The organism is Candidatus Pantoea deserta, from assembly GCF_003813865.1.
In the GTDB taxonomy this organism is placed as follows: Bacteria; Pseudomonadota; Gammaproteobacteria; order Enterobacterales; family Enterobacteriaceae; genus Pantoea; species Pantoea deserta.
In genome coordinates, this window is record NZ_RMVG01000005.1 from 170,481 (window position 1) to 227,678 (window position 57,198).

The 57,198-nt window shown below is 59.5% G+C and carries 50 protein-coding genes and 1 riboswitch (2 of these 51 running past the window's edge); of the genes, 20 read left to right on the forward strand and 30 right to left on the reverse strand.

The window, feature by feature from the left end:
* On the reverse strand, positions 1-39 hold the beginning of the coding sequence (locus BBB56_RS09550) for a hydrolase (protein WP_081136670.1). The gene continues 603 nt to the left of window position 1, outside the view; 39 of the gene's 642 nt are visible here — the first part of the coding sequence; it begins with the start codon at positions 37-39; its stop codon lies off the left edge, out of view.
* Between the two features lie 234 nt (positions 40-273).
* Here BBB56_RS09550 and BBB56_RS09555 point away from each other — a divergent pair, with 234 nt between their 5' ends.
* Positions 274-1,188 (forward strand): bestrophin family protein, encoded by a 915-nt coding sequence (locus BBB56_RS09555; protein WP_123800721.1) that lies wholly within the window; start codon positions 274-276, stop codon positions 1,186-1,188.
* Here the strand turns inward: BBB56_RS09555 and BBB56_RS09560 are convergent, their stop codons facing one another.
* The 4 genes from BBB56_RS09560 to BBB56_RS09575 all read right to left on the reverse strand — a co-directional run bounded on the left by BBB56_RS09560 (position 1,189) and on the right by BBB56_RS09575 (position 5,253).
* Positions 1,189-2,085, reverse strand: coding sequence for an alpha/beta hydrolase (locus tag BBB56_RS09560; RefSeq protein ID WP_123800722.1), 897 nt, complete (start codon positions 2,083-2,085; stop codon positions 1,189-1,191). It lies immediately after the preceding gene.
* A gap of 170 nt (positions 2,086-2,255) precedes the next feature.
* Positions 2,256-2,606, reverse strand: coding sequence for a hypothetical protein (locus BBB56_RS09565; RefSeq protein ID WP_123800723.1), 351 nt, complete (start codon positions 2,604-2,606; stop codon positions 2,256-2,258).
* 29 nt (positions 2,607-2,635) lie between these two features.
* Positions 2,636-3,985 carry a cation:proton antiporter gene (locus tag BBB56_RS09570; protein WP_123800724.1) on the reverse strand — a complete coding sequence of 450 codons (1,350 nt, stop codon included), beginning with the start codon at positions 3,983-3,985 and terminating at the stop codon, positions 2,636-2,638.
* A gap of 59 nt (positions 3,986-4,044) precedes the next feature.
* Positions 4,045-5,253: an MFS transporter gene (locus tag BBB56_RS09575; RefSeq protein ID WP_123800725.1), complete on the reverse strand. Its 1,209-nt coding sequence runs from the start codon at positions 5,251-5,253 to the stop codon at positions 4,045-4,047.
* A gap of 95 nt (positions 5,254-5,348) precedes the next feature.
* On the opposite strand from BBB56_RS09575, the gene BBB56_RS09580 reads away from it, so the two are divergent.
* Positions 5,349-6,284 (forward strand): LysR family transcriptional regulator, encoded by a 936-nt coding sequence (locus BBB56_RS09580; RefSeq protein WP_123800726.1) that lies wholly within the window; start codon positions 5,349-5,351, stop codon positions 6,282-6,284.
* Between the two features lie 30 nt (positions 6,285-6,314).
* Here the strand turns inward: BBB56_RS09580 and BBB56_RS09585 are convergent, their stop codons facing one another.
* From BBB56_RS09585 to kdpF, 6 genes are read right to left on the reverse strand one after another with little or no spacing between them, the layout of a single operon-like run.
* Positions 6,315-6,818, reverse strand: coding sequence for a TIGR00645 family protein (locus BBB56_RS09585; protein ID WP_123800727.1), 504 nt, complete (start codon positions 6,816-6,818; stop codon positions 6,315-6,317).
* A 54-nt stretch (positions 6,819-6,872) separates the two neighbouring features.
* Positions 6,873-9,545, reverse strand: coding sequence for a two-component system sensor histidine kinase KdpD (kdpD, locus tag BBB56_RS09590; RefSeq protein ID WP_123800728.1), 2,673 nt, complete (start codon positions 9,543-9,545; stop codon positions 6,873-6,875).
* Between the two features lie 8 nt (positions 9,546-9,553).
* Positions 9,554-10,117, reverse strand: a complete 564-nt coding sequence (kdpC, locus tag BBB56_RS09595) for a potassium-transporting ATPase subunit KdpC (protein WP_123800729.1) — start codon at positions 10,115-10,117, stop codon at positions 9,554-9,556.
* A gap of 10 nt (positions 10,118-10,127) precedes the next feature.
* Positions 10,128-12,173 carry a potassium-transporting ATPase subunit KdpB gene (gene kdpB, locus BBB56_RS09600; RefSeq protein WP_123800730.1) on the reverse strand — a complete coding sequence of 682 codons (2,046 nt, stop codon included), beginning with the start codon at positions 12,171-12,173 and terminating at the stop codon, positions 10,128-10,130.
* Positions 12,170-13,858 carry a potassium-transporting ATPase subunit KdpA gene (gene kdpA, locus BBB56_RS09605; protein WP_123800731.1) on the reverse strand — a complete coding sequence of 563 codons (1,689 nt, stop codon included), beginning with the start codon at positions 13,856-13,858 and terminating at the stop codon, positions 12,170-12,172. The genes kdpB and kdpA overlap by 4 nt, the downstream gene beginning before the upstream one ends.
* Positions 13,858-13,947 carry a K(+)-transporting ATPase subunit F gene (kdpF, locus tag BBB56_RS09610; RefSeq protein ID WP_123800732.1) on the reverse strand — a complete coding sequence of 30 codons (90 nt, stop codon included), beginning with the start codon at positions 13,945-13,947 and terminating at the stop codon, positions 13,858-13,860. Before kdpF ends, kdpA begins: the two co-directional genes overlap by 1 nt.
* Positions 13,948-14,186: 239 nt before the next feature.
* Between kdpF and BBB56_RS09615 the strand changes: the two genes are divergently transcribed.
* Together BBB56_RS09615 and BBB56_RS09620 are read left to right on the forward strand one after the other, a co-directional pair.
* On the forward strand, positions 14,187-15,284 hold the full coding sequence (locus BBB56_RS09615) for an ABC transporter substrate-binding protein (RefSeq protein WP_123800733.1): 1,098 nt from the start codon (positions 14,187-14,189) through the stop codon (positions 15,282-15,284).
* Positions 15,281-17,371 carry a TonB-dependent siderophore receptor gene (locus tag BBB56_RS09620; protein WP_123800734.1) on the forward strand — a complete coding sequence of 697 codons (2,091 nt, stop codon included), beginning with the start codon at positions 15,281-15,283 and terminating at the stop codon, positions 17,369-17,371. Before BBB56_RS09615 ends, BBB56_RS09620 begins: the two co-directional genes overlap by 4 nt.
* On the opposite strand, the gene BBB56_RS09625 is transcribed toward BBB56_RS09620, so the two are convergent.
* The 3 genes from BBB56_RS09625 to BBB56_RS09635 form a co-directional block, all read right to left on the reverse strand.
* Positions 17,368-18,534 carry an HD-GYP domain-containing protein gene (locus tag BBB56_RS09625; protein WP_123800735.1) on the reverse strand — a complete coding sequence of 389 codons (1,167 nt, stop codon included), beginning with the start codon at positions 18,532-18,534 and terminating at the stop codon, positions 17,368-17,370. The genes BBB56_RS09620 and BBB56_RS09625 overlap by 4 nt on opposite strands.
* 118 nt (positions 18,535-18,652) lie before the next feature.
* Positions 18,653-20,035 carry an MFS transporter gene (locus BBB56_RS09630; RefSeq protein WP_123800736.1) on the reverse strand — a complete coding sequence of 461 codons (1,383 nt, stop codon included), beginning with the start codon at positions 20,033-20,035 and terminating at the stop codon, positions 18,653-18,655.
* A 302-nt stretch (positions 20,036-20,337) separates the two neighbouring features.
* Complete coding sequence (locus tag BBB56_RS09635; protein ID WP_123800737.1) at positions 20,338-20,835, reverse strand: GNAT family N-acetyltransferase; 498 nt, start codon at positions 20,833-20,835, stop codon at positions 20,338-20,340.
* A gap of 62 nt (positions 20,836-20,897) precedes the next feature.
* Here BBB56_RS09635 and BBB56_RS09640 point away from each other — a divergent pair, with 62 nt between their 5' ends.
* A complete protein-coding gene (locus BBB56_RS09640; protein WP_123800738.1) occupies positions 20,898-22,730 on the forward strand; it encodes an ABC transporter ATP-binding protein in 1,833 nt (610 codons plus the stop codon).
* Here BBB56_RS09640 and BBB56_RS09645 read toward each other — a convergent pair.
* Entirely contained in the window at positions 22,724-23,851 is a 1,128-nt protein-coding gene (locus tag BBB56_RS09645; protein WP_123800739.1) for a GNAT family N-acetyltransferase, read from the reverse strand. The genes BBB56_RS09640 and BBB56_RS09645 overlap by 7 nt on opposite strands.
* Positions 23,852-24,761: 910 nt before the next feature.
* On the opposite strand from BBB56_RS09645, the gene BBB56_RS09650 reads away from it, so the two are divergent.
* Together BBB56_RS09650 and BBB56_RS09655 are read left to right on the forward strand one after the other, a co-directional pair.
* The gene (locus BBB56_RS09650; RefSeq protein WP_123800740.1) at positions 24,762-25,052 is read left to right on the forward strand and encodes a hypothetical protein; all 291 of its coding nucleotides are present in this window, start codon (positions 24,762-24,764) and stop codon (positions 25,050-25,052) included.
* Positions 25,053-25,374: 322 nt separating this feature from the next.
* Positions 25,375-25,980, forward strand: a complete 606-nt coding sequence (locus BBB56_RS09655; RefSeq protein ID WP_123800741.1) for an alpha/beta hydrolase — start codon at positions 25,375-25,377, stop codon at positions 25,978-25,980.
* Here BBB56_RS09655 and BBB56_RS09660 read toward each other — a convergent pair.
* Entirely contained in the window at positions 25,977-26,780 is an 804-nt protein-coding gene (locus tag BBB56_RS09660) for a sugar phosphate isomerase/epimerase family protein (RefSeq protein ID WP_123800742.1), read from the reverse strand. The genes BBB56_RS09655 and BBB56_RS09660 overlap by 4 nt on opposite strands.
* 61 nt (positions 26,781-26,841) lie before the next feature.
* Positions 26,842-27,219 (reverse strand): fluoride efflux transporter CrcB, encoded by a 378-nt coding sequence (gene crcB, locus BBB56_RS09665; RefSeq protein WP_123800780.1) that lies wholly within the window; start codon positions 27,217-27,219, stop codon positions 26,842-26,844.
* An 88-nt stretch (positions 27,220-27,307) separates the two neighbouring features.
* Positions 27,308-27,384, reverse strand: a riboswitch (Fluoride riboswitch).
* A gap of 175 nt (positions 27,385-27,559) precedes the next feature.
* Here crcB and BBB56_RS09670 point away from each other — a divergent pair.
* On the forward strand, positions 27,560-28,495 hold the full coding sequence (locus BBB56_RS09670) for a nucleoside hydrolase (RefSeq protein WP_123800743.1): 936 nt from the start codon (positions 27,560-27,562) through the stop codon (positions 28,493-28,495).
* On the opposite strand, the gene BBB56_RS09675 is transcribed toward BBB56_RS09670, so the two are convergent.
* Positions 28,467-29,495: a zinc-binding alcohol dehydrogenase family protein gene (locus BBB56_RS09675; RefSeq protein WP_123800744.1), complete on the reverse strand. Its 1,029-nt coding sequence runs from the start codon at positions 29,493-29,495 to the stop codon at positions 28,467-28,469. The two genes, BBB56_RS09670 and BBB56_RS09675, sit on opposite strands and share 29 nt — an antisense overlap.
* A 136-nt stretch (positions 29,496-29,631) precedes the next feature.
* Here BBB56_RS09675 and BBB56_RS09680 point away from each other — a divergent pair, with 136 nt between their 5' ends.
* Both BBB56_RS09680 and BBB56_RS09685 read left to right on the forward strand, forming a co-directional pair.
* Positions 29,632-30,534 carry a GntR family transcriptional regulator gene (locus BBB56_RS09680; RefSeq protein ID WP_123800745.1) on the forward strand — a complete coding sequence of 301 codons (903 nt, stop codon included), beginning with the start codon at positions 29,632-29,634 and terminating at the stop codon, positions 30,532-30,534.
* Positions 30,535-30,702: 168 nt separating this feature from the next.
* Positions 30,703-32,055, forward strand: a complete 1,353-nt coding sequence (locus BBB56_RS09685; RefSeq protein ID WP_123800746.1) for an MFS transporter — start codon at positions 30,703-30,705, stop codon at positions 32,053-32,055.
* Positions 32,056-32,079: 24 nt separating this feature from the next.
* Here BBB56_RS09685 and BBB56_RS09690 read toward each other — a convergent pair whose 3' ends face one another.
* The 5 genes from BBB56_RS09690 to mntP all read right to left on the reverse strand — a co-directional run bounded on the left by BBB56_RS09690 (position 32,080) and on the right by mntP (position 36,314).
* A complete protein-coding gene (locus BBB56_RS09690) occupies positions 32,080-33,471 on the reverse strand; it encodes a hypothetical protein (protein ID WP_123800747.1) in 1,392 nt (463 codons plus the stop codon).
* A complete protein-coding gene (locus BBB56_RS09695; RefSeq protein ID WP_123800781.1) occupies positions 33,464-34,363 on the reverse strand; it encodes an alpha/beta fold hydrolase in 900 nt (299 codons plus the stop codon). Before BBB56_RS09695 ends, BBB56_RS09690 begins: the two co-directional genes overlap by 8 nt.
* A 155-nt stretch (positions 34,364-34,518) precedes the next feature.
* The gene (locus tag BBB56_RS09700) at positions 34,519-35,355 is read right to left on the reverse strand and encodes a fumarylacetoacetate hydrolase family protein (RefSeq protein WP_123800748.1); all 837 of its coding nucleotides are present in this window, start codon (positions 35,353-35,355) and stop codon (positions 34,519-34,521) included.
* 186 nt (positions 35,356-35,541) lie between these two features.
* Positions 35,542-35,619, reverse strand: coding sequence for a stress response protein AzuC (gene azuC / locus BBB56_RS23965; protein ID WP_120457375.1), 78 nt, complete (start codon positions 35,617-35,619; stop codon positions 35,542-35,544).
* A gap of 119 nt (positions 35,620-35,738) precedes the next feature.
* Positions 35,739-36,314 (reverse strand): manganese efflux pump MntP, encoded by a 576-nt coding sequence (mntP, locus tag BBB56_RS09710; RefSeq protein ID WP_123800749.1) that lies wholly within the window; start codon positions 36,312-36,314, stop codon positions 35,739-35,741.
* 302 nt (positions 36,315-36,616) lie between these two features.
* Between mntP and BBB56_RS09715 the strand changes: the two genes are divergently transcribed.
* The 3 genes from BBB56_RS09715 to BBB56_RS09725 all read left to right on the forward strand — a co-directional run bounded on the left by BBB56_RS09715 (position 36,617) and on the right by BBB56_RS09725 (position 41,679).
* Positions 36,617-36,859: a DUF1158 domain-containing protein gene (locus BBB56_RS09715; protein ID WP_123800750.1), complete on the forward strand. Its 243-nt coding sequence runs from the start codon at positions 36,617-36,619 to the stop codon at positions 36,857-36,859.
* A gap of 517 nt (positions 36,860-37,376) precedes the next feature.
* Complete coding sequence (gene mqo, locus BBB56_RS09720) at positions 37,377-38,993, forward strand: malate dehydrogenase (quinone) (RefSeq protein ID WP_123800751.1); 1,617 nt, start codon at positions 37,377-37,379, stop codon at positions 38,991-38,993.
* Between the two features lie 301 nt (positions 38,994-39,294).
* The gene (locus BBB56_RS09725; RefSeq protein ID WP_123800752.1) at positions 39,295-41,679 is read left to right on the forward strand and encodes a phosphoketolase family protein; all 2,385 of its coding nucleotides are present in this window, start codon (positions 39,295-39,297) and stop codon (positions 41,677-41,679) included.
* Here BBB56_RS09725 and BBB56_RS09730 read toward each other — a convergent pair.
* Complete coding sequence (locus BBB56_RS09730; protein WP_123800753.1) at positions 41,676-42,257, reverse strand: LysE family translocator; 582 nt, start codon at positions 42,255-42,257, stop codon at positions 41,676-41,678. The genes BBB56_RS09725 and BBB56_RS09730 overlap by 4 nt on opposite strands.
* Positions 42,258-42,392: 135 nt before the next feature.
* Between BBB56_RS09730 and BBB56_RS09735 the strand changes: the two genes are divergently transcribed.
* Complete coding sequence (locus BBB56_RS09735) at positions 42,393-43,880, forward strand: aminotransferase-like domain-containing protein (protein WP_123800754.1); 1,488 nt, start codon at positions 42,393-42,395, stop codon at positions 43,878-43,880.
* Here BBB56_RS09735 and BBB56_RS09740 read toward each other — a convergent pair.
* Positions 43,847-44,470 carry a glutathione S-transferase family protein gene (locus tag BBB56_RS09740; protein ID WP_123800755.1) on the reverse strand — a complete coding sequence of 208 codons (624 nt, stop codon included), beginning with the start codon at positions 44,468-44,470 and terminating at the stop codon, positions 43,847-43,849. The two genes, BBB56_RS09735 and BBB56_RS09740, sit on opposite strands and share 34 nt — an antisense overlap.
* Before the next feature lie 98 nt (positions 44,471-44,568).
* Here BBB56_RS09740 and BBB56_RS09745 point away from each other — a divergent pair, with 98 nt between their 5' ends.
* On the forward strand, positions 44,569-45,417 hold the full coding sequence (locus BBB56_RS09745; RefSeq protein ID WP_123800756.1) for a PhzF family phenazine biosynthesis protein: 849 nt from the start codon (positions 44,569-44,571) through the stop codon (positions 45,415-45,417).
* Positions 45,418-45,574: 157 nt separating this feature from the next.
* Here BBB56_RS09745 and BBB56_RS09750 read toward each other — a convergent pair whose 3' ends face one another.
* A complete protein-coding gene (locus BBB56_RS09750; RefSeq protein WP_123800757.1) occupies positions 45,575-46,333 on the reverse strand; it encodes an SDR family NAD(P)-dependent oxidoreductase in 759 nt (252 codons plus the stop codon).
* Between the two features lie 115 nt (positions 46,334-46,448).
* On the opposite strand from BBB56_RS09750, the gene BBB56_RS09755 reads away from it, so the two are divergent.
* From BBB56_RS09755 to BBB56_RS09770, 4 genes are all read left to right on the forward strand, one after another.
* Complete coding sequence (locus BBB56_RS09755; protein WP_123800758.1) at positions 46,449-47,348, forward strand: LysR family transcriptional regulator; 900 nt, start codon at positions 46,449-46,451, stop codon at positions 47,346-47,348.
* Between the two features lie 45 nt (positions 47,349-47,393).
* Positions 47,394-48,410 (forward strand): inner membrane protein YhjD, encoded by a 1,017-nt coding sequence (gene yhjD, locus BBB56_RS09760; RefSeq protein WP_123800759.1) that lies wholly within the window; start codon positions 47,394-47,396, stop codon positions 48,408-48,410.
* Between the two features lie 275 nt (positions 48,411-48,685).
* A complete protein-coding gene (locus tag BBB56_RS09765) occupies positions 48,686-50,020 on the forward strand; it encodes an MFS transporter (protein WP_123800760.1) in 1,335 nt (444 codons plus the stop codon).
* 204 nt (positions 50,021-50,224) lie between these two features.
* On the forward strand, positions 50,225-50,566 hold the full coding sequence (locus tag BBB56_RS09770; protein WP_123800761.1) for a hypothetical protein: 342 nt from the start codon (positions 50,225-50,227) through the stop codon (positions 50,564-50,566).
* Between the two features lie 133 nt (positions 50,567-50,699).
* Here the strand turns inward: BBB56_RS09770 and ilvC are convergent, their stop codons facing one another.
* The gene (gene ilvC, locus BBB56_RS09775) at positions 50,700-52,175 is read right to left on the reverse strand and encodes a ketol-acid reductoisomerase (protein ID WP_123800762.1); all 1,476 of its coding nucleotides are present in this window, start codon (positions 52,173-52,175) and stop codon (positions 50,700-50,702) included.
* Between the two features lie 161 nt (positions 52,176-52,336).
* Here ilvC and ilvY point away from each other — a divergent pair, with 161 nt between their 5' ends.
* Complete coding sequence (gene ilvY, locus BBB56_RS09780) at positions 52,337-53,218, forward strand: HTH-type transcriptional activator IlvY (RefSeq protein WP_123800763.1); 882 nt, start codon at positions 52,337-52,339, stop codon at positions 53,216-53,218.
* Here ilvY and ilvA read toward each other — a convergent pair whose 3' ends face one another.
* The 3 genes from ilvA to BBB56_RS09795 form a co-directional block, all read right to left on the reverse strand.
* Positions 53,219-54,766, reverse strand: coding sequence for a threonine ammonia-lyase, biosynthetic (gene ilvA, locus BBB56_RS09785; RefSeq protein ID WP_123800764.1), 1,548 nt, complete (start codon positions 54,764-54,766; stop codon positions 53,219-53,221).
* Positions 54,767-54,769: 3 nt separating this feature from the next.
* Positions 54,770-56,620, reverse strand: a complete 1,851-nt coding sequence (gene ilvD / locus BBB56_RS09790) for a dihydroxy-acid dehydratase (RefSeq protein ID WP_123800765.1) — start codon at positions 56,618-56,620, stop codon at positions 54,770-54,772.
* A gap of 61 nt (positions 56,621-56,681) precedes the next feature.
* Positions 56,682-57,198, reverse strand: the 3' portion of a protein-coding gene (locus tag BBB56_RS09795; protein ID WP_123800766.1) for a branched-chain amino acid transaminase. It continues 413 nt past the right edge of the window; only the last 517 of its 930 coding nucleotides appear in the window; its start codon lies beyond the right edge, outside the window — the gene reads right to left on this strand; it ends in the stop codon at positions 56,682-56,684.

Below are 57,198 nucleotides of genomic sequence, written 5' to 3' on the forward strand. Positions count from 1 at the left end.
GGTGGAATTTTGCGGGTCCAGCAGGTCGAATTTAGACATGATGTTGTTCCTCTCAGTGGTTTGCGATGTTGTGTTGTCGTTGAGATGAACTTTAGGCTGCGGGGCGAATAAGAGATAACGGAAAGAATTTTATAAGTTATCAAAATTTATTTTAGATAATTGATATTATTATAATTTTTACGTATCACACCGAAAAAGCACGCGAAAATTCGCGTTCGCCTGCCTGTCGGCGTAGGCTTAAACCACAAAAATAACCTTCACATCGCACTCTCTATGATTGTTCGTCCCTCTCAACACTGGTTTCGTCGGCTGTTCGGCTGGCATGGTTCTGTCTTGCCGAAAATCGGGTTTCGCCTGTCGTTGAACCTGGCGATGTCCATTATCGCCATTGTCTGCTTTCAGTGGTATGAATCGCTCGGCGTGCATCTGACTACCGCGCCCTTCAGCCTGCTTGGCGTAGCGCTGGCGATCTTTCTCGGCTTTCGCAACAACGCCAGCTATGCGCGCTTTACCGAAGCGCGCACGCTGTGGGGCAGCATGCTGATCACGCATCGCTCGCTGCTACGCCAGATCAAAAGCGTCCCCCTGACAGCAGAAACGGCGCGCGAATGCGCGGCGCTGCAAATGGCCTTTAGCTACAGCCTGAAGCACCAGCTGCGCAACAGCGATGCGCGTGACGATTTGCGCCGCCTGCTGCCGTCACGCTGGCATGATGAAATCTCACGCAGCCCGGCGCCTGCCAGCCGCGTGCTGCTATGCATGGGCAAGTGGCTGGGCGAGCTGCGTCAGCAAGGAAAGATCGCCGATATTCTGTGGCAGAGCATGGATGAAAATGTGAACCGGCTGTCGCAGGTGCTGGGGGGCTGCGAGCGCATCGCCTCAACGCCGATTCCTTTCGCCTACTCGCTGATTCTGCACCGCACGGTCTCTCTGTTCTGCACCCTGCTGCCGTTTGCGCTGGTGACCGATCTGCACGGCATGACGCCGCTGGTGTCGATGTTTATCTCCTACACCTTTCTGGCGCTGGAGTCGGTTTCAGAAGAGCTGGAGGATCCCTTTGGCGTCGAAGCGAACGATCTGCCGCTCAATGCGATTTGTATCGCTATTGAGCGCAGCCTGCGCGAGATGAACGACGACTTTCCGCTGCCGCCGCCTCAGCAGCCCGATCGCCGTCGGATACTGACCTGATTAGCTGAGCCGATCGAGCCAGCGCGCGTAAGCCTGATCCCACAGCGCGGCGGGCGTTCCCGCTTTGCCGAGACCAAAACCGTGTCCGCCGCGGCTGATTTCAATCAGCTCGACCGGCACGCGGTTACGACGACAGGTATCGCGCATCAGTTCGGTATTAAAGGGATTCGAGATGGGATCATCCTCTGCCTGCGCCAGAAAGGTCGGGGGATAATTGCGGGTGACATAATTTTGCACCGACCAGTTCGCCTCTTCTGCCGGCGTGGCGTGATTGCCAACCAGAATGCGGTGCGTGGTGGTATGGGTATAGGGCGCTTCCAGCGTAATCACCGGGTAGATCAGCCCAACGCTGTCGACCTTAGGCACCACATTATCCAGCTCATCCTGAAGCGGGTACGACTGGAAGTCGGGCCGCGCCGCGGCCATGCCCAACAGATGGCCGCCAGCGGAAAAGCCCAGCACATGCACCTTGCGCTCAAAGGAGCGAACCAGGCGAATGGCGCGCTGCGCATCCTGTAGCGGCGCGAGATGCCCAGCCTGCCACTTCTCTTCCGGCAGCCGATAGCTCAGCACATAGGCGGTATAGCCGTTGCTGTTAAGCCAGCGCGCGACCGGCCAGGCTTCGCGGCCCATGCCGATAAACTTATAGCCGCCGCCTGCGGCAATCAGCACCGCTTCGCCATTCGGATTCTCCGGCTGAAAACGCTGGATAGCCGGGCTGACCACGTTAGACCAGGAGCCGTGCGAGTTAATGCGCAGCGGACCCGATGGCCCGCCGCCGCCAGGCGGATCGTCCGGCCATAGCGGAATAACCTCATCGCGGGCAAAGAGTTTACCCGCGGTCATAGACAGGAGAACGGCTCCAGAACCCAAAAGAAAGTGTCGACGCGTGATCATGATACCCGTTGATTCAGTGCCAGTACGCTGGTTCAGAACGCGCCTCGCTACGACGGCGCTGTTATTATGTGATGCAAATCAATTGCTGGCGATTATGTACGCAATTTACGAAAAAATGCCACAAAAAAACGCGCCAGAATGGCGCGTTTATGCATGCCGGCAAGATGACCCTAGTCTTCCTGCTGAAACTGCGTCATCACCGTCTGCTCGCACTGCTGCTCGTTAGTGCGCAGCTTGCTGCGCTCCTCCTCGCCCAGTTGCAGCCAGGTGCTGGCCACCTCGTTGGCAATATCTTCATCGAACGACGGCTGATTCATGGCGCTGGAAGACTTGCTCATTGCCGTATAGCTTTTCATTTTCTGAACGTAGGAGTCGGCTGTGCCCGGATGCGTTTCGCCACTGACAATGTGGCACAGCTTGCTGGCATAAACATTTTCCTGCGGGATGTTGGTTTCATCATCGGCGGCCAGCGCGGCAGACGAAGCCAGCAGCCCCAGTAAAATCAATAACGGCTTTTTCATATCCACTCCTGTTTTAACCTGATGACGGTTTATTCATCGTTCTGCTGCGCAGAGAGGCGCGCCGAGCGCCAGTTGAGCAGCGGCGTCACCGTCACGCCATGAATTACAATGCTGCACACCACCAGTGTCAGCGCCATATCGACCATGGTTTCGGCCTGCGGCCCCGCCATGCCGTGAACCCAGGCGAAGGCGATGTAGTTAATACTGCCGATGCCGCGAATACCCAGCCAGCCGATCAACAGCCTTCGCACCACCGGTATGCCGCAGCGCAGCGTGGTCAGCCACACCGCCAGCGGGCGCACCACAAAAAATAGCGCCAGCCCCAGCAGGATGCCATCCAGATTCCAGTGGTGCGCCAGCGTCACGCCCAGCACCACCATCATCGCCGCCGCCAGCAAACGTTCGATAGTATCACCAAACGAAAGCGCATCGCTGACCACCAGCCCCACTGATTTTACCATCCCGCCGCTTTCGCCTGCGAGCTCCAGACGATTATTGGGATTAACCAGCGATTCAGCGGGCAGGACCCGCTGCTCTTCGCTTAACTCTTCCGGCGGATGGGATTTAAACACGCGCAGTTCCGCGCGGCGCAGCCCGACGCCTGCGGCGAAGGTAGCCAGAAAGCCTGACGCGCCTATGGTTTCCGCCGCCGCATAGCTCAGGGCGATCAGCGCCAGCGCGAGAAAATCATTAGGCGCAACGTCGCCGTGCACGCTGCGTAGCCGCGCCGCCAGCAGACCAACAAGACGGCCAAACAGAAAGCCCAGTCCGAGTCCGCCGCCAATGCCCCAGATCACTTCGACCGCCGTCCAGTGACCAAAGGTGCCCCAGCTCAGGCTCTCGCCGTTATACAGCATCATCGCCAGGATCAGCAGCGGCAGCGCCGATCCGTCATTCATTCCCGCCTCGCTGGAGAGCGCCACGCGCAGCGCATCATCATCGCGCGCATCGTTAACGGAAATCAGACTCGCCAGTACCGGATCGGTGGGCGCGACAATGGCGCCGAAGGCCAGCGACAGCGGCCAGTCGAACCCGACCAGCCAGTGCGCCAGCAGCGTCATACCGCCGACCGTCAGCAGCATCGCCGGAAAGGCGAGCCGCATGCCGAGACGCCAGCTGTGCGCGCGCAGCGGCAGGCGCAGCTTCAGTCCGGTAATAAACAGCGAGGCCGCCATCGTGATTTCAGTGATATGCGCGGCGGCGTCCGAGTGCTTAAGAATATCAATCTGCACCACGTCAAAGACCCAGGGTCCGCAAAGGATCCCGGCTAACAGATAAAGTCCAAATGAGGTCACTGGCCCACGGTGGATCCACCCTGAAGCCAGCGACATAAGTAAAAGGAGGCAGCCGGTTGCCGCCATCCAGGCGAGGAAGTTCATAACGCTCCGTTTTTCCTGAGGATTATGTTTAATCCTGGCACAAGAGCGGAGAAGCGGGATCAGTTCTTCAGATGTCGGCTCGCCAGGCGAAGCGCTAAACTGGCAGCGCCTGCCAGCGTGGCCAGCGCGACGACGCCGTTCCAGCCCCAGCGCGCCAGCGCCAGGCTGCCCAGCGCCGCGCCGGTCGCCATGCCGATAAACACCACGGTAAACAGCAGCGCGTTCAGGCGGCTGCGCGCTTCGGGTGCGAGTCCGTAAACCAGCGTCTGATGCGCCACCAGCGTGGCCTGTACGCCCAGATCAAAGCCGATGGTGCTGAGGACAATCAGCGCCAGCTGAGCCGGTACCGGCAGCGCGGGCAGCAGGAACATCAGCGCAAAAGAGACGGTTACCAGCGCCGCGCCGACAATAGTCACGCGCGCCGGGCCGATGCGATCGGCAAAGCTCCCCGCCAGCGGCGCGGCCATCGCGCCCGCCGCGCCCGCCAGGCCGAACGCGCCGGCAACCGCGCTGTCGAGATGGAAGCGATCGCTGAGCATCAGCGCCAGCGTCGACCAGAAGGCGCTAAAGCCCACCGACAGCAGCCCCTGCGCCAGCGCCGCACGACGCAGCGTCTGATGCTGCCGCCACAGATGCGCCAGCGACAGCAGCAGACGCGGATAGCTCACCGCGGTGCCAGGGGTGAAGCGCGGCAGCACGCGCCACAGCGCCAGACTGATAAACAGCACCAGTACGGCGGCCAGCCAGTACATAGTGCGCCAGCCGAAATACTCCGCCACCGCACCGCTCACTACGCGCGACAGCAAAATGCCCACCAGCAGGCCGGTCATCACCGTGCCGACCGTTTTTCCCCGGCTGCGCTCCGGGGCCAGCGTAGCCGACGCCGGAACAATGTCCTGCGCCACCGTGGCCGTCAGGCCGGTAACAAAGCTGGCGATCAGCAGCGCGTTCAGGCCGCCGGAAAAGCCGCACAGCAGCAGCGCCGCCACCAGCAGCAGACCTTTAATCAAAATAATGGTGCGGCGATCGTGACGGTCGCCCAGCGGCGCCAGCAGCAAAATGCCCAGCGCGTAGCCCATCTGCGTCAGCATCGGCACCATGCCCACCGCGCCAATGCCGACGCTGAACTGCTTGCTGATAATGTCCAGCATGGGCTGGCTGTAATAAATCGAGGCGACGCTCAGCCCTGCGCCTGCGGCAAGCGTAAAGACCAGCGGGCCGGGCAGGCTTTCGGTTGGACGGGCCGCAACGCTGTTGAGTGCTGACATGGTGTTTCTCTCCAGAAGTGTCGAGCGCTTAGTAAAGCGGATTGTCGCCATACGTTGTAGACTAAACAAAGGCAAAACCATTATGCGTGATACGTATGAGCAACCTCTCCAGCCCCGATCGCATTGAACTGATGCAGACCTTTATTCGTATTGTCGAAAGCGGCAGCCTGTCAGCGGCGGCGGTGCAGCTTAATACCACGCAGCCAACCATCAGCCGTCGCTTGCAGGCGCTGGAACAGCGTCTGGGACTCAAGCTGATTATGCGCACCACCCATGCATTGAAGCTGACCGACGACGGCGAGCGCTGCTATGTCCAGGCGCGCCAGCTGCTGGCGACCTGGCACGCGCTGGAGGATGAGCTGACCCACGCCAACGATGAGCCGATCGGCACGCTGCGGGTACGCGCGCCGCACGCCTTTGGCCAGGATCAGCTGGTGGCCCCGCTGGTGGAGTACCTGATGCGCTATCCGCGTCTTAACGTCGAGTGGATGCTCAACGACCGCACGCCGGACTTTATCGCCGAAAACGTCGACTGTGCGATTCAGGTCGGCGCGCTGAGCGACCCCTCAATCGTGGCGATTTTGCTGGCGGAAGTGCCGCGTATCGTGGTGGCCTCCCCTGCGCTGCTGGCACGGCATGCGCCGGTTAACACCGTGGCGCAGCTGGCGCAGCTGCCCTGGCTGGCCCTGACCAGCTTTTACCGTAACGAAATTGCGTTACAGCGCATCGATGACGGCCAGCCGATCAATATGGCGATTGCGCCGCGCCTGAGCAGCGACAGTTTGTATGCGGTGCGCAAAGCGGCATTAATGGGAATGGGCGCGGCCATTATGTCGTCGTGGGTGGTCCAGGAGGACATCGCGCGCGGCGAGCTGGTGCAGCTTACGCCGGAATGGCAGGCTCCGCCGCTGCCGGTCTGGCTGACCTACCCCTGGGCGAGCTATTACCCGGCACGCTTACAGAAGTTTTTTGAGATGATACGGGAAGTGATGCCGCAGCTGACCGGCACGCGGCCAGCCGGGAAAGCGTAGCATTCAGGGGCGGCTGCGCCCCTGTCTGGGTTACGAATACTTTTTCTCGTTTTTTGACATGTTATCCAGCCAGCCCATGACAAAAGCCGACAGCACAAAGGTCAGGTGGATAATCACATACCACATCAGCTTGTCGTTGGGCACGGTGCGCGCTTCCATAAATACGCGCAGCAGATGAATCGACGAGATGGCGACAATAGAGGCCGCTACTTTGTTCTTCAGCGAGCCGGAGTCCATTTTACCCAGCCAGCTCAGCTTCTCTTTGTGTTCGGCAATATCGAGTTTAGAGACAAAGTTCTCATAGCCCGACAGCATCACCATGACCAGCAGGCCGCCGACCAGCGTCATATCGATCAGCGACAGCAGCAGCAGAATGAGATCGTTTTCCGCAATGCTGAGAATATTGGGCAGCAGGTGGAAAATCTCTTCGAAGAACTTAACTGTCAGCGCCAGCAAACCCAGCGAAAGTCCAATGTAAACCGGAGCCAGCAGCCAGCGCGACGCATACATCAGGTTTTCGGTAAAACGTTCCATAATTTCCCACAGGTGATCAGACAGGTCGGGAAGTATACCCTATCCTCTGTGAAGTTATTTCAGCGACTCTTCAGAAATTTCCGGCGCGGGCGGCAGCGGCAGAGAGAGGCGAAACGCCACGCCGCCCTCGATGCGGTTTTCAGCCCAGATGCGCCCGCCGTGGCTCTCGACGATGGTTTTGCAAATCGCCAGCCCCAGCCCGACGCCCGGCACCGATGACTCTTTATCGCCGCGCGCAAACTTATCGAAAATGCGCGTCAGGTCTTTGTCCGGGATGCCCGGCCCGTTGTCCCATACCGCCATCTCCAGCCGTTCGCCGTCGCGCCAGGCGCGGATGCCGCGCTGCGCGCTGTTGCCGGCATATTTCAGGCTGTTTTCAATCAGATTAGTCAACACCCGCTCCAGCAGCGCGCTGTCGCCTTTGATTAGCACCAGCTCAGACGGCAGATCGCGCGTCACCTCGTGTCCTTTCAGCGAAGGCGCCATACTGCTGAGCGCGCCGCCGACCACTTCGTCCAGCGCCAGCCACTCTTCCCGCAGGTTTAGCCCGCCGGACTGAATGCGCGCCATGTCCAGCATGTTACTTACCAGCCGGATGGTGCTCAGGGTCTGCTCGCGGATCTGATTCGCCTGGGTAACATATTTCGACTCTTCGCTGGCGAGGTCCAGCATCAGCATCTCTGCCTGGCCGAACAGCACGGTGAGCGGCGTGCGCAGATCGTGCGACAGCGCGGAGAGCAGCGCATTACGCAGCTGTTCACGCTCCGCCGCCAGCCGCGACGCCGCCTCGCTTTGCGACAGCGCCATACGCTCCAGCGCGTTGGCGATCAGCACGGTAAAGGTCTCGACCAGCCGCTGCTGTTCCGGGATCATCAGCTGACGCAGATTTTGCGGCTCGACCACCAGCAGTCCACGGCAGTGCTCGCCGCTTTTTAGCGGCAGGATTTGATAGGGCACCGCGGGCAGGGTATCCGTGCCTGCGCCTGCGGGCTGGCCTTTGCTGTAGCTCCATTTGGCAATCGCGCGATCCGGCTCGCTGCCGGGCGTGGCGGCGCCGGTGGCATGCAGCTCGCCCTTATCGTCCGGCAGCAGCAGCAGGCTGCGCGCCTGCAAGGTCACGTCAATGACGCGCTGGGTGGTGGTGGCAATATCTTCCGGCGTCAGGGCGCTGCCCAGCGATTTCGCCATCTCATACAGATGGCGCGCGCGCTGTTCGCGATAGCGCGCCACCCGTGCCTGATAGCGTACCCCAGCGGTCAGATTGCCGACGATGACGCCGACGGCCAGCATCACCGCGAAGGTCACCAGATACTGCAAATCCGACACCGCCACCGTGCCGGTTGGCGCCACGAAGAACAGGTCAAAGGCGAGAATGTTCATGACCGTGGCGATCACCGACGGCCAGCGCCCGTAGCGCAGCGCGACAATCACCACCGCCAGCAGATAGATCATGACGCCGTTGGCGGTGTCGAATCCGGCCAGCAGCCAGCGGCCGGCGGCCGTGACCAGAATGCACAGTACCAGCGCCATCAGCACGCCGTGCAGCGGCACGCGCCAGCGATCGCCGCCCAGGCGCGCCTCGGTTAGCGGCGGCGCATCGCCAGCCGGTTCGTCAAGGGCTACCACCAGCAGATCGAGATCCGGTCCCAGCTTACCGAGGCGCGTGGCGAAACTGTCGCGATGCCAGCGCCGCAGGGGGCGACGGCCGGTAACGATCTTGCCAAGGTTATGTTCACGGGCGTAGCGCAGCACCGCCTGCGCTTCGTCAGGATCGGAAAGGGTGGCGGTCTCCGCCCCCAGCTCCTGCGCCAGCTGAAGCGTTTTCAGGATAGTGCGCCGCCGCGCTTCCGACAGGCGATTCAGGCGCGGGGTTTCCACCCAGACGGCATGCCACTCGCTGCCGAGGCGCGCCGCCAGCCGCGCGGCGGTGCGCACCAGCTTTTCGCTGCCGCTGTCGTCGCCGATGCAGAGCAGAATGGCGTCGCGCGTATGCCAGACGCGATCGCGCCCCTGCTGGTCGCGCCAGACGCGCATCTGGTCGTCAACGCGGTCGGCGGTGCGGCGCAGCGCCAGCTCGCGCAGGGCAAACAGATTGCCTTTGCGAAAGAAGTTCTCAATGGCGCGTTCGGCGCGATCGCCAACGTAGACTTTGCCCTCTTTCAGGCGCTGGCGCAGATCGTCCGGCGGCAAATCCACCAGCACCACTTCATCAGCGCTGTCGAAGAAAGGGTCAGGCAGCGTTTCACGCACGCGTATGCCGGTAATGCCGCCCACGACGTCGTTGAGGCTTTCCAGATGCTGCACGTTGACGGTGGTGATAACGTCGATGCCCGCATCCAGCAGCTCTTCAATATCCTGCCAGCGCCGGGGGTGGCGCGATCCCTGCACGTTGGAATGCGCCAGCTCGTCCATCAGGATCACCGCCGGATGACGCGCCAGCGCCGCGTCTAAATCAAACTCGGCATGGCGCGAGCGGCCGGTGGCGCGGCGCGGCAGCACGTCAAGCCCGTGCAGCAGGCGGGCGGTCTCTTCGCGTCCATGCGTTTCGACCACGCCAATCAGCACGTCCAGCCCCTGGGCGCGCAGCCGCTGCGCCTCTTGCAGCATGGCGTAGGTTTTGCCCACGCCCGCACAGGCGCCGAAATAGATTTTCAGCTTGCCGCGATGGCTGTCGGCCTGTTGCAGCAGCAGCGCGTCGGGATCGGGGCGTTCACGTTCGTCGTTCATCGCATCCTTCAGGGTTGTGTCAGCGCGTCCAGCGCCAGGTTAAGCCGCAGCACGTTGACGGTGGGATCGCCGCTAAAGGCGAGCAGCGGGCGTTCCGTACTGGCGTCAATCAGCGCCTCCACCGTTTTCAGCGGCAGCTGACGGGCGGCGGCCACGCGCGGCGCCTGCCAGTGCGCGGCGGCAGGCGAAATGGCCGGATCGAGACCGCTGGCTGAGGCGGTAACCAGATCCACCGGCACCGCCTTCGGCGACAGCGGATTGGCGGCGCGCAGCGCAGCGACGCGATCGGCCACCGCTTTATCCAGCGCCGGATTGCTTGCCGCCAGATTGCTGCCGCCTGACGCCAGCGGGTTGTACGGCGCGTCGCTGGTGGCGGACGGGCGTCCCCAGAAATAGCCGGGCTGCGTAAAATTCTGGCCAATCAGCGCGGAGCCATGCTCCTCAATCAGCGACCCGTTGGCCTGCGCCGGAAACAGCCACTGCGCCAGACCGGTGGTGAGCAGCGGATAAGCGACGCCGGTAATTAGCGTAAGCAGCAGTAAAACTAACACTGCCGGACGTAACTGACTCATTTTTTTCTCCTTACGCCAGACCCAGCAGCACCAGCAGCAGGTCAATGGCTTTTATGCCGATAAAGGGCACCAGCAGCCCGCCCACGCCGTAGATAAGCAGGTTGCGGCGCAGTAGCGCCGCAGCGCTCAGCGGCCGGTAGCTCACGCCTTTCAGCGCCAGCGGGATCAGAAACACAATCACCAGCGCGTTAAAAATCACTGCGGATAAAATGGCCGATGCCGGTGAATGCAGCTGCATCACGTTCAGCATGTTGAGCTGCGGATAGGTGGCCGCAAAGGCGGCCGGAATAATGGCGAAATATTTGGCGACGTCATTGGCGATACTGAACGTGGTCAGCGAGCCGCGCGTCATCAGCATCTGCTTGCCGATGTGCACCACTTCCAGCAGCTTGGTGGGGTTGGAGTCGAGATCCACCATGTTGCCCGCCTCTTTCGCCGCCTGGGTGCCGGAGTTCATCGCCACCGCCACGTCGGCCTGCGCCAGCGCGGGCGCGTCGTTGGTGCCGTCGCCGGTCATCGCCACTAACCGCCCTTCCGCCTGATACTGGCGGATCAGCGCCAGCTTGGCTTCCGGCGTGGCTTCTGACAGAAAATCATCCACGCCCGCTTCGGCGGCGATGGCGGCCGCGGTCAGCGGGTTGTCGCCGGTGATCATCACGGTTTTGATGCCCATTTTGCGCAGCTCGGCGAAGCGCTCCTTGATGCCGCCTTTAACAATGTCCTTCAGCGCCACCACGCCAAGCACCTTCGCGCCCTCCGCCACCACCAGCGGCGTGCCGCCCGCGCGCGCCACCTCCTCTACCAGCGCGTTGACCTCGGCCGGAAAGCGGCCGCTGTTAGCTTCGATATGGCGCTTTACCGCATCGACCGCGCCTTTGCGAATCAGGCGATTCTGTACGTTGACGCCGCTCATGCGCGTCTGCGCCGAGAAGGGAATAAAGCTCGCGCCCAGACTATGAAGGTCGCGCTCGCGCAGGTTGAATTTCTGCTTCGCCAGCACCACGATACTGCGGCCTTCCGGCGTTTCGTCGGCCAGCGAGGCAAGCTGCGCCGCATCGGCCAGCTGCTCCTCGCTCACCCCCGGCGCGGGCAAAAACTGCGTCGCCTGGCGGTTGCCGAGCGTGATGGTGCCGGTTTTATCCAGCATCAGCACGTCGACGTCGCCTGCGGCTTCTACCGCGCGCCCGCTGGTAGCGATCACGTTGGCGCCCAGCATACGGCTCATGCCCGCGACGCCAATCGCCGACAGCAGACCGCCGATAGTGGTGGGGATCAGGCATACCAGCAAGGCCACCAGCACCGTCACGCTGACCGGCGCGCCGCCCCAGGCCGAGAAGGGCCACAGCGTCACGGTCGCCAGCAGAAAGACCAGGGTCAGCGAGATAAGCAGAATCGTCAGCGCGATCTCATTAGGCGTTTTGCGACGTTTCGCGCCCTCTACCATAGCGATCATACGGTCAAGAAAGGTTTCGCCCGGATTGACGCTGCACTGGATCACCAGCCAGTCGGAGAGAATGCGCGTTCCCCCGGTGACGGAGGCAAAGTCGCCGCCCGATTCGCGGATGACCGGCGCAGACTCGCCGGTAATGGCGCTCTCATCGACCGATGCGCCCCCTTCCAGCACTTCGCCGTCGCAGGCGATAATATCCCCGGCTTCCGCCAGCACCACGTCGCCTTTACGCAGGCTGTCGGCGGAGACCTGCTGCCATGACGCGCCGTAATGCGGTTCCGCCAGCTTTTTCGCGAAGCTGGTTTTCTTTACCCCTTTCAGGCTGCTGGCCTGCGCCTTGCTGCGCCCTTCCGCCAGCGCCTCGGCGAAGTTGGCGAACAGCACGGTAAACCATAGCCAGAGCGCGATCGCACCGGTAAAGCGGGCGCTGCCCTCCAGCCAGCCGCTCGCCATGCCCAGCGCCAGCAGCGTAGTCAGCAGGCTGCCCAGCCACACCACGAACATGACCGGATTACGAAACTGCACGCGCGGATCCACTTTTTTCAGCGCGTCGAGCAGCGCGACGCGCATCAGTGCGCCGTTCAGCGCCTGTTGTTGACGACTCATGAGTGCGTACCCTGAAGAAGTTGCAGATGCTCGGCAACCGGACCCAGCGCCAGAGCAGGAATAAAGGTCAGCGCGCCCACCAGCAGCACCGTACCGATCAGCAGCGCGATAAACAGCGGACCGTGCGTCGGCAGCGTGCCGCTGCCCGCTGGCTGCGCCTTTTTCACTGCCATGCTGCCCGCCAGCGCCATCACCGGAATGATGATGCCAAAGCGACCCACCAGCATGCAGAACGCCAGCAGCAGGTTCCAGAAAGGCGTATTGGCGCTGAGGCCCGCAAAGGCGCTGCCGTTGTTGTTGGCGGCGGACGAAACCGCATAGAGCACTTCGCTAAAGCCATGAATGCCGGGATTCGCCATGCCTGCGCGTCCTGCGTCGGTCATCATCGCCAGCGCGGTACCCAGCAATACCAGCGTCGGCGTTACCAGAATGGCCAGCGCGGTCATTTTCATCTCGCGCACGTCGATCTTCTTGCCAAGATATTCCGGCGTGCGTCCAATCATCAGGCCGGCGATAAACACCGCCAGCACCACGAACAGCAGCATGCCGTACAGACCCGCGCCCACGCCGCCGAACACCACCTCGCCCAGCTGCATCAGCCACATCGGCACCATGCCGCCCAGCGCGGTGAAGGAGTCGTGCATCGCATTGACCGCGCCGCAGGAGGCGGCGGTGGTGATGACCGCGAACAGGCTGGAGTTAAGGATGCCGAAGCGCGTCTCTTTGCCTTCCAGATTCAGCGCGCTGTCCGCGCCCAGCGCCAGCAGATGAGGGTTGCCGCGCGTTTCCGCCCACATCACGGCGACGACGGCAACCACAAACATCAGCGACATCGCCCAGAGCAGCATATGCCCCTGACGACGATCGCGCACCGCATAGCCAAAGGCGAAGCAGAGCGCTGCCGGGATCAGGAAGATCGCCAGCATCTGCACGAAGTTGGTCAGCGCGTTGGGGTTTTCAAAAGGATGGGCCGAGTTGGCGTTAAAGAAGCCGCCGCCGTTGGTGCCCAGCATTTTGATCGCCTCCTGAGAGGCGACCGGGCCCATCGCCAGCGTCTGCTTCGCCCCTTCCAGCGTGGTGACGTCGTGGTAAGGCAGGAAGTTCTGAATGCTGCCCTGGCTGACAAACAGCAGCGCCATCAGCAGGCTGATCGGCAGCAGCACATAGAGCGTAATGCGCGTCAGGTCGCGCCAGGCGTTGCCGAGCGCCTCGGCGGAACGGCTGGCGAAGCCGCGGATCAGCGCAAAAGCGACGGCGATGCCGGTCGCCGCCGAGACGAAGTTCTGCACCGTCAGCCCTACCATCTGGCTGAAATAGCTCAGCGTGCCTTCGCCGCCGTAGGACTGCCAGTTGGTGTTGGTAACGAAACTCACCGCCGTATTAAGCGCCAGATGCCAGCTCAGCGCAGGCAGCTGCTGCGGATTAAGCGGCAGCCGGTCCTGCAACAGCAGCATCGCCATCAGCAGCAAAAAGCCGAGCAGATTAAACAGCAGTATCGCCAGCAGGTACTGCGGCCAGCGCATCGCCTGCGCCTCTGCGCCCAGCAGACGCCACAGCGGCCGCTCAAAGCGGGCCAGCAGCGGCTTATCGGCGATCAGCGCCGCCAGCCCGCGTCCCAGCGGCTGCGCCAGCACCATCAGCACCAGTAAAAAAACGGCAATCAGTAAAAACGCATTGGCGGCCATTAAAACGCCTCCGCATTTATCAGGGCATACACCAGATAGCCCAGTAACAAAAACACCAGCACGATGCCGGCTATTACGCCCACGCTCACAGCGACCTCCAGAGGGATCAGGGTTTAGCCTTAGCCTGCGCGCATCGGTATAAAGAAGCGGTTAAATTGCCGGGGTAGCGCGTAAAAAAGTTGTAAAAATGGCGATAAAACAGGCGGATGAACCGGCATCGACGCCTTTTTTAATTACGAAACCCGATATCGCTTTGTTGACTCTCCCGCCATGTTGTAAAAGCGATTGATATTCATTATCATTTTTATTTCTCTAAGAAATAGTTGCGATGCGTTTCTTTCTCCCTCTGTTGTTACTGCTGTGCAGCAGCGCGACGCTGGCAAAATCGATCGTCGATATTACCGGCCAGACCGTCACTATTCCTGACCATCCCCGGCGCGTCATTCTGGGCGAGAGCCGGATGCTTTACACCCTGGCGCTGATCGTGCCCGGCAATCCGGCTGCGCAGATTGCCGGCTGGCCTGCGGATATGGCGAAGTATGACGCGCAGAGCTGGCGGCAGTTCACCACGGCCTTTCCGGCGATAAAGGCGGTGCCGCAGCTCGGCTCCGGCGCGCTGCGCGATCTCAATCCTGAACAGGTGCTCCGGCTCAAACCCGATCTGATTATCCTGCCGCGCCTGGCAAAAAGCGGCGCGGAAGAGGCGCATTTCCGCCAGCTGATGCAGCAGGTCAATATTCCGGTGATCTATGTCGACCTGCGCGTCGATCTGCTGCGCAACACGGTGCCGAGCCTGAAAATCTTTGGCGAGGTGTTTAATCAGCCGCAGCGCGCCCAGGCCTTTATCGATTTCTATCAGCAGCATATGAATGCGGTGCGCGACCGGCTGGCGACGTATCAGGGCAAAAAAACCCGCGTGATGCTGCATCTGCATCTGGGGCGGCGCGAGACCTGCTGCACCACGGCAGTGAACGGCAATCTCGGCCAGCTGCTGGCCTTTGCGGGCGGCGATAACATTGCGGCGGGAGGCATTAAAGGCGTGTTTGGCGAGATTAATCCCGAACAGGTGCTGGCGCAGTCGCCGCAGGTCTATTTCGCCACCGGCATGGCGGACAGCGACAACGACAAAACGCTACAGCTTGGTCCACAGGTCAGCCCCGCTCAGGCTGCCGCCAGCCTGCAACGTCTGCTCGCCGCGCAGCCGGTGCTCAGTCAGCTGGAGGCGGTAAAACACCATCGCGCTTACGGCCTGTGGCACAACTTTTACCTCAGCCCGTGGCACGTCGTGGCGGTGGAAGCGTTCGCCAGGGCGCTCTACCCGCAGCTGTTCGCCGGACTCGATCCGCAGCACACGCTTGAACAACTTTATCAGCGCTTTTTGCCGCTGAATTTATCAGGGACCTTCTGGAGTCAGCTACCGCAATGAAAAACCTTCTCTCTTTTTGGCTGGGCGGCGCGCTGCTCTCCGGCAGCCTGCACGCGCAGGAATCCACCCTGCTGGTGACGCAGGACGCAGAGGCGCAGGAGAGCGGCTATCAGCCACACAGCAGCGTCACCGCCACGCGCGCGCCGGCAAAAATTATCGACACGCCGCAAAACGTTACCGTGGTGCCGTCACAGGTGTTGCAGGACAGCGATGCGCAAAACCTTGATGAGGCAGTGAAATTTGTCAGCGGCATTACCCAGGCGAATACGCTGGGCGGCACCCAGGATGCGCTGATCAAGCGCGGCTTCGGCGATAACCGCGACGGATCTATTCTGCGCGACGGCGTACGCTCGATTCAGGCGCGCAATTTCACGCCGACCAGCGAGCGCGTCGAAGTGCTGAAGGGTCCCTCTTCCATGCTTTACGGCATGAACGAGCCGGGCGGCCTGGTCAACGTCATCAGCAAAAAGCCGCTGCTAACACCGCAGGTTCATCTGGAAGGCCGCAACAGCAGCTTTGGCGGCGGCGGCGGGCAGCTCGACGTTACCGGCCCGCTCGGCACCAGCGGCTTCGCCGGTCGATTGATTGTGGACCACGATGAAACCGACTACTGGCGCAACTTCGGCCGCACGCGCCAGACGGTGATTGCGCCGTCGCTGATGTGGTTCGGCGAGGCCACCACGGTGCGCGTCGCCTGGGAACATATGGAGTATCTGGTGCCCTTCGATCGCGGCACCGTTATCAATCCGAAGACCGGCAAGCCGGTCAACACGCCGCGAGAAGAGCGCTTTGATGAGAGCTTTAACGCCACGCGCGGCGATCAGGACACCTTAACCTTCGCCGCCGATCGGGTGCTGAACGATCGCTGGACGACGCACCTTAACTACAGCTTTACGCGCAACACCTATAACGACCATCAGGCGCGCGCCACCGCCTTTAACGCCGACACCGGCGTGCTGACGCGTCAGGCGGATGCCACCGGCGACGCGCAGAGTCGCTCGCAGATGGTGCAGCTGACGCTGAACGGCGACCTTGACTGGGGCCTCGTCAACCATCAGCTGCTGGCCGGATTCGACTACGAAGCCGACCGCACTTTCCGCGGCGATATGCTGCGCGGCAATAAAAACAGCGACTTCAACATCTGGCATCCGGTTTACGGCGAGATGTCATCGACCTCGACGGTGAGCGCCACCGACAGCGACCAGCGCGAAAATATCACCAGCCGTGGTCTGTTTTTGCAGGATGCGATACGCCTGTCGCCGCAGTGGCTGCTGCTGGGCGGCCTGCGCTACGACAGCTTCGATGTGATGGCGGGCAAAGGCCGTCCGTTTGTCACCCGCACCCGCAGTTCTGACAGCCGTCTGGTGCCGCGCGCGGGCGTGGTTTACAACCTCAACAGCTGGTCGAGCCTCTACGCCAGCTACACCGAATCCTTTAAGCCTAACTCCTCTGTCGCCACCGAAATCGGCGCGCTGCCGCCGGAGCTGGGCAAAGCCTGGGAAGTAGGCGGCAAAATCGATCTGCCGAACGGCATTACCGGCACGCTGGCGCTGTTTGATATTCAAAAGCGTAACGTCATGGTGGATGAACTGGTAAACGGCGAGACCGTCACGCGCACCGCCGGCAAGGTGCGTTCACAGGGCGTCGAGCTGGATCTGGCCGGCAAGCTGACCGACTCCCTGAGTCTGGTGGGCAGCTACGCCTGGACCGATGCGCGCGTCACCGCCGATCCAGAGAACAACGGCAACGCCATGCCGAATACCGCGCGCCATACCGCCGCGCTGTTCCTGACGAATGATTTCGGCTCGACCGGGCTGCTGGCCGCGGACGATCTGCGTGCTGGCGTAGGCGCGCGCTACGTCGGTCGGCGCGCGGGCGATGCGGCCAATAGCTTCTGGCTGGATGATTATACGGTGGCGGACGCCTTTGTCGCCTGGCAGACGCCGCTGAACGGCTATCGCGTAAAGTGGCAGGTCAACGTGAATAACCTGTTCGACACCACCTGGTACCCGTCAAGCGGTAATAACCTGCGCGTCGCGGTGGGCGAGCCGCGCGAAATCGTGCTGCGCGCCAGCGTCGATTTTTAAGCGCTCTCCAGCGCCCAGATGCGGTTAAGATCGGCGTTTAACCATAGCTGGCTCTCTTCCGCGCCGATGATGCTGTCGGTGCAGAAGCTGTCGCCGAGATCGACGCGCTCTGGTTTAACTTCGCGCTGCGCGTGCAGCGACCAGAAGGCATGCACCACCGGCCTGAGCAGCGAGCGTTCGCCTGCTTTCACCACCAGCGCCACGCGCCCCGATGCCAGCCGCACCAGCGATCCCACCGGATAGATGCCGATGGCGTTAACAAAGGCGTGCAGTACCTGATTGTCGAAGTGGCCGCGCCAGCTCAGCATATTGTGCATCGCCTCCGCAGGCGTCCAGCCCTTGCGGTAGACGCGCGTCGAGGTCAGCGCGTCGTAGACGTCGCACACCGCCGCCATACGCGAATAGAGAGATATCTCCTCGCCTTTCAGCCGATGCGGATAGCCGCCGCCGTCATATTTTTCATGATGATGCAGCGCAATATCCACCAGATCGGCGTCCGCCTCCGCCTCCATCAGCATCTGCGCGCCCGTAATCGGATGCTGACGCATTACCTCAAACTCGTCGTCGCTGAGCTTGCCGGGTTTATTGAGGATTTCCAGCGGCACCGCCGCTTTGCCGACGTCATGCAGCAGGCCGCCCATGCCGACGCGCAGCACCTGTTTATCATCCAGCCCAAGCTTCTGCGCCAGGGTCATCATCAGCCCACAGACGGCCATGGAGTGCAGCCAGGTGTAATCGTCATGACTTTTCAGGCGTGCGACGCTCAGCAACGCGGTCGGTTCGCGCCGGATAGAGCCAGCGATTTCATCGACCAGATCCAGCATGCCCGCCAGGTTCAGGCGGTGGCCGAGGCGCGCCTCGTTAAACATCGCCATCACCTGCGGCTTACCCTGCTGGAAAATCTGCTGCGCCTGGTCAAGCTCCTGAAAAAAAGGCGTGCGCGCGACCGCTTTTTTAACGGACTGCGGCGCGGGGGGCATCTGCACCGATCGGTTGAGATCGATCCATAACTGCTGGATCCCCTCTTTCCGCAACAGGGCGATCTGGCGCGGATCGGTGACCAGCATCTGATTACGGATGTGTTTATCTTTGATCCACCAGACCTCCAGCCTGTGGATAAACATCCCTGGCCGCAGCTCGTCTACGGTGATTTGCTTGATCACAATGCCTCTCCTTTAGATCCTCCTGGTAGAGAACTATCGGCAAGTGAGCAAATTTTCTTCAGAGGGGATTGAAGTGGTCGGCGCAGCTGGCGCCGACCAGGCAGGAAGCTTATCTCGCTTAAATGCTGTGCGCCTCTTCTTGCGCCTCGCGCGCCGCTTCCGGCGTCGGCGCTTCGCCAATGCGGGTAATCGGTCCCATCACAAACAGGAACAGCAGCGCAGCGACGACGCAGTGCAGGCCGACAAACACCAGCCCGATACTGTAGCTGCCGGTCAGCCCGACAATGACGCCAAACAGCAGCGGCGTTACGAAGCCGGCGATATTGCTGATGCCGTTAAAGATGCCGCCAGCCAGACCGACCGCCTCTTTCGGCGCGGTGTCGCTAATCACCGTCCAGGTACCGGCGCCCGCCGCCACGCCCTTGCCGAAAAAGGCGAAGGACATAACGGCGATAATGCCGACGTTATCTGGGATCACCGCCGCCATAACCAGCGACGCCGCCATTAACATCCCGACGATATAGGGCGTTTTGCGCGCCCATGACAGGCTCCAGCCGCGCTTGATCAGCATATCGGAGAGGTAGCCGCCGCTGATCCCGCCCAGAAAGCCGAACAGCGCGGGCGCGATGGTGGCGAAACCGGCATCCATAATATTCATGCCGCGCGCCTGCACCAGATAGACAGGAAACCAGGTGATAAAGAAGTAGCTGAGCGCGATGGTGCAGTACTGGCCGATATAGGCGCACCAGAGCATGCGGCTGGAGAGCAGGGTTTTGAACATTTTTTTGTTCAGCGCGGGCCGCGCCTTCAGTGTATGGCTGGCATCGATGTCCACCAGCGCGCCGCCCTCAACGATATAGTTCAGTTCGCTGGCGGACACGCCGGGATGGTGGCGGGGTTCACGCATACAGGCCGCCCAGACAAATACCGCCAGCACGCCGATGCCGCCCAGCACAAAGAAGGGCCACTCCCAGCCGAAGCGCGACACCAGCCAGCCGGAAAGCGGCGAAAAAATTGCCACGGCGAAGTATTGCGCCGTGCTAAACAGCGCAGAGGCGCGACCCCGCTCCGCGCCGGGAAACCACATAATCACCACCCGCGCATTCGCAGGAAAGGCTGGCGCTTCTATCAGCCCCAGCGCAAAGCGCAGCGTAAACATCAGCACCAGCACGGTGGTCATGCCGCTGGCCAGCTCGCCGACAAATCCCATCGCGATGGTGGAGAGCGACCAGAGCGCCAGCGTAACGCCGTAGACTTTCTTTGCGCCAAAGCGGTCAAGCAGCAGGCCGCCGGGGATCTGGCCGATCACATAGGCCCAGCTAAAGGCCGACAGGATCAGACCCAGCTGGATCGCCGACAGGCCAAACTCATCTTTAATTGCCGATCCTGAGATCGACAGGATCGAACGGTCAGCGTAGGCCACGACGGAAAGAAACAGGATCAGAAACAGGATCCAGATACGCACGCGGGTTGGACGCGCAGCAGATGGCGTTTTTATCATCAGGTAGATTCCTCAAAAAGGGAGGCGTCCTGCCCCTGGAATTGTTATCAGGAATACCGCGTTGATTTCTCTGTGGAGGAAATATAGGTAGCAGACAAAGGATTGGTCATTGGGCGGGTGGTGAAATCCTGCGCGCGTTTGCGCGTTGATTTTGGCAGGCTTCACAATGCCGCTTGCGGCGCTGCACATAAGCAGTAAAAACGTGGCGCGGCGCAGCGAGAATGTGCGCCGGATCGAGGAAATCCCGCTGCGCTGCGCTATAGAGCGCAGCGGCCAGCGCGTTGTGTTTTGAAAAAGTAATCTTACTGGTCGCGCAGCATCGCCATCAGAATAATGTCGTGATACGCACCGTCGCGCAGACAGGCTTTGCGCCGTACGCCTTCCTGTTCGAAGCCGAGGCGCTGATAGAGCCGTCGCGCCCGCTCATTATCGTGAAACACCTCCAGCTCGATACGCGTCACGCCCAGCCAGTTAAAGGCGTAATCCATGCCGGCGCGAATCAGGCGCTCGCCAATGCCTCTTCCCTTGAAGGCGGGATCGACGCCGATACCAAAGCTAATACCGTGTCGGGTGCGCGGCCGGTTTTCCACAAACAGCGTTAGCTCGCCGACCATGTTGCCATCCAGCTCCGCGACAAACCCGATATAGCCTTCATTGTCCATGCGTTCGAACTTTTTCTGCCATGTCGCCACGCTGGGGAACGGCAGCTGCGTGGTCCAGCGATAGACCTCAGGGTGGCTGTAAAGACGCTGATACCCAGCGGCATCGCTGGGTTCACGACCGCGAATGGTTAATTCCATATCGGTAATCCCTTTTAAGTTGCACTAAGCTTTTACTCTCCCCAGGCGTAAAGAGAGTCGTTATGTTGTATCGCCGTTTCGAACGTTTTATCAATATTTTCCAGGATGCTCCATCTGATTCGCCGCCCAGACGCCTCGGCGCCTTCTATTTTTACTACCTGCGGCAGGTATGGCCGAGCTTCGCGGCGCTGCTGGTGGTCGGACTGGGATCGGCGCTGATTGAAGTGGCGCTGTTCAGCTACCTCAGCCGCATTATCGATCTGGTTAATGGCGCCACGCCTGCCACGCTGTTTGCGGAGCACTGGCCCATTTTGCTGTGGATGGGATTTGTCGCGCTGATCCTGCGGCCGGTGTTTATTGCGCTGCACGATATGCTGGTGCATCAGAGCATTAATCCCGGCATGACCAGCATGATCCAGTGGCAGCAGCACAACTATGTGCTGCGCCAGAGCCTGAACTTCTTCCACAATGACTTCGCCGGACGTATTGCCCAGCGCATTACGCAGACCGGCAATGCGCTGCGTGATTCGGCGGTGCAGCTGGTGGATGCGATCTGGCATGTGCTGATCTACGCCGTCACGTCGCTGGTGCTGTTCGCCGAAGCCGACTGGCGGCTGATGATTCCGCTGGTGATCTGGATCGTCGCCTATGTTGCTTCGCTGCGTTTCTTTGTGCCGCGCGTCAAGGCGCGCTCGGTGGTGGCGTCGCAGGCGCGCTCAAAGCTGATGGGCACCATCGTCGATGGCTATACCAATATCGCCACCATTAAGCTGTTTGCCCATCACGATCTGGAAAAGCGCCACGCGCGCGAAGCGCTTCAGGAGCAGACCGACAAGAACTATCGTCTGAGCCGCATGGTGACCAGCATGGACGTGACCCTCTCTTCGCTGAACGGCCTGCTGATCGTTTCAACTTCCGGTCTGGCGCTGTGGCTCTGGAGCCAGTCGCTGATCAGCGTCGGCGCTATCGCGCTGGCCACCGGGCTGGTGGTGCGCCTGGTGAATATGTCCGGCTGGATCATGTGGGTGGTCAACGGTATTTTCGAGAATATCGGCACGGTGCAGGACGGCATTAACACCATCGCCCAGCCGCTGAGCGTGCAGGATGCGCCGCAGGCTAAAACCTTGCAGGTCACGCGCGGCCTGATTCGCTATGAGGATATTCGGTTTGACTACGGCGGCGGCCATCAGGTCATTAATCGTCTCAACCTCACCATCAAGCCCGGCGAGAAAATCGCGCTGATCGGCCCGTCCGGCGCGGGTAAATCGACGCTGGTGAATTTGCTGCTGCGTCTCTATGACCTGAACGGCGGCCGTATCACCATCGACGGTCAGAATATTGCCGAAGTGACGCAGGAGAGCCTGCGCGGCCAGATCGGCATGATTACCCAGGACACCTCGCTGTTGCACCGTTCGATTCGCGAGAACCTGCTTTATGGTCGCCCCGATGCGACCGAAGAAGAGCTGCAATCGGCCATTCACCGCGCCCGCGCCAGTGAATTTTTACCGCGCCTCTCCGACGCCGAAGGGCGCACCGGACTGGATGCGCACGTTGGCGAGCGCGGCGTGAAGCTTTCCGGCGGGCAGCGTCAGCGCATCGCCATCGCGCGCGTGCTGCTGAAAGACGCGCCGATTCTGATTATGGATGAGGCCACCTCGGCGCTCGACTCCGAAGTGGAAGCGGCGATTCAGGAGAGCCTGGAGACGCTGATGAAGGGCAAAACGGTGATCGCCATCGCCCACCGTCTGTCGACGATTGCCAAAATGGATCGCCTGATCGTGCTGGATAAAGGTCATATCGTCGAGATGGGCAACCACAGCGAACTGCTGGCGCATAATGGCCTGTATGCGCGTCTGTGGCGGCACCAGACCAGCGGCTTTGTCGGCGATCACTGATCGCCGCGTCGATACGGCAAGGCGTCGCGCGCCTCGATAGCCCAGGCGCGCATGCCTTCCCGCTCTTCCTGAAGAAAATCCGCCACCGCATCGCGCAGGCCTGGGTGCGTCAGGTAATGCCATGAGGTGGTGAGCTGCGGCTCAAAGCCGCGCACCAGCTTGTGCTCCCCTTGCGCGCCCGCATCAAAACGTTTCAGACCCGCCGCGATAGCGTACTCCATACCCTGGTAAAAACAGGTCTCAAAGTGCAGGCGATCAAACTCCGCCAGACACCCCCAGTAGCGCCCATACAGCGTCTCGCCATCCGTCAGACAGAAGGCCATCGCCGCAGGCTGCCCTTGCAGATGCGCTATCGCCACGCGAATACTGTGCGGCATGCGCGCCGCCAGCAGGCTAAAAAAGTCGCGCGTCAGGTAGGGACGCTGGCCGCGCACCGCGTAGGTATTGGCGTAGCAGGTATAGACAAAGTCCCACTGATCTTCGCGCAGCTCATCGCCGCGCAGCCAGCTAAACTCAAAGCCGCTCTGCGCCACCGTCTCACGCTCTTTACGCAGCTGCTTGCGTTTGCGCGACATCAGGGTGTCGAGAAAGTCCTGGAAGTCGCGATACCCGCGGTTGTGCCAGTGATACTGACAGCCGAGCCGCAGCAGCCAGTCTGGCTGCCGCTGTAGCAGCGCATCGCCGCGTGCGTCGGTGAAATTGATATGCGCGCTGCTCAGCCCGTGCTGATGCAGCGTCTCCGGCAGCGCGGACAACAGCTGAGCGGCGGATTCCGCCTCGCCCAGCACGCGCGCGCCGGTGACCGGACTAAAGGGGACCGCGCCCAGCCATTTCGGGTAATAACCGATCCCGGCGCGGCGACAGGCATCCGCCCAGGCGTGATCGAAAACGTATTCGCCCCAGGAGTTGCGTTTGCGGTAGCCCGGTATCGCCGCCCGCAGCCTGCCTCTCTCCCGCCACAGCAGATGATCGGGCTGCCAGCCGCTTTCGCTGCGCACGCTGCCGCTCTCTTCCAGCGCCAGCAAAAAGGCGTGGCGTAAGAAAGGCTGTTGGTCAGGCAATAGCGCGTCCCATTCGGCGGCATCAACGTCCGCCAGAGAGGTAAGGTGAAACAGTGACATGCATAGCTCCGGAAGCGATCGGATGAAAAGGTAGTCAAGCAGGTTTTGTCCAGAGGCGAAAGGGCGATGGCATCGAATGTGAAAAGGAAAACGGGGCGGACAGCAGGCGCCACAGGTTGATGTAAAGCGTCACGGCGCAATAAAAGTCGTTATGCTCTCTGTTAACTGCGATAACGGCGGTTGCGATAATTTTCGCTTTTTTGAGGCGAATATAAAAAGAGCATCACCTGCCGACCAGTAAAAGCGCCGATGGAATTAATTACCCTTCGACCTGCCAGCCTTGTATCCAGCGCGGCATTTTTTCACCTTTACCACGAGGGGAGCTTTCGTTAGCTTTTTTCTCTTGTCGTCTGAAATAACTCCCCCGCGGCTATTTTTGAGCAAAAGCCAGGTTTGTCGGTTTTTTGCTGTATATGCTCTGCGCAAAATTTAACTGAGATATCATGAATATGACTGCATCCCCTTATGAACGCCTGATCCGCCTGCTTCACATATTATCAGAGGCGGCAACCGCCTCATTGTTTGCCATCGAGGCGCCCGTCCTGCGCTAATAACGTTATTAGTTCCCCATCAATATCACGGCGAAGAAACAGGTAATCCAGCCTGAAAATTTTTCATTATAACAAGGGCATATTTACGCTTTACGCCACAGACGACGTCACGTTTTAGAAAGAACAGAATAAATGGCGCAATAACCGCGCCAGAAAACCCTTTGAATTGAAATACACTTTAACAATGGAATCACCATATTAACCACAACACTTAAAACATTAACAATATTGATACTCGCCTTCTTTTTTAGCAGGCAATAAAATATAGATTTTCATATTTTATCATGGTAAAAATCCCCCTGGTTATTTAGAAAATTAAATAACCATTCATTATGGATGAACAAAAAAAGGAATATATTATGAGTAGAGAACTGAACGCTACTGAAATTGCACAGGTTTCCGGCGCAGGCCTTTTTACCGACCTGGGCGGCGCCATTGCTGGCGCTATTGGTAGTATTGTTGATGCCGGCACCTCGCTGGGTGGCTTAAAAACGGATGCAACCACTGCGGCGACGAACCTGGGCAAAGGTATTGGTAGTCTGCTTGAGCTTAATTTCCTTAATGCCGTCTCTCAGATTGGTAGTGGTATTATTGGCATCGTTGGCTTTGGTATTGACGCCATCTCTCAGATTACCGGCAAGAAAAGCTAATTATCTCAGACCAGAACAGGCCTGATATTTATTATCATATAAGGCTTTACTATATCGTTCTGATTAATTCAGGCTGGTGTTACGCCAGCCTGCATAGTTATTAATGCTGCTTTATCTCATCCTCTTTTCGGCTCTTCCGCTTCATTTGACGCGACGGTAATAGGGTTGCGGCCGTATCGTCTGTCGCCGCTGCGGCTCAATCACGGCAGCCGCATTTTCAGCGTGCATAAATGGGGGTATCTCGGCATATTATCCCGCAGCCTCTCTTCACACACGGCCACCGATTCGATCAGCAGCAGACAGACTATTTACGGAGCCTCAAATGGCGAAAGCACTGGTTATTTTTCTGCATGGCGTCGGCAGCAACGGCGCCGACCTCGCGGCGCTGGGCCATCACTGGGCGCCGCTGTTGCCCGATGTTATCTTTGCCGCGCCCGATGCGCCTGAACCCTTTGCCGGTAGCGCGGGTTACCAGTGGTTCAGTCTGGATGGGGTTACGGCGGAAAACCGCCCGGCGCGCGTGCGCGCTGCACGCGCCGCTTTTGACGCCACAGTAGAGAGAGTCATGACGCAGCAGGGCCTGCATGGCGAATGGGAAAAAGTGGTGCTGGTCGGTTTTTCGCAGGGATCGATCATGGCGCTCGACGCGCTGGCGTCAGGACGCTATCCGCTGGCAGGCGTAGTGGCCTTTTCCGGGCGGCTGGCTGTTGACGAACCGCTCACGCCGACGCGCCATACGCCCGCTCTGCTAATCCACGGTCACGCTGACGAGGTGATCCCGTGGCGCGAAAGCGAATCCGCCGCGCAGCGGCTGAGAGCCGCCGGCCTCTCTCTTGAGCTTCAGCTTGAACCTAAAACGCCCCATACCATTTCCGCACAGGGCGCGATGCGCGCCGCCGCCTTTATTGCCCAGTGTCTTCAGGATTAGGGCCAGAAGCGCCGCAGCGCCGCCCAGGCCAGCGGCGCAACCTCGCGCGGCGGCAGACGCTTTAACTCATCATTGAAAACTTCAATGCCCACGGGTCCCCGGTAGCCTGCGCTTTTTAATTTATCCACGAAGCTGGCAACGTCTATGATGCCTGCGCCGGGCAGCAGGCGCTGATGTTTAGCCAGATCCATAATGGCCTGCTTGTCCTGCGGCGAAGGCTGCACGGCCATATCGCACAGCTGCACTTCGTAAATACGATCGGCCGGAATCCCCTCAAGCTGCGAGGCATCGCCGCCCAGCGCGCTGATATGAAACAGGTCGACAACCAGCCCGATATTCGGCTGGTCCAGCCTTTGCAAGCGCTCCCACGCCTTTGGCAGCGTATTATCGACGCTGCACCACGCCATCGGCTCATACATGATGCGCATATTAAAACGCGCGGCTTCCGACGCCAGCCAGCGCAGATCGTCGTCGATCTGATCGGTAATGCAGTCTTCACGCGTTGTCGCCGGCGCCTGGATAGTATCGCAGCCCAGCGCCTGCGCCATCTGAATAAACTGCCGCAGCTCTTCGCGCTTTTGCAGACGCAGATCGCCAGGCGCGCCGGTAAAATCGCGCAACACTTGCAGGTTAGTAAAGCCGGTTCCCAGCTGCGCCAGGCGCGCCGGGCCGCCGTGGCAGGCTTCGACATCTTCACGCCAGATTTCGACCTGATCGAATCCGGCCTCGCGCGCAGCCTGAAGCTTCTCCTCGGTTTCACCGCTTAACAGCACCAGGTTAAGGAATGCAGGTTGAGTCATGAACGTTCTCCTTAATCGTCCGGAATAATCGGTTGCCAGTCGCCCTGGCCAGCTGTGCGCGTTAACCCAGCAAATTAACCAGCGCAAAACCGGCAAAGGTCATCAGCAGCGAGCCGGTCACATGCGCCAGCACGCTTGCCATCGCCCACAAATACTTACCTGATTGTAGCAACATGAGAATTTCTGCTGAGAAAGTTGAGAATGTCGTCAGACCGCCGCACAGGCCGGTGACGATCAGCAGCTTCCAGGCCGGATCGAGCTGAGGATATTTGATAAACCACGCCAGCGCCGCGCCGATGATAAATCCGCCAGCCAGATTAACCAGTAACGTGCCCGGCGGCAGACTGGGAAAGAGCGCGTTAAAGCGCAGCGAGATTAGCCAGCGCAGCGTACAGCCTGCGGCCCCGCCCAGCATCACGGCGAACAGTGATTTCAACATCATAGGCTCCTGTAGACAGCAATTATGCAGGGTTGCGGCGAGGAGAAAGCAGCCTGACACACCCGTCGCACCTGCGAGAGGATTAAGGTTTATGTCAGGCGTCATCAGCCGCTGGGATCGCCAGCAGGCGGTTGGGAAAGGTGGAACACCATCACCTTGATAACGCTGATAATACGATGTTGCACAGCGGCTGACAACCGACGGCGGGCCGCCGCAGAGGGCAAAAATCCGGCTGCGGACGACCCGCTGCTACACCACCCGCAGACGGTCAGGGCAATCTGTGTCTATCCTGCTTACAGTCAACTGCCGCTGTCTGGCTGCCATACCCTGAGGAGACTTTATGCGCACTCTGATTTTCGATACCGATATTGGCGTAGACGACGCCTTTGCGCTGGCCTATGCGGCCCGCACGCAGCGTCTGCTGGGGATTACCACGGTATTCGGCAATGTGGCCGTCGGGCAGGCGGTAAAAAATGCCCGTCTGTTTTGTGAAAAGATGAAGATTGATGCGCCGGTTTATCGCGGCTGCTCGCGTCCGCTGGCCCTCGCGCCCAGCGCCCCCGCGAAGCTGCACGGCGAAGATGGCTTAGGCGACGCGTTTACGAATCCCTACAGCGATCGCGCGCCCGGCGCGGTGTCATTCATTATCGACAGCATACGGGCGCAGCCGCATGAGATTACGCTGGTGGCGATTGGTCCGCTGACCAATATCGCCAGCGCCATCAATCAGGCGCCCGATATCATTCCGCTGGTGAAAGAGCTGGTGATAATGGGCGGCGCGTTCGGCACCGACGGCCACAGCGGCAACGTGACGCCTTTCGCTGAATTTAATATCTGGAAAGATCCCCACGCCGCCGATCAGGTGCTCAGTTCAGCGCTCAGGGTGGTCGTGGTGCCGCTCGACGTGACGCATAAGGTCCTGATCGGCAGCAAAGAAATACAGCAGCTGAATCAGCCCGTACTGAGCGCGATTGTGCGTCCTTATCTGGCCTACAGCCTGCAAAAAGAGGGCTTTGACGGCATGGCGCTGCACGACACGCTGGCCATTGCCTGGCTCTGTCAGCCGCAGGCGTTTCAGCTTATGCAAGGCCCGCTGCGCGTGATTACCGAAGGCATAGCGCGCGGGCAAACGGTGCGTAAGATTAGCGCGCTGGCGTCACGGGACGATCCTTTCCGCGATCTGCCCGATCAGCGCGTCGCGCTGGGCGTCGATGCCGCGCAGGTGCGCGATCATTTCTTTCGCACGCTTAGCGATCAAAGTGGATCACGCCCTTAATCAGTTCGCGGTTGTTGATCACCTGCGGCTCAAAGTCTTCCGCCAGCGTGGAGAAGGCAAAATGCGCGTTAAGCATCATTTCGGCGCGCAGCTTGCCGCTCGCCATCAGATCGCGCACGCGGTCAAAATCTTCTCGCGTGGCATTGCGGCTGCCCAGTAACGTGGTCTCTTTTTTATGGAATTCGCTGTCCGGGATGGTCAGATCGCCTTTGTGCAGGCCGACATACACCACGGTGCCGCCGTGACGCATCAGATTGACCGCATTATTCATCGCCGCCGGACTGCCGGTCGCGTCTATGACTTTGAGCGCCAGCCGACCGTTAAACTGCGCGCGCAGCGCGTCATAAAAATCGTCACGCGCTGGATCGAGCGCCGCCAGCCCCAGCTCTTGCGCGACATGCGCGCGACGAAATTCACTGGTGTCCGCGACTACCACGTTAGCCCCTTCCGCCGCCGCAATCGCCGCCACGCCAAGGCCAATCGGACCAGCCCCGACCACCAGCACATGCTCGTTAGCCGTGACCTGCGCCCGCCGTACCGCATGCGCGCTGATGGCGAAGGGTTCGATTAGCGCGGCCGCTTCAGGCGCCACGTCATCAACCCGCAGCAGATTACTGACCGGCACAGCGAGGAAGTCGCAAAAGCCCCCGTCCTGATGCACGCCAATTACAGAGATATTTTCACAGCAGTTGGTTTTGCCGCTCTGGCAGGCGTCGCAGCGCAGGCAGGAGAGATAGGGAATCAGCGCCACGCGCTGGCCCGGCTCAATGCCCTGCGCCCCCGCTCCCAGCGCCACCACCTCGCCGCACAGCTCATGGCCCAGCACGCGAGGATAGCTAAAGAAGGGCTGATTGCCCGCCCAGGCGTGAATATCTGTGCCGCAAATACCGGCGGCGATAAGTTTAATCAGCGCCTCGCCCGCCGCAGGCGCAGGCTGTTCGCGCGTGGTCCAGACCATTTTTTTCGGTTCAGCGATGACCAGGGTTTGCATTGTCGTCATAGTAATTCTCCTGTTGTCCTGACGCAGTTATCGCGAATTGATCGCGGGCGGGCTTTTTTGCCGGTGGGATCTGTGAGGCACGGCGATTTTTTTGGGATTTGAATGGTTTTTAATGGATAAAAAACCGGAGGATGCTGTGAGTCGAAACCTGAATCTGCGCCAGAACGTGATTAATCAGATGCTGGAAGGCATCGCCCAGCGTCATATCCGCTCGCCGCTGCCCGCCCAGGCCGCACTGGCGGAGATGTTTAATATCAGCCGCACCACGGTGCGCCATACGCTGCACTATCTGCATCAGCGGGGCGTGCTGGAAAAAGTCGCCGGCACCTGGGTTATCGTGCGACAGCCGATGGAGGAGGATGGCTTCAGCGAGCTGGCGTCGCCGATTGAGCAGCAGGCCAGCCAGTTTGAAGCGGCGTTTTTCGAAATGATTAACCAGCGCCAGCTCGCGCCTGGCGACGCCTTCAGCGAACTCCAGCTGGCGCAGCGGGTAAAGGTCAGTCCGGTGGTGGTGCGCGAGTTTCTGCTGCGCTTTATGCGCTACGATCTGCTGGAGCCGGTAACACGCGGCCGCTGGCGCATGAAGAAATTTACCCTCGACTACGCCGATAAGCTGTTTGAACTGCGCGAAATGCTGGAGACGCACGCCCTGACGCGCTTTCTTAATCTGCCGCCGCAGGATGAGCGCTGGATTCAGGCGCGTGATCTGCTCGATCGCCACCGCAGCCTGCGCGATACCATTGCCAGCGACTATCGCCAGTTCGCCGCGCTGGATAAAGAGCTGCATTCGCTGATCCTGTCTGCCGCCGACAACCCCTTTTTCAACCATTCGCTGGAGATTATCTCGGTGATATTTCATTCACATTATCAGTGGGATGAGCGCGATCTCAAGCAGCGCAATATTGTGGCGCTGGAAGAGCATATGGCGCTGCTTTCCGCCCTGATTGGCCGTCAGGACGTGGACGCGCTGCTGGCGCTGCATACCCATCTCGCCACCTCACGCTCGTCGATGTCGCGCTCGATCCAGCAATACAATTAAAAACCGATTAAAAACCGCAAAGCATTAGCTCCCGCACGAATCAGAAACAACTTCGCAACATCACAACGGCATTGCTTCTAGTCTCGACTGCAACGTCATGGCAGCCTGCTGGCGCGCCATGCGCCCTACCATCACATAACGATAAGTACCCAGTTACGGGAGAATGCCATGGAAAATTCATCGGTCAGCGGCCGTCGCTCGTCGACCGCCGATGTAGCGCCAGAGCAGGAGTATGTGCCGGCACGCAGCGATGTGGTGCGCTCGCCGCGCATTCGCAAGATTCAGATCACCGCTATGCTGCTGCTGCTGTTCGCCGCCATCATTAACTACCTGGATCGCAGCTCGCTTTCAGTCGCCAACATGACCATCCGCGAAGAGCTGGGTCTGAACGCCACGGAAATCGGTATGCTGCTCTCCGCCTTCTCGCTGGCGTATGGTCTGGCGCAGCTGCCCTGCGGCGCGCTGCTGGACCGTAAAGGCCCGCGCATTATGCTGGGCATCGGCATGTTTTTCTGGTCGCTGTTTCAGGCGGCTGCCGGGCTGGTGCATAACTTTACCCAGTTTATTCTGGTGCGTATTGGACTTGGCATCGGCGAAGCGCCCATGAACCCGTGCGGCGTAAAGGTGATCAACGACTGGTTCAATATTAAAGATCGCGGTATGCCGATGGGCTTTTTTAACGCCGCCTCGATGATAGGTCTGTCGGTGGCCCCGCCGGTGCTCGCCGCCATGATGCTGGCGTTCGGCTGGCGCGGTATGTTCGTGGTTATCGGCGTGCTCGGCATGTTTCTGGCGATTGGCTGGTACATGATTTACCGCGACCGCGATAACAGCAAACTCAGCGCGGAAGAGATCCACTATTTGCAGGCGGGCAGCGTCGCGTCGCGTAAAGAGCCGCTGAGCTTTGCTGAATGGCGCGGCCTGTTTAAGCAGCGCACCATGTGGGGCATGATGATTGGCTTTAGCGGCATCAACTATACCGCATGGCTCTATATCGCCTGGCTGCCGGGTTATTTGCAGTCCACCTACCATCTGGACCTGAAGAGCACCGGCCTGCTCGCTGCGATTCCGTTCCTGTTTGGCGCGGCGGGAATGCTGCTTAACGGCTACACGGTGGATGCGCTGGTGCGTCGCGGCTTTGACGCGGTAAAAACCCGTAAAGTCTGCATTATCTCCGGCATGCTGCTGTCGGCGGCCTTTACCGCCTTCGTGACGCGCGCCACCGATACCACCAGCGCCGTGACGCTGATCGGCATGGCGCTGTTCTGCATCCACTTCGCCGGAACCTCTTGCTGGGGGCTGATTCACGCCAACGTAACGGCGCGCATGACCGCCTCGGTCGGCAGTATTCAAAACTTCGCCAGCTTCGTGTTCGCCTCTTTCGCGCCGGTTATCACGGGCTGGGTGCTGGATACCACCCAATCTTTCAGCCTTGCGCTGATGATTTGTGCCGGTATCGCGGTGGTGGGCGCGCTGGCCTATCTGGTGCTGGTGCGCAAGCCGATTACCGACGGCGCCTGATCAACGGGCCGGGCGTTCGCCCGGCTAATTTAACTTGTGCAGCGTCACGCCGTGGCGCGCGCCGTAGCGTTGAATGCCGCTAATGACCTTTTCCACGCTAAGCGGCGGCGGCGGCGAAAAGAGCGGTGCCCGCGCCCGCAGCGAGGAGTCGAAGCGGGCGAGCGCGGCAAAATCGTGCGGATAACGTTCGGTATCCACCCCGACAAAGGCCCCTTCATGCATGGCGCGATCGAGCAAAGCCTGCCAGCGCGCAAGCGACGCCATCCCAATGCTTTCCGTTCCAGGTGAAAACAGCATCATATCGATGTCGCGATAGCGCGGCTGGCGATCGAGAAAGCGCGTCAGCGAGACCGCAGAAGGCTCGGCGCCCGACATCAGCCAGAAGGGAATGCCATGCTGGCGCATCACGCACCAGGGATCCATCATCAGATAGCTGTCCACCGTCAGGCGCGTCGCGTGAATGCCCGCCGCCAGATACCAGTCCCGGTAGATTTCCGCGACCACAAAACTCAGCGCCTCAGGCTCCTGATAGCGTATCTCCAGCAGCTGCCAGCCCTGATCCGCCGCCAGTTTTTGCAGCGGCAGCTTGAGATATTCGTCCAGCCCCCACTCGGCTTCCGGCACATTGTCAGTCGGCGCTGGCGCATGCCACCGCTCGCGCTCGCTGCCGTAGCGCGCCAGAAATTCCGCTACGCGGCTCCCGCCCTGCAAATATTCCTTCTCTGTTGCACCGCTCAGCGCGCCAAACTGGAAAAATGAGCGATCGCTGGTGCGCGTCACCGGCCATTGCCGCGTGCAGTGGCTGACAAACAGCGTGCCGTTACCCGGCAGGCTGCGCATCAGAAATTCATTAAAGGCCAGCGGCAGCGCGCGCAGTTTCAGATGGAAATAGCGCATGCGATCGAGCATGAGTCGATCCTGATTCGGGTCCTGCATCTGATGCACCGCCAGACGCGGCCAGGCCGCCAGCAGTCCCGCCGCGACGGATTTGCCCTGCTCAAAGCCCGCCTGGGCGTCATCGGGATCGCTGTGCGTCGCGCGCACCGGGCAGAGAAACGTCTGAGGCAGCCAGGGCGCGCCTGCGGCGGCGGCCAGATGGGTCAGCGCGCCGTTTGACGAGCCAATAAAGGCGGCGGGATAGTCGCGCGCCGGATATTCGCTGACCATCCATTCGGCAATGCCTTCAATATCCAGCTCGCCGGCCTGTGATTCCGTGAGACCCTCAGCCATGCCGCCGGTCGCATACCCCCAGTCTCGCAGCCGGGTCGGCAGACGATTAAGCGAAGGCAGCAGGCGACTGAGCATGGGCGACGTCTCGGCGTCGTCAAAGGGTTTGTCGTGCAGCGTATGGGCCAGCGCCATCAGCATAGCGGTTGCTGAGTCAAAACGGGCGATACCTTTGGGCGGTTTACTCATCCTGATTCTCCTGCTGAATACGCGTCAGAAACGGACGGATGGCGTGGCGAAAGCTCCACGGATAGACGTAATGTAGCGTATGGGTGCCGCCGCGCAGCGTCAGCACTTCGCCGCGCGGCAGCAGCGCGCCCAGTTCATCCACCCAGCGCGCGGGCGACACGGAATCGCGCGAGCCGCGCAGCAGCAGCGTCGGGGCATTGATATAGGTCAGACGGTGCTCAATGCGGTCGCGCAGCAAGAATCGATGCGTTTTCAGGGCGCGCCATACGCCGGCTTTGGCATAATCGACCCGCGCCAGCGACGCGGGCGAACGGTGCCGCTCCAGGCGAGCGTTGCGCCAGCCGCGCCAGGCCTGTCGCAGCCAGCTGCGCGCATGGCGATCCACTGTCGGTCCCTGCATCACCAGGCCCGCCACCACCTCCGGATGCCTGACCGCCAGCGCGGCGAGCACCTGGCAGCCAGACGCGCTGCCGATCCAGATGGCGCGCGACAGCTGATTATGCTGAAGCCACTGCCAGAGGGCATCGGCCTGCTCTTCAACCGTCAGAATCGGCGCGGAAAGCGGCAGGGTGCTGGCGCCGAAGCCCGGCAGATCCGGGACCAGCACGCGATAGTTATGACCGAGCGCCAGCGCCAGCTCCTCCATAACGCGTCCCGACATCACCAGATCGTGCACCAGCACCAGCGGCAGGCCAGGCGCGTCGTGCGGCGTCGTGCGGGTGAACATCCGCCATTCGCCAATCTGTTGAAAGTAACCGGCAAGGCCCGCCTGGTGGCTACGCGGTGAAACCGGCGGCGTCTGCTTTAAACGCCGCCATTGCTGAACACCCCACCAGGCCGCCGCTGCGCCAAGCCCCAGCCCGGCCAGTAGCGCACCGCTTTTCCAGCGCATCGGTTTTTCCTCACGCCTCATCACCCGCTCCTGAATATGGTTGTGTCACTTCAGTGTAGGCGGCGAAATCGTGAGCAGCAGGCGGAACGGGGGAAAGTTGTGGCGCGGCACAAAAGAAGAGGCTGCGATAAGATCCAGTCGCAGCCAGAGGAATATCAGGCGATGGTATTGCGCAGGCGGCCAATCTTTTCGATTTCGACTTCCACCACGTCACCGCTGAACATAAACAGCGGCGGCGTGCGTTTTTTGCCAACGCCGCCCGGCGAGCCGGTGAAAATGACGTCGCCAGGCGACAGCGGGCTAAAGGCGGAAATATATTCGATGATATTCGCTACCTTATGCACCATGCTGCCGGTGGTGTCGTTCTGCACTTCGCGCCCGTTCAGGAAGGTTTTAATCGCCAGCGCCTGCGGATCGCCGATCTCTTCGGCGGTGGTCATCCAGGGGCCAAACCCGCCGGTCTGCGGCCAGTTCTTGCCGGCAGTGAACCAGGTAAACTGCATATCGCGCACCGTCGCGTCCATAAAGCAGCTGTAGCCCGCCACATATTCCAGCGCCTGCTCCGCTTTTACCTGATGCGCCGGTTTGCCGATAATCACCGCCAGCTCGCCTTCATAGTCAAACTCGCTGGTAGACTCTGGCTTCAGCAGCGGGCGATCGTGACCGGTCAGCGAGTCGGCGAAGCGAATAAACAGCGTGGGCGCGTCCAGGGTCTCAGAGAACTCTTTGCGCTTGTCGGCGTAATTCATCCCGACGCAAAAAACTTTGCCGGGATTTTCAATGACCGGCAGGAACTGCAACGCGGAGAAAGCGAAGTCAGCCGGAAGCGTGCGGAATGCGGCCAGATCGGCCATAGAAGAGCGTTGAAGAAAGGTTTTCAGATCCGGGCATTCCGCGCCGAGGCGCAATCCCACGTCTGTCACGCCATCTTCAAGGACGATGCCAAAACTTTTTCTTGCCTGGTCAGGAAGATAAAAACTGCAAAGCTGCATTACTGCCTCGTTGTTATAGGAAATTTCGCGCGCAGGTTAGCAAATGCTAAGGTGAAAATCGTACAAACTTACGCTCATCCGATGTGTGAAAGGTGCGCGGACCGCATGAGTCAGGCGGTCCGAATCGAGGCGATAACCTCAGGTCGATCCCCGATGGCGATTATCGGGGGTCGGCGGCGCGGTCTGTTAGTACATAGCGCCTGGCGGTACGTATTTGAAGGTTTCGACGTAAGCGCGGAAAACATACTTCACTAAACGTTTCATGGGTTGCCTTGTTCAAAATTTGTTGAAGAAATGCAGAGAAATTATAGCCACTGTGCATTTTGCAGGCAATAAATTTTGAACTGGATCACAAAAACAGCACTTTTTTTCAGGACCGGATGTTAAGAAAAGAGGTTGAGGTGCTCGATCAGGATAGTGCAGCCGATAGCAATCAAGACCAGGCCGCCCAGCACTTCAGCCCATTTGCCCAGTACCGGACCCACTAAACGACCGACCAGCACGCCGGTTGTCGCCATTATGGTGGTCGCCATGCCAATTGTCAGCGCGGTGGCAACAATGTTCACTTGCAGGAAGGCCAGACCAACGCCCACCGCCAGCGCATCAAGACTGGTCGCGACGGCCGTTGTGGCAAGCACCATAAAGCCGTGGCGCTGCGGCGCTTCGCAGGGTTCAGCCGTGGCAGTCTGACGGAAGCCCTCCATCATCATTCGCCCGCCCAGGAAGGCCAGCAGGAAAAAGGCGACCCAGTGATCCCAGGCCATCACGTAGCGGCTGGCGGCCAGGCCGGCTGCCCAGCCAATCAGCGGGGTCAATGCTTCAATCGCGCCAAAAATCAGGCCGGTGCGCAGCGCTTCTTTAAAGCCGGGACGATGCAGCGCTGCGCCTTTGCTCAACGCAGCGGCAAAAGCGTCCATCGACATACCGAAGGCAAGAATCAGGGTTGCAATAAAAGTCATAATGGCTAGTGTCAGGATAAAAAGCGTTCGAAAGCCCGCTTTTTACCACGCATAATATCTGGTCTGATAAAAGTGCGCGCAGTCTAGCACGCATCCCTCACGATAAAAAGACAAGAAAATCATGGGTTTAAGTATAGCAAAGGCTATAACTTTTAACTTTCGCTATGCTTAGCCGCTAAGCTAATGGTATTTAAGCGTTTTCTTTAAGGCCGCCCTCGTCCCCGACGCGCGTCCGCCACAGGGATTGAACCCTGGCGAAGATTCCCGGAAAATAGCCGCGCTGAAGACTGCGGAACTTACCGATGAAAAACCCTTTTGAATCTCTGATTATTCCCGGCGGCATTTTGCTGCTTGGCTTTCTTTCCGCCCTGCTGCTGCCTGCGCCCAACTTTGGCATTACCCTGGCCCGGACGCTGACCCAGCGGCTGCATTTACAGGACATTAATCAGCTCTACACCATTATCTTCTGCGTGTGGTTTCTGTTGCTGGGCGCGGTCGAGTTTTTTGTTATCCGCTTTATCTATCGACGCTGGTTCCGTTCCTGAGCGCAAGGGCTGCCCGCCGCTGCTTTTTTCGCCACTGCGGGCGACTCATCCATCACACAAATGTAACATTGTTTTTACAGATGCCGTGAAAAACCCCAGTGTCGGCAAAATTTCTTTATCGTCCCTTTCCTGTCTAAACTTAATAAATCAGTAACTTATAAAATAAGGCGAATTTAACATCCCTCCCTTCTGTGCACTGTCATTGTGCATTTACGCAACATTATCTTTTATTAACCTCCTGAGTTTGCAGTAAAAAATACCTTATGGCCGTCGCGCTAAGATGATTAATTCTTATGCTGAATCATTTCTGCATTTAAAAAATAAACAAATGTTTAAATCAGAGACGAGAATGTTATATTCAGTACACAAAGCATAACGTGCAGTTAACCTGCATCCCGCTTAAACGAACCTGAGTCTTAACCTTTGAGAAATAGCGCAACGCGCTCCCAGAAAGCGTGACTATTTCGCCTGCGAACCTGTTGAGCTTCAGGGCAACAGAGAGAGGAGATGTCGCCTCATGAGCAAAACAGCTGTAAACCTTTCGCTCGCTAAGAGCGCCACTGGCATGGAAAAAAACCACATGTCTGAGCGTAAAGACGTTGACGTCCTGCTGACTGGCGCAGGCGTGATGAGCGCAACCCTGGCCGCATGGCTACAGGAACTGGAACCGGACTGGACCATTGAGATGGTCGAGCGGCTGGGAAGCGTAGCGGAAGAGTCGTCTAATGGCTGGAATAACGCCGGTACCGGCCATGCCGCGCTGGCGGAGCTGAACTACACGCCGCAAAAGGCGGATGGCAGTATCGACATCACCAAAGCCGTGGCCATCAATGAATCTTTTCAGATTTCCCGTCAGTTCCTGGCATACCAGGTGCAAAAGGGCCGTCTGGGCACGCCTGAGACATTTATTAACAGCACGCCGCACATGAGCTTCGTCTGGGGTGACGAAAACGTCGCCTTCCTGCGTAAGCGCTATCAGGCGCTGCAAAAAAGCACGCTGTTCCGCGGTATGGCTTACTCTGAAGATCCGCAGCAGATCGCTAAATGGATCCCGCTGGTGATGAAGGGACGCGATCGTCGGCAAAAAGTCGCGGCGACCTGGACGGAAATGGGCACCGACGTCAACTTCGGCGAAGTCACGCGTCAGCTGATCGCTTCGCTGGAAAAGCAGCCTAATTTCCGCCTGCGTCTGCGTCAGGAAGTGCGCGATCTTAAGCGTCTGAGCGATGGTCGCTGGCAGGTGACGCTGCATTCGCTGGCGACAGGCGAAACGCGCGTCGTGAATGCGAAAAACGTCTTTATCGGCGCGGGCGGCGCGGCGCTGCCGCTGTTGCAGAAGAGCGGCATTCCGGAAGTGGCTGGCTATGCGGGCTTCCCGGTCGGTGGATCCTTCCTCGTTACCGAAAATCCCGCCGTTGTGCAGCAGCATATGGCGAAAGTCTACGGTAAGGCGTCGGTCGGCGCGCCGCCGATGTCGGTGCCGCACGTTGACACCCGCGTGCTGGACGGGAAGCGCGTACTGCTGTTTGGTCCCTTCGCCACCTTCTCTACCAAGTTCCTGAAGCAGGGCTCGCTGCTCGATATGTTCGGCTCGATGAACAGCGGCAACCTGCTGCCGATGGTTAACGTCGGCCTGAAGAATTTTGACCTGGTGAAATACCTGGTCGATCAGGTGTTGCAGAGCGATGCCGATCGTATGGAAGCGCTGCGCGCCTATGTGCCAGAGGCGCATTCTGACGACTGGCGTCTGGTCACTGCCGGTCAGCGCGTGCAGATCATCAAGAAAGAGGGTAAAGAGGGCGGCGTGTTGCGTCTTGGCACCGAGGTCGTCACTTCGGAAGACGGCACCATTTCGGCCCTGCTCGGCGCCTCGCCCGGCGCGTCAACCGCTGCGCCGATTATGCTGGAGCTGATGGCGAAAGCCTGGCCGGAGCTGATGGCCTCTGTTGAGTGGCAGAGCCGCATTCGCGCCGTGGTGCCCTCCTGGGGACGCAAGCTTAACGGCGATGTGGCGCTGACCGAGAAAGTGCTGGCGGACACCAGCCGCGTACTGAAACTCGCCTATGCGCCGCCGGTTACGCCAAACGCCGCTAACGACGAAGGACGGGAAACGGCGCACGTTGTCGGCAAGTAACCACGTTGTGATTTGAAGCCCTGCTGATGCAGGGCTTTTTTATTTGCTCCCGCGCAAAACCCGCTCCACAGACGTCGGTGGCCAGGTGGCGCGAACGGGACCACCAGACCGCGTCACCCCTGCCCTGCGCGCCAGCGCGGCCACGACCGCCTGCCATGCCGCTCCGCTCTCCGGTTCACGCTTTTCCCCTTCGGCTTTACCGGCGCGAGGTATGCCGCGCCTGGTCGAGTGACGCATTCTCTATTAGGGTTAAGGAAACCTGTCTGTGCTTTCGCCATGTTGCTTAAGAGGAGAATGTCCGATGTCTCAACCGACCGCTGCCAGTGAACTTCAACTGCTGGATCGCTACTGGCGCGCCGCCAACTACCTTTCCGTCGGGCAGATCTACCTGATGGCGAATCCCCTGCTGCGCGAGCCGCTTAAACCAGAGCATATTAAGCCTCGCCTGCTGGGACACTGGGGCACGACCCCAGGCCTCAACTTTATCTACGCGCATTTAAATCGCATCATTCGCCAGCGCGACCTTAATCTGATTTACGTCTGTGGGCCAGGCCATGGCGGACCGGGCATGGTTGCGAATACCTGGCTGGAGGGCAGCTATAGCGAAATCTACCCGCACGTCAGCGAGGACGGCGAAGGGATGCAGCGCCTGTTTAAACAGTTCTCTTTTCCAGGCGGCATTCCCAGCCACGCCGCGCCGGAAACCCCCGGCTCGATTAACGAGGGCGGAGAACTGGGCTACTCTCTGTCGCACGCTTTTGGCGCGGCCTTCGATCATCCGGATCTGATCGTGCCTTGCGTGATCGGCGACGGCGAAGCGGAAACGGGTCCGCTGGCGTCGAGCTGGCACGGCATCAAGTTCCTTAACCCGCAGCGCGACGGCGCCGTTTTGCCGATCCTGCATCTCAACGGCTATAAAATCGCCAATCCGACAATTCTGGGACGCGCCGATGATGATGACCTGCAACAGCTGTTCAGCGGCTATGGCTATGAACCGCTGTTTGTCAGCGGCCATGAGCCGGAAAAGATGCATCAGCAGATGGCCGATGCGCTGGATAACGCCTTTAATAAAATCGCCGCTTATCAGCAGGCGGCGCGCGCAGGCGACGAGCAGAGCGGCATTCCGCGCTGGCCGATGATTATTCTGCGCAGCCCCAAAGGCTGGACCGGGCCGCAGGAGGTGGATGGCAAGAAAGTGGAAGGTTTCTGGCGGGCGCATCAGGTGCCGGTAGCGGCCTGCCGCGAAGATGAGGAACACCGGCAGATTCTGGAGAAGTGGCTGCGCAGCTACCAGCCGGACGATCTGTTTGATGAACAGGGACGGCTGAAGCCGGAACTGCGCGCGCTGGCGCCTCAGGGCGACAAACGCATGGGGGCATCGCCCTATGCCAACGGCGGCTTACTGCGCCGCGAGCTTGATACGCCCGACATTCGCAACTTCGCTTTTGATGTGCAGGAACCCGGCTCGCAGCTGGCGCAGGCCACCGAGCAGCTTGGCCGCTACCTGGCAGAGATCTTCGCGCGTAACGCGAATAACTTCCGCCTGTTCGGCCCGGATGAAACCGCCTCGAATCGTCTGACGCCGGTGTTTGACGTTACCAGCCGCACCTGGCTGGAGCCGGTTAAGCCCTATGACGAACAGCTGGCGCGCGATGGCCGCGTTATGGAAATCCTCAGCGAACACCAGTGTCAGGGCTGGCTGGAAGGCTATCTGCTGACGGGCCGTCACGGCCTGTTCAACTGCTATGAAGCCTTTATCCATATCGTGGATTCAATGTTTAACCAGCACGCAAAATGGCTCAAGGTCACGCGCAAGCTCGGCTGGCGTAAGCCCGTCTCTTCGCTTAACTATCTGCTCTCTTCCCACGTCTGGCGACAGGATCACAACGGCTATAGCCATCAGGATCCCGGCTTTATGGATCATGTCGCCAATAAAAAGGCCGACATCGTCCGTATCTATCTGCCGCCCGATGCCAATACCCTGCTGTGGGTGGGCGATCACTGTCTCCGCACCTGGGACCGCATCAACGTAATAGTCGCGGGCAAGCAGCCGTCGGCGCAGTGGCTAGATATAGAGAGCGCCATTGCCCACTGCGAAGCTGGCATGAGCGACTGGCGCTGGGCCGGCACCACGCCGCAGGGCGAAGAGCCGGATGTTGTCATGGCGTGCGCCGGCGATGTGCCCACGCTGGAGACGCTGGCGGCCGTGGATCTGCTGCGCGGCTATCTGCCTGAACTGCGTATCCGCGTGGTCAACGTGGTGGATTTAATGGCGCTGCAAACGCAGGATCAGCATCCGCACGGAAAAAGCGATGACGAGTTTGATGCGCTGTTTACGCTCGACAAGCCGGTGATTTTCGCCTTCCACGGCTATCCGTCGCTGGTTCATCGCCTGACCTATCGGCGCAACAACTACCGCAATTTCCATGTGCGCGGCTTTAATGAAGAGGGCACCACCACCACGCCCTTTGATATGACGGTGCTGAACGAGCTGGACCGCTATCATCTGGCGCAGGAAGCCATTTTGCGCATTCCTGGCCTGGCGGACCAGCATGCGGAGCTGCTGGATGATTTACAGGAGCGCATTGCCGAGCACCATCGCTACGTGCGCGAATATGGCGAAGACGTGCCGGAAGTGCGCAACTGGAAGTGGCCATCCGCAACAGGCGACGGCGCGCCGGATTAACGCATGACATCCGCCAGCATCCATAGCGTGGTGGCAACCAGCGATAACGCCATCACGCTATTGAACAGCTGACGCTTCCACGGCGTTTGCAGATGGACGCCAAGCCGATCGCCCATCGCCGCCCACACCAGAATGCAGGGCAGATTCACCAGCGCGAAGCCGAGCATCACCGGCATCAGACCGCTCTGGGCGCTCCACAGCAGCGCCACGTTGGTCGCCATAATCCAGGCTTTCGGGTTGACGGCCTGGAAGCAGAGCGCGCCCGCAATGGTCATCGGCTGCGCCTTTTCCCGTCGCGCAGGCGCAGCGGCACGCCACAGCTTCCACGACAGCCAGAGCAGGTAGGCGCAGCCCACCAGCGTCAGGGGCAGCCTGACGGCGCTCATCCAGCTCAGCAGCCACTCCAGCGCCAGTCCCGCCAGCGCGGTTTGCAGCAGACAGCCCAGCAGCACGCCGGAGATCATCGGCAGCGTGCGCCGCAGGCCGAAATTAACGCCAGAGGTCGCCAGCAGCAGATTATTCGGACCGGGTGTAATAGACATAACGGTAACGTAGCTAAAAAAAGAGGGATCAAGCATGGCGGCACTCTCGCTAAAGGAATATAGCGCTATGCTAGAGTGAGAAAACCGTTGGTAACAGAGACACAAAAATACTATTGTCATGGTTACAGTTTGCTTTTTTTCATATTGTACCCATGATCTGCGGAGGCTTTTGTGTCCCTGTCTCAGTCTGATACTCAGCCGCTCTACCATCAGCTTGCTGACAGCTTTGCCGCGGCGATTCATCAGGGCACGCTGAAGCCCGGTAAACGACTGCCTGCGATTCGCCGCGTGGCGCAATCCCATCACGTCAGCATCAATACCGTGCTGAACGCCTGGCAGCTGCTGGAAGATCGCGGCCTGATCGAGGCGCGTCCTCAGTCCGGCTATTATGTGCGCAGCGTACTGCCTGCCGTCACGCCTTCTGTGCCGCATCGCGCTCGTGTTAAAGACCCCAGCAGCGAAAAGCTCGACCTGATCGATCAGGTCTTTGCCGCGCAGAATCATCCCGACTACATCAACATCTCCCTGGCCTGTCCGCAGGATGGCGAGCTGTATCCGTCGGCGCGACTGAGCCGCATTACCGCCTCGCTGCTGCGGCGTAATCCTGATTTAATTGGCCGCTACGCGCTTCCGCCTGGTAGTGAGCGCTTACGGGAGGAGATTGCGCGACGGGCGCTGCATGCGGGCATGTCGCTGACCAGCGAGCAGATCACCCTGACCCACGGCTGTATGGAGGCGTTGCAGCTGGCGCTACGCGCCGTGACGCAGCCGGGCGACTGCGTGGGGCTGGAGTCGCCGACCTACTTTTTCCTGTTCCCCCTGCTGGCGTCGCTGGGGCTGAAAGCGCTGGAAATCCCGACCGATCCGCAGCAGGGGTTGTCGCTCGATGCACTGGAGATGCTGTTGCAGGAGAAGCGCATTCAGGCGCTGATCGCCATGCCGAGCGCGCAGAATCCGCTCGGCTGCTGCCTGTCGCGGCAAAATAAGCAGCGCCTCGCAAAGTTAGTGAACACTTACAACGTCCCGCTGCTGGAGGACGGCTTGTATGACGAATTACAGTTTGACTGGCCGCTCTCGCCCACCGTGAAGTCGTTTGATAGCGACGGCTGGGTAATCTACTGCACCAGCTTCACCAAGACCGTCGCGCCGGACTTTCGCATCGGCTGGATTGCCGCTGGCCGGTTTCACGAGGCGATTGCCCGCCTGAAAGCGGTCTCGTCGATGGCGGAATCCCGACTGCTGTCGGAAACCCTGGCGGAATTTCTCGCCAGCGGCGGTTACGATCACCATCTGCGCACGCTGCGCCGTCGCTATGCCGCCAACCTGGATGAGGCGCGCGGCCTGATTGCGCGCCATTTTCCGCAGGGAACGCGCGCCACGCTGCCGCGCGGCGGGTTTGTTTTTTGGGTCGAACTGCCGGAGCAGGTCAATACGGTGGAGATGTTCCACTGCCTGCTGAAGGAGCAGATTTGCGTCACGCCTGGCGCGCTCTATTCCCTCAGCGAGCGCTATAACCATGCGCTGCGCCTCTCCTGCTGCTATCCCTTTGACGATCGCTATAGCTGGGCGCTGAAGCGTACAGGCGCTATCGCCTGCGAGCTGGCGGGTCTGCCGCCGGGACTGGATCAGGGTGTGCCGTTGCGGCCCCAGACGGTGTAGGCATGGCGTTCGGTCAGGCGCTCGTAGTAGTTGCGCACCGCGGGCAGGCTGGGATGGTCCAGCGGCGTTTCATACCAGCGGTTGACCGCCAGCCCGACGCCAATATCCGCCAGCGTAAAATTGCGCCCTGCGACATAGCGCCCTGTTTTCTCCAGCTGCTGGTTGAGAATGCCCATAGTATGGGACCAGCCTTTGCACGCCGCGGCCAGCAGCCGCGGGTCCTGATGGGCGGGGGAATTGCGCACCAGCGACATAAAGGCGTAGCGCCATGAGGTGTTAAGTTCGGTGGACTGCCAGTCCATCCACTGATCCACAGGCGCGCGGGCGCGTGGATTTTGCGGATAGAGCCAGTCGCCTTCATAGGCGGTCGCCAGATAGCGCAGAATCGCGTTTGACTCCCATAGCACCAGGTCGTCGTCAATTAATACCGGGACCAGGGCGTTGGGATTAAGCGCAAGAAATTCCGGTTTGTGCAGCGAGCTGGGATCGGCGCCCCAGTCTTCGCGCTCGAAGTCGAGATCCAGTTCATCACACAACCAGAGCACTTTGCGCACGTTAATGGATGAGTCGCGCCCAAGAATTTTCAGCATAACGGTCTCCTGCGGGGATTGTTAACATATTGATAACCCTGTCGTGGAGTAAACGCAAATCCCAGGCGTGTAAATGCCCTGTTGAGAAAGGAGTAAGAATGAAAGTCGCGTTTAAGCAGGTCGATGTCTTTACCTCGTCAGCGTTCAATGGCAATCCGCTGGCGGTGATTCTGGATGCGCAGGGGCTGGATGACGAGCAGCTGCTGGCCATCGCCCGCTGGACCAATTTGTCGGAAACCACCTTTGTGCTGCCGCCGCAGCATCCGCAGGCCGACTATCGGGTGCGCATTTTTACCGTCGAGGGCGAGCTGCCGTTTGCCGGGCATCCCACGCTGGGCACGGCGCATGCGCTGCTGGAAGCGGGCTGGCCGACAAAAACGCCAGGCAGGATTGTGCAGGAGTGCGGCGTCGGCAACGTGACGGTCACTATTGCCGCCGATGGTTCGCTGGCGTTTGCCGCGCCGGAGGCGACGATTACGCCGTTTACCGACGCGCTGATGGGCAACGCGCTGAACTGCGAACTGTTCGATACCACCCAGACGCCCGTCGTGGTGGATATGGGGATTCGCTGGCTGTTAATTCCGATGATTAGCGCCGATGCGGTGCTGGCGATCAAACCCGCCGTCAGCGATTTGCAGCGCCTGATTGCCCATGCCGGCGCGAACGGCGTGATGCCCTTTGGTCCGCTGGCGCACGGCGAGAGCGAACAGTATGAGGTGCGCGGCCTGCTGGTAGAGAACGGCAGCCTGACGGAAGATCCCGTCACCGGCAGCGCCAACGCCTGCCTGGCGCGCTACTTTGCCGCGCAGGGCCAGCTGCGCGACTATCGCGCGCGTCAGGGAACGGCCATTCAGCGTCAGGGCCGCGTCCAGGTGCGCTACGACGGCGATAGCATCTGGGTGGGCGGTCAGACCGTTACGGTGATTGACGGCACTATCGCCCTGTAGCCGTAGCGCCCGATACGCGGGCCGCTTTGCGTTTTCCTGCGCGCGCAGACGCGCCTCTTGCCTGAGGCGCGTCCGTTAGCGCGCCCGCTCTCTTCCCGACGCTGAGGGCGCGTGGCCTGGCTTTCCGGCTGACGCCATCCGCCGCTGCCCCTGCGGCTTACAGTGCCTGTCCGCCTGATGCCTCAATGCGCTGGGCGGTGATCCAGCCGGTCTCATCGCTGAGAATGGCGCTGATCGCGTCGCCAATATCATCCGGCTGGCCCACGCGGCCTAGCGCGGTAAAGGCGGCGATAGCGTCATTAATCTCTTTGTTATCGCGCACGCGACCGCCGCCAAAATCGGTTTCAATCGCGCCCGGCGCCAGGATATTGACGCGAATACGGCGCTCGCCCAGCTCTCTCGCCTGATAGCGCGTCAGGACTTCCATCGCGCCTTTCATGGCGGCGTAGGTGCCAGAGCCAGGGTAGGTAATGCGCGTCAGGCCGCTGGAGAGATTGAGAATGCGGCCGCCGTCATTGATCAGCGGCAGCAGCTTTTGCGTCAGGAAATAGGGTCCCTTAAAGTGCACGTTGACCAGCGCATCGAACTCCTCTTCAGTGGTTTCGCTAAACGGCTTATAGTGACCGTGTCCGGCGTTGTTCACTAAATAGTCAAAACGGTCCCGCTGCCATGTGCTGCTCAACGCTTTTTTAACGTCGGAGACGAAGCCGTCAAACTGACGGGTATCGCCGACATCCAGTCGCAGCGCGACCGCACGGCGGCCCAGCGCTTCGATCTCTTTCACCACGGCCTGGGCTTCCTCTTCATGGCTGCGCCAGGTAAAAAGAATATCGACGCCTTTTGCGGCCAGTTTCAGGGCTGCATTCTTACCTAAACCCCGGTTCGCTCCGGTAATCAGTGCAATTTTATGACTCATGTTTTGCTCCTGTTGCAAAATTGAACACCAAATCAGGATATTCCCGAATAATTGATCTATAAACGCATGGGAATACGCAGCACTGTTTCACTTACAACAACAATCGGTGAACAACATGGATAAAATTCACGCAATGCAGGTTTTTGTGCGGGTTGCCGAGATGGGCAGTTTTACCCGTGCGGCAGAGAGTTTAGGCCTGCCGAAAGGCAGCGTGTCACGCCAGTTGCAGGCGCTGGAAAATCAGATGGGCACCCGGCTGCTTCATCGCACCACGCGCCGCGTGCAGCTCACTCAGGACGGGCTGGTCTATTACGATCGCTGCCTCGACCTGCTGTCGATGATTGACGATATGGACAGTCTGTTTCAGCACGATCCCGCCACGCTGAGCGGAAAGCTGCGCGTGGATATGTCAGTGGCGATGGCGACCGGCTTTATCCTGCCGCGTCTGCCGGAGTTCTTACAGAACTACCCCGGCATAGAGATTGAACTCAGCAGCAGCGACCGCATGGTGGATGTGATTCGGGAAGGTTTTGACTGCGTTATCCGCGTCGGTGAATTAAAAGATTCCGGTTTAATTGCGCGAAAGATCGGCACCTATACTTTGATTAACTGCGCCAGCCCTGGCTACCTTTCCCGCTTCGGCATGCCGACGCGGCTGGAAGAGCTGTCTTCGCACGCCATGGTGCATTATGCGCAGCAGCTCGGTCTGCCTTCGCCAGGCTTTGAGTATTTCGACGGCAAACAGTGCCACTATGTGCAGACCGGCGGCGTGGTCACGGTCAACAGCACCGAAACCTATCGCGCCGCCTGCCTGGCCGGGCTGGGGATTATTCAGGTTCCGGCGATGGGCATTCATCCCCTGCTGGAGTCTGGCAAGCTGGTGGAAGTTCTGCACGCTTTTCCGGCGAAGCCGATGCCGATTTCGCTGCTTTACCCCCATCGGCGCAATGTGGCGCGGCGCGTGCGCGTGTTTATGGAGTGGCTGAGTCAGGTGTTACAGGAGTATGTCACCTGAGCGGCTATAATTGCCTTTTTATGTTAAGCAGGATAATCACTGTCTATGACGGACAAACAGGAAAACTCAACTCATCCCGAATCCCCTAAACCGCTGATTGACATTCAGACCGGCAACAAAACCGTTGACGGCTCGATCCGGCGCGTATCGCGCTTTGCCGCCTGGTTTCAGTCGATTCCGGCGGTGGCGCATTTTATTCGCGCGCTGGAGCGTTTTAACGATCGTCTGGGCAGCCAGTTCGGCGCAGCCATAACCTACTTCTCCTTCTTGTCGCTTATCCCGATTTTGATGGTCTCCTTTGCCGCCGTCGGTTTCGTGCTGGCCTCGAATCAGGATTTGCTGTCGGAACTGATCAATAAGATCGTTAACAGCATCAGCGATCCTACGCTGGCCACCACGCTGAAAAATACGGTAAACACCGCGATTCAGCAGCGCGCCACCGTCGGCATTACCGGTCTGCTGCTGGCGCTCTACTCCGGCATTAACTGGATGGGCAATCTGCGCGAAGCGGTGCGCGCCCAGTCGCGCGACGTCTGGGAACGTAAACCGGACGATCAGGAGAAGTTCTGGAAAAAATATCTGCGCGATCTGATTTCACTCATCGGCCTGATGCTGGCGCTGGTGATTACCCTGTCGCTGACCTCGATCGCTGGCGCCGCACAGGCGGCCATTGTGCATGCGCTGGGGCTGGACCATGTGGAGTGGTTGCGTCCGGCGATGACCGCCATCGCGCTGTCTATCTCTATCCTGGCAAACTATCTGCTGTTTCTGTGGATATTCTGGATTTTGCCGCGCCATAAGCCGCGTAAGAAAGCGCTGTTTCGCGGCACGCTGCTGGCGGCCATCGGCTTTGAGGTGATTAAGTTTGTAATGACGCTGACTCTGCCGAAGCTGGCCTCCTCTCCGTCTGGCGCGGCTTTTGGGTCGGTACTGGGTCTGATGGCGTTCTTCTACTTTTTTGCCCGCCTGACGCTGTTCTGCGCCGCCTGGATTGCAACCGCGAAGTATAAAGACGACCCGCAGATGCCAGACGCCCGCCGCTCCTCGCGTCATGAAGTGTGACAGAACGTAAAGGGTAGCGAAAAATTTTCCCCTTTGGCTATTTTTCATGCAAACAGCAGGATGAATAGCTAAAGGGTCACTTTTATTTGCCTGTTTTATAGAGATTCCCGCTGCAAAAGGCGGGCTTCTCCCTGCCTTAATCCGCGCATTCCATTTCGACACAAATTATTCACTTTTTCGGCGAAAAAGCCCGTTCTGACGCGGTTTTTCACCGTTGAATGGCACAGAACAGGTGCGTAATATTCTTGCTCTCTATTTACAATTAAGAAACAGTTATGCAAGCCTCCATCACAGAACCCCTGAAAAAGTCACACGACGATACGCCCGTCAATTCTCGCGGCAAAGTCGTGGTGGCTTCGCTGGTCGGAACGGCCATCGAATTTTTCGATTTCTATATCTACGCTACGGCGGCGGTCATTGTCTTCCCGCATATATTCTTCCCTCAGGGTGATAACACGGTGGCGACGCTACAGTCGCTGGCTACTTTCGCCATTGCCTTTGTGGCTCGTCCCATTGGCTCTGCGCTGTTTGGTCACTTCGGCGACCGCGTTGGACGCAAGGCGACGCTGGTCGCCTCGCTGCTGACCATGGGGATCTCAACCGTGGTGATCGGCCTGCTGCCGGGCTATCAGTCGATCGGCGTGGCCGCTCCGCTGCTGCTGGCGCTGGCGCGCTTTGGTCAGGGGCTTGGTCTCGGCGGTGAATGGGGCGGCGCGGCGCTGCTGGCGACGGAAAATGCGCCAGCGAAAAAGCGCGCGCTTTACGGATCCTTCCCGCAGCTTGGCGCGCCGATTGGCTTCTTCTTCGCCAACGGCACCTTTCTGCTGCTCTCCTGGCTGTTGACCGACGAGCAGTTTATGCAGTGGGGCTGGCGCGTTCCCTTTATCCTGTCAGCGGTGCTGGTGCTGATTGGTCTCTATGTGCGCGTCTCGCTGCATGAAAGCCCGGTGTTCGCGAAGGTGCAGAAAGAGAAAAAACAGGTGCGGGTTCCCATCGCCGCGCTGCTGAGCAAGCATCTGACCGCCACCATCCTCGGCACCTTTATTATGCTGGCGACCTATACGCTGTTCTACATTATGACGGTCTACTCTATGAGCTATGGCACCGCGCCTGCGCCAGCCGGTCTGGGCTTTTCCCGCAACAGCTTCCTGTGGATGTTGATGGTGGCGGTGATTGGTTTCGGCGTAATGGTGCCGATTGCCGGCTTGCTGGCCGATCGCTTTGGTCGTCGTAAAACCATGATTACCATTACGCTGCTGATTATCGCCTTCGCCTTCTTGTTTCCGTCGATGCTGGGTTCCGGCTCACAGGCGCTGGTAATGGCTTTCCTGCTGCTCGGCCTGAGCGTGATGGGACTGACCTTCGGCCCAATGGGCGCGCTGTTGCCGGAGCTGTTCCCGACCGAAGTGCGTTATACCGGAGCGTCTTTCTCCTATAATCTGTCGTCGATTCTTGGCGCGTCGGTTGCGCCCTATATCGCCACCTGGCTGAACGCTAACTACGGCCTGCAGGCGGTCGGATATTATCTGGCGGCTATGGCGGCGCTGACGCTGATTGCATTAATCGCCTGTAAAGAGACGCGTCATCAGACGCTGTATGAAGCGGTCTGATACCCCTGATAAACCCGGCGCTGGCCGGGTTTATTGCAGTTAATCTCTCCTGTCACGACAGACAGCCGCCAGGCTCACTCTCTTCTTCTCCCCTGTACAGTCTCACGACACCTCTGAGCGGTCCGATTTGACGCTGTATTTGCGCTTTAGCGATCGCTATTCATACCGACTATTACTGAATAAGAGAGTGATGAAAAGCCGCTTATGACCCGTATAGCGTCTTCCGGTTTTTCATCCGACGCCACAAAAGCAGCGATCGTCTCGCAGATAAACTATGTGAGACAACGAATCGATAAACTGATGACTCTGCGTATTGATAAACGATGTGGCACTGAAAATCGCGCCAGCAGGCAGGAGCTGGAAAAAATTGAGTCGCAGATTCGCCAGTTGCAGCCGCAACAAAATCAACTGGAACACCGCAAAGACAATATAACCATTCAGCAGAAGCAGCTGGAGAAAAAGGCGGCAAGCCAGCAGACATTCATAAAGAAAATGCGCCTGCTCGCCAGATCGATCTCTACGTTTGAAAAACGCGGAGGCGCATAGCGAAAAACAGCGCGCGACAGGTAGCCTCGATTAAGACCCAGGCGGCTGCTTCTGATTAAAATATTTCTGTCTGACGTGAAAAACCCCGGCGAGCCGGGGTTTTTACGTGCTGAAAACGGTGGGGCGCGCTGGCTTAGCCTGCGACAGCAATACGCTTCATATCGGTCATGTAACCACGCAGCTTGCGGCCCACGGTTTCGATAGGATGCTGACGAATCGCTTCGTTGACGTCACGCAGCTGCGCGTTATCAACCTGCGTACCCTCGATAGCCTTGCCCAGATCGCCTGGTTGCAGCGTGGTCATAAACTCTTTCAGCAGCGGCACGGCGGCAAAGGAGAACAGGTAGTTGCCGTATTCAGCGGTGTCGGAGATCACCACGTTCATCTCATACAGACGCTTACGCGCGATGGTGTTGGCGATCAGCGGCAGCTCGTGCAGTGATTCATAGTAGGCCGACTCTTCGATAATGCCTGCGTCCACCATGGTTTCAAACGCCAGCTCTACGCCCGCTTTAACCATTGCGACCATCAGCACGCCTTTATCATAGTACTCCTGCTCTTCGATTTTACCCTCGAACTGCGGCGCGGTTTCGAACGCGGTTTTGCCGGTCTCTTCACGCCAGGTCAGCAGGTTTTTGTCATCGTTGGCCCAGTCGGCCATCATGCCGGAAGAGAATTCGCCGGAGATGATGTCGTCCATGTGCTTCTGGAACAGCGGAGCCATGATGGTTTTCAGCTGCTCTGACAGCGCGTAAGCGCGCAGTTTAGCCGGGTTAGAGAGACGGTCCATCATCAGCGTAATGCCGCCGAACTTCAGCGATTCGGTGATGGTTTCCCAGCCGAACTGAATCAGTTTTTCGGTATAGGCTGGGTCGTGGCCTTCTGCTACCAGCTTGTCGAAGCAGAGCAGCGAACCGGCCTGCAACATACCGCACAGAATGGTCTGCTCACCCATCAGGTCCGATTTTACTTCGGCGACGAATGACGACTCCAGTACGCCGGCACGATCGCCGCCGGTCGCTGCGGCCCAGGCTTTCGCAATGGCCATGCCTTCGCCTTTCGGATCGTTTTCCGGGTGAACGGCGATCAGGGTCGGCACGCCGAAACCACGCTTGTACTCTTCACGTACTTCGGTACCCGGACACTTCGGCGCCACCATAACCACGGTGATGTCTTTACGGATGGTTTCGCCTACTTCAACGATGTTGAAGCCGTGCGAGTAGCCCAGCGCCGCGCCGTCTTTCATCAGCGGCTGCACAGCCTGAACCACAGAGGAGTGCTGCTTGTCCGGCGTCAGGTTAACCACCAGATCGGCCTGCGGGATCAGCTCTTCATAGGTGCCGACTTTAAACCCGTTTTCGGTTGCCTTGCGCCAGGAGGCGCGCTTCTCAGCGATGGCTTCGGCGCGCAGCGCGTAAGAGACGTCCAGACCCGAATCACGCATGTTCAGACCCTGATTAAGGCCCTGCGCGCCACAGCCCACGATAACCACTTTTTTCCCTTTCAGGAAGCTGGCGCCGTCCGCGAACTCATCGCGCGCCATAAAGCGACATTTGCCTAACTGCGCTAACTGGTTGCGCAGATTCAGTGTGTTGAAGTAGTTAGCCATGGGCACTCCGGTCAGATGTTGTGTTTGCTTTTGTCTGGTAACGACGCCGTCAGCAGCGCCGCGAATGACCCCATCATATGACAGGAAATCTGTTGCTTAAATTGATATATTAGCAAGGTCACATTGCAGTATCTGCAACATTACTCTGAAGGAAAAAGCGCATGGATTTACGGGATCTCAAACTGTTTCTTCACCTGGCCGAAAGCTGTCACTTCGGTCGTACCGCGCGCGCGATGCACGTTAGCCCGTCAACGCTATCGCGCCAGATCCAGCGCCTTGAAGAGGATGTCGGCCACGCGCTGTTTCTGCGCGACAACCGCACGGTAACGCTGACCGAAGCGGGCGAACGTCTGCGCCAGTTTGCGCAGCAGACGCTGTTGCAGTATCAGCAGCTGCGCCATGCCATGGATCTCAACGGTCCCTCGCTGAGCGGCGAGCTACGTCTGTTCTGCTCGGTGACCGCGGCCTATAGTCACTTACCGCCGATTCTGGACCGCTTTCGCGCCGAGCATCCGCAGGTTGAGATCAAGCTGACCACCGGCGATGCCGCCGATGCCATTGAGATGGTGCAGTCCGGCGAGGCGGATCTGGCGATTGCCGGGCGTCCCGAATCGCTGCCCGCCAGCATCGACTTTACGCCGCTGGGGCTGATCCCGCTGGTGCTGATCGCCCCGGCGTTGCCCTGCCCGGTGCGCAGCCAGGCGACGCAGGCGTCCCCCGACTGGGCGCAGATCCCGTTTATCCTGCCCGATCAGGGTCCCGCACGGCGCGCTATCGATCTGTGGTTTCGTCGTCATCGTCTCTCCAGCCCGCAGATTTACGCCACGGTTTCCGGGCATGAGGCGATTGTGTCGATGGTGGCACTGGGCTGCGGCATTGCGCTGCTGCCGGACGTGGTGCTGGAGAATAGCCCGGAACCGGTGCGCAATCGCGTGCTGACGCTGGAGGATGTGGAGTCGGTGGCGCCGCTGGAGCTGGGCGTCTGCGTACAAAAAAAGCGGCTCGGAGAGCCGCTGATTCATGCTTTCTGGCACCTGCTGTAGTTACTGCCCGGCGAGGAAAAAGCGGAACGCCGGGTTGTTGGCTTCATCATGGAAGTCGTAACCCAGTTCGGTGAGGTGCGACTCAAAGCGCGGCTCGTTGTCGCCGATTTCAAAGGCCGCCAGCACGCGGCCATAGTCGGTGCCGTGGCTGCGATAGTGGAACAGCGAAATATTCCAGTGCGTGCCCAGCGTTTGCAAAAACTTCAGCAGCGCGCCGGGCGCTTCGGGAAATTCAAAGCTGAACAGGCGCTCGCGCAGCGGCTTTGAGGGCCGTCCGCCGACCATATAGCGCACATGCAGTTTCGCCATCTCGTCGTCTGACAGATCCACCACCTGATAACCGCCCTGCGTCAGCTGACTAATGATTTCGCTGCGCTCCTCCAGCCCGCGCGTTAAGCGCACGCCGACAAAAATACAGGCGTTGTCGGCATCGGCGTAGCGATAGTTGAACTCGGTGACCGCGCGTCCGCCCAGCGTCTGACAGAACTTCAGGAAGCTGCCCTGCTGTTCCGGGATGGTCACCGCCAGCAGCGCTTCACGCTGCTCGCCCAGTTCGCAACGCTCGGACACGTAGCGCAGGCCGTGGAAGTTGACGTTAGCGCCCGACAGCACATGCGCCAGACGCTCGCCTTTGATGTCGTGCTGCTGGATATATTTCTTCATTCCCGCCAGCGCCAGCGCGCCCGACGGCTCCGCTACCGCGCGCACGTCTTCAAACAGATCTTTCATCGCCGCGCAGATAGCGTCGCTGTCCACGGTAATGATGTCGTCGAGGTACTCCTGACACAGGCGGAAAGTCTCACTGCCGATGCGCTTCACCGCTACGCCTTCGGCAAACAGCCCGACACGCGGCAGATCCACCGGTTCGCCGGCGTCCAGCGCCGCTTTCAGGCAGGCGGAGTCTTCCGACTCCACCGCAATGACCTTAATCTGCGGCATCAGCTGCTTAATCAGCACCGCCACGCCCGCCGCCAGCCCGCCGCCGCCAACCGGCACAAAGACGCGATCGAGGTGCGCGTCCTGTTGCAGCAGCTCCATCGCCAGCGTGCCCTGGCCCGCGATCACCGCCGGATGATCAAAGGGGGGAACAAAGGTGTAGCCCTGCTGCTCCGCCAGCTCAATCGCTTTGGCTTTGGCCTCGTCAAAGTTAGCGCCGTAGAGATAAGCCTCACCGCCAAATGCGCGCACCGCATCAACCTTGATGTCTGCCGTCGCCAGCGGCATCACAATCAGTGATTTGATGCCGAGCCGACTGGCGGAGAGCGCCACGCCCTGCGCGTGGTTGCCGGCCGACGCCGTTACCACGCCGCGCGCCTTCTGCTCTTCGTTCAGTCCGGCAATCATCGCGTAGGCCCCGCGCAGCTTGAAGCTGTGCACCGGCTGTCGATCCTCGCGCTTCACCAGAATGGTGTTGCCGAGACGCGATGAAATTTTTTCCATTTTTTGCAGCGGCGTCACCTGTGCGACTTCATACACCGGCGAACGCAGCACTGCGCGCAGATATTCCGCGCCGCACGGCGACGCAGGTAGCGGTTGAGACTCGGCCATCGGTTAGCCTCCCAGCTTGCTCTTGTCGCGCACCGCGCCTTTATCGGCGCTGGTGGCGAGGGATGCGTAGGCGCGCAGCGCGAAAGAGACCTGACGCTCGCGGTCGTGCGGCGTATAGGCCGCGTCGCCGCGCGCTTCTTCTTCTTCGCGTCGCGCATGCAGTTCGTTATCCGGCACCGCCAGCTTAATGCCGCGGTTGGGAATATCGATCTCGATAATGTCGCCATCTTTAACCAGCGCGATGGTGCCGCCGCTGGCCGCTTCCGGCGAGGCGTGCCCAATCGACAGACCTGAGGTGCCGCCGGAGAAGCGGCCGTCGGTGATCAACGCGCAGCTTTTGCCCAGCCCCATCGATTTCAGATAGGTGGTCGGATAGAGCATCTCCTGCATGCCCGGCCCGCCTTTCGGCCCTTCGTAGCGGATCACCACGACGTCGCCCGCGACCACTTTGCCGCCGAGAATGGCTTCAACCGCATCGTCCTGGCTCTCGTAGACTTTCGCCGGACCTTTAAAGGTGAGGATCTCTTTGTCTACGCCTGCGGTTTTAACGATACAGCCATCTTCCGCCAGGTTGCCGTAGAGCACGGCCAGGCCGCCATCCTGTGAGAACGCATGTTCGCGCGTGCGGATACAGCCGTCCTGACGATCGTCATCCAGCGTATCCCAGCGGCAGTCCTGAGAGAAAGCCTGCGTGGTGCGAATCCCTGCCGGACCGGCGCGGAACATTTTCTTCACCGCTTCGTCCTGAGTCAGCATGATGTCGTACTGATCCAGCGTTTCGCGCAGATTCAGACCCAGCACGTTACGTACGTCGGTATGCAGCAGGCCTGCGCGATCCAGCTCGCCAAGGATGCCGATGACGCCGCCGGCGCGGTGGACGTCTTCCATATGATATTTCTGCGTGCTCGGCGCGACCTTACACAGGTGCGGCACTTTGCGCGACAGACGATCGATGTCGGAAATATTAAAGTCGATTTCGCCTTCCTGCGCCGCCGCCAGCAGGTGCAGAACGGTATTGGTGGAGCCGCCCATCGCGATATCCAGCGTCATGGCGTTTTCAAAGGCGGCCTTACTGGCGATATTGCGCGGCAGCACGCGCTCATCATCCTGCTCGTAATACTGTTTCGTCAGATTAACGATGCGTTTACCGGCGTTGATAAACAGATCTTTGCGGTCGGCGTGGGTCGCCAGCAGCGAGCCGTTGCCTGGCTGCGACAGCCCCAGCGCCTCGGTCAGACAGTTCATGGAGTTAGCGGTAAACATACCGGAACAGGAGCCGCAGGTCGGACAGGCGGAACGCTCAATTTGCTCGCTCTCGGCGTCGCTGACGTTCGGGTTCGCGCCCTGAATCATCGCGTCCACCAGATCGAGCTTGATGATTTTATCGGAAAGTTTGGTTTTCCCCGCTTCCATTGGACCGCCGGAAACGAAGATCACCGGAATATTGAGGCGCAGCGACGCCATCAGCATCCCCGGCGTGATTTTGTCGCAGTTAGAGATACAGACCATCGCGTCGGCGCAGTGCGCGTTAACCATGTACTCCACGGAGTCCGCGATCAGCTCGCGCGACGGCAGCGAATAGAGCATGCCGCCATGACCCATGGCGATCCCGTCATCCACCGCAATGGTGTTGAACTCTTTCGCCACGCCGCCCGCAGCTTCGATCTGCTCAGCGACCAGCTTGCCGAGATCGCGCAGGTGAACGTGACCCGGCACGAACTGGGTGAATGAGTTAACCACGGCGATAATCGGCTTGCCGAAATCGGCGTCGGTCATTCCTGTCGCGCGCCACAAGGCACGGGCACCCGCCATATTGCGGCCATGAGTGGTGGTGGCGGAACGGTACTTAGGCATGCTCTGTTTACTCCAGTCTGAAAAATGACGCGGACACGGCGGCGCCCGCGCTACTGTCTTGTTATGCGTTTACCTGATCCAGCCAGCCGTATTTGTCTTCGGTTTCGCCAGTGAACAGGCCGAAGAAAGCTTTCTGGATTTTGGTGGTCACCGGACCGCGTTTGCCTTCGCCGACCTGAATGCCGTCGACGCTGCGTACCGGCGTAATCTCTGCGGCCGTACCGGACATAAAGATTTCATCAGCCAGGTAGAGCGATTCACGCGACAGCACCTGCTCGCGAACTTCGATACCCAGGTCCTGCGCCAGTTTGATGATGGCGTCGCGGGTAATGCCCGGCAGCGCGGAAGAGGTAAACGGCGGCGTAAACAGAATGCCGTCTTTTACTTCAAACAGGTTTTCGCCCGCGCCTTCAGAGATGTAGCCGTTGGTGTCCAGCGCGATGCCTTCCTGATAGCCGTGACGGCGCGCTTCACTGCCCACCAGCAGCGAGGAGAGATAGTTACCGCCCGCTTTTGCGGCGGTCGGCAGCGTGTTTGGCGCCACGCGATTCCACGAAGACACCATGGCGTTGATGCCG

Coding starts and splice junctions, on each gene's coding strand:
- BBB56_RS09690 (WP_123800747.1), bottom strand. CDS start 33,471: ATGAGTAAACCGCCCAAAGGTATCGCCCGTTTTGACTCAGCAACCGCT.
- BBB56_RS09575 (WP_123800725.1), bottom strand. CDS start 5,253: ATGTCAGCACTCAACAGCGTTGCGGCCCGTCCAACCGAAAGCCTGCCC.
- azuC (WP_120457375.1), bottom strand. CDS start 35,619: ATGAAACGTTTAGTGAAGTATGTTTTCCGCGCTTACGTCGAAACCTTC.
- ilvC (WP_123800762.1), bottom strand. CDS start 52,175: ATGGCTAACTACTTCAACACACTGAATCTGCGCAACCAGTTAGCGCAG.
- BBB56_RS09765 (WP_123800760.1), top strand. CDS start 48,686: ATGCAAGCCTCCATCACAGAACCCCTGAAAAAGTCACACGACGATACG.
- mntP (WP_123800749.1), bottom strand. CDS start 36,314: ATGACTTTTATTGCAACCCTGATTCTTGCCTTCGGTATGTCGATGGAC.
- yhjD (WP_123800759.1), top strand. CDS start 47,394: ATGACGGACAAACAGGAAAACTCAACTCATCCCGAATCCCCTAAACCG.
- BBB56_RS09730 (WP_123800753.1), bottom strand. CDS start 42,257: ATGCTTGATCCCTCTTTTTTTAGCTACGTTACCGTTATGTCTATTACA.
- BBB56_RS09565 (WP_123800723.1), bottom strand. CDS start 2,606: ATGAAAAAGCCGTTATTGATTTTACTGGGGCTGCTGGCTTCGTCTGCC.
- BBB56_RS09570 (WP_123800724.1), bottom strand. CDS start 3,985: ATGAACTTCCTCGCCTGGATGGCGGCAACCGGCTGCCTCCTTTTACTT.
- BBB56_RS09755 (WP_123800758.1), top strand. CDS start 46,449: ATGGATAAAATTCACGCAATGCAGGTTTTTGTGCGGGTTGCCGAGATG.
- BBB56_RS09695 (WP_123800781.1), bottom strand. CDS start 34,363: ATGCGCTGGAAAAGCGGTGCGCTACTGGCCGGGCTGGGGCTTGGCGCA.
- BBB56_RS09715 (WP_123800750.1), top strand. CDS start 36,617: ATGAAAAACCCTTTTGAATCTCTGATTATTCCCGGCGGCATTTTGCTG.
- BBB56_RS09640 (WP_123800738.1), top strand. CDS start 20,898: ATGTTGTATCGCCGTTTCGAACGTTTTATCAATATTTTCCAGGATGCT.
- kdpA (WP_123800731.1), bottom strand. CDS start 13,858: ATGGCCGCCAATGCGTTTTTACTGATTGCCGTTTTTTTACTGGTGCTG.
- BBB56_RS09580 (WP_123800726.1), top strand. CDS start 5,349: ATGAGCAACCTCTCCAGCCCCGATCGCATTGAACTGATGCAGACCTTT.
- BBB56_RS09630 (WP_123800736.1), bottom strand. CDS start 20,035: ATGATAAAAACGCCATCTGCTGCGCGTCCAACCCGCGTGCGTATCTGG.
- BBB56_RS09585 (WP_123800727.1), bottom strand. CDS start 6,818: ATGGAACGTTTTACCGAAAACCTGATGTATGCGTCGCGCTGGCTGCTG.
- BBB56_RS09675 (WP_123800744.1), bottom strand. CDS start 29,495: ATGACGACAATGCAAACCCTGGTCATCGCTGAACCGAAAAAAATGGTC.
- kdpC (WP_123800729.1), bottom strand. CDS start 10,117: ATGAGTCAGTTACGTCCGGCAGTGTTAGTTTTACTGCTGCTTACGCTA.
- BBB56_RS09560 (WP_123800722.1), bottom strand. CDS start 2,085: ATGATCACGCGTCGACACTTTCTTTTGGGTTCTGGAGCCGTTCTCCTG.
- BBB56_RS09685 (WP_123800746.1), top strand. CDS start 30,703: ATGGAAAATTCATCGGTCAGCGGCCGTCGCTCGTCGACCGCCGATGTA.
- BBB56_RS09650 (WP_123800740.1), top strand. CDS start 24,762: ATGAGTAGAGAACTGAACGCTACTGAAATTGCACAGGTTTCCGGCGCA.
- BBB56_RS09645 (WP_123800739.1), bottom strand. CDS start 23,851: ATGTCACTGTTTCACCTTACCTCTCTGGCGGACGTTGATGCCGCCGAA.
- ilvA (WP_123800764.1), bottom strand. CDS start 54,766: ATGGCCGAGTCTCAACCGCTACCTGCGTCGCCGTGCGGCGCGGAATAT.
- BBB56_RS09555 (WP_123800721.1), top strand. CDS start 274: ATGATTGTTCGTCCCTCTCAACACTGGTTTCGTCGGCTGTTCGGCTGG.
- BBB56_RS09770 (WP_123800761.1), top strand. CDS start 50,225: ATGACCCGTATAGCGTCTTCCGGTTTTTCATCCGACGCCACAAAAGCA.
- BBB56_RS09700 (WP_123800748.1), bottom strand. CDS start 35,355: ATGCAGCTTTGCAGTTTTTATCTTCCTGACCAGGCAAGAAAAAGTTTT.
- BBB56_RS09740 (WP_123800755.1), bottom strand. CDS start 44,470: ATGCTGAAAATTCTTGGGCGCGACTCATCCATTAACGTGCGCAAAGTG.
- ilvY (WP_123800763.1), top strand. CDS start 52,337: ATGGATTTACGGGATCTCAAACTGTTTCTTCACCTGGCCGAAAGCTGT.
- BBB56_RS09750 (WP_123800757.1), bottom strand. CDS start 46,333: ATGAGTCATAAAATTGCACTGATTACCGGAGCGAACCGGGGTTTAGGT.
- BBB56_RS09620 (WP_123800734.1), top strand. CDS start 15,281: ATGAAAAACCTTCTCTCTTTTTGGCTGGGCGGCGCGCTGCTCTCCGGC.
- kdpD (WP_123800728.1), bottom strand. CDS start 9,545: ATGAACGACGAACGTGAACGCCCCGATCCCGACGCGCTGCTGCTGCAA.
- crcB (WP_123800780.1), bottom strand. CDS start 27,219: ATGTTGAAATCACTGTTCGCCGTGATGCTGGGCGGGGCCGCAGGCTGT.
- BBB56_RS09660 (WP_123800742.1), bottom strand. CDS start 26,780: ATGACTCAACCTGCATTCCTTAACCTGGTGCTGTTAAGCGGTGAAACC.
- ilvD (WP_123800765.1), bottom strand. CDS start 56,620: ATGCCTAAGTACCGTTCCGCCACCACCACTCATGGCCGCAATATGGCG.
- mqo (WP_123800751.1), top strand. CDS start 37,377: ATGAGCAAAACAGCTGTAAACCTTTCGCTCGCTAAGAGCGCCACTGGC.
- BBB56_RS09725 (WP_123800752.1), top strand. CDS start 39,295: ATGTCTCAACCGACCGCTGCCAGTGAACTTCAACTGCTGGATCGCTAC.
- kdpB (WP_123800730.1), bottom strand. CDS start 12,173: ATGAGTCGTCAACAACAGGCGCTGAACGGCGCACTGATGCGCGTCGCG.
- BBB56_RS09655 (WP_123800741.1), top strand. CDS start 25,375: ATGGCGAAAGCACTGGTTATTTTTCTGCATGGCGTCGGCAGCAACGGC.
- BBB56_RS09635 (WP_123800737.1), bottom strand. CDS start 20,835: ATGGAATTAACCATTCGCGGTCGTGAACCCAGCGATGCCGCTGGGTAT.
- BBB56_RS09745 (WP_123800756.1), top strand. CDS start 44,569: ATGAAAGTCGCGTTTAAGCAGGTCGATGTCTTTACCTCGTCAGCGTTC.
- BBB56_RS09615 (WP_123800733.1), top strand. CDS start 14,187: ATGCGTTTCTTTCTCCCTCTGTTGTTACTGCTGTGCAGCAGCGCGACG.
- BBB56_RS09670 (WP_123800743.1), top strand. CDS start 27,560: ATGCGCACTCTGATTTTCGATACCGATATTGGCGTAGACGACGCCTTT.